This window comes from Rothia sp. HMSC064D08 (assembly GCF_001809525.1).
Classification (GTDB): domain Bacteria; phylum Actinomycetota; class Actinomycetes; order Actinomycetales; family Micrococcaceae; genus Rothia; species Rothia dentocariosa.
Genome location: NZ_KV797887.1, coordinates 244,316 through 301,986 on the forward strand (window position 1 = coordinate 244,316; position 57,671 = coordinate 301,986).

At 55.7% G+C, this 57,671-nt stretch carries 42 protein-coding genes, 2 tRNA genes and 1 other RNA gene (2 of these 45 running past the window's edge); 22 read left to right on the top strand and 23 right to left on the bottom strand.

Going from position 1 to position 57,671, the window contains the following annotated elements; all coding sequences use genetic code 11:
* The 10 genes from purL to ffs all read right to left on the bottom strand — a co-directional run.
* A protein-coding gene (purL, locus tag HMPREF2625_RS01115) for a phosphoribosylformylglycinamidine synthase subunit PurL (protein ID WP_070520720.1) crosses the window boundary here: on the bottom strand, positions 1-2,260 show its 5' portion. 59 nt of this gene lie to the left of the window's left edge; 2,260 of the gene's 2,319 nt are visible here — the first part of the coding sequence; the start codon lies at positions 2,258-2,260; the stop codon falls past the left edge of the window.
* A 29-nt stretch (positions 2,261-2,289) separates the two neighbouring features.
* On the bottom strand, positions 2,290-3,102 hold the full coding sequence (gene purQ, locus HMPREF2625_RS01120) for a phosphoribosylformylglycinamidine synthase subunit PurQ (protein ID WP_070450851.1): 813 nt from the start codon (positions 3,100-3,102) through the stop codon (positions 2,290-2,292).
* A 4-nt stretch (positions 3,103-3,106) separates the two neighbouring features.
* The gene (gene purS / locus HMPREF2625_RS01125; RefSeq protein WP_004006543.1) at positions 3,107-3,358 is read right to left on the bottom strand and encodes a phosphoribosylformylglycinamidine synthase subunit PurS; all 252 of its coding nucleotides are present in this window, start codon (positions 3,356-3,358) and stop codon (positions 3,107-3,109) included.
* A 1,013-nt stretch (positions 3,359-4,371) separates the two neighbouring features.
* Positions 4,372-5,322 (bottom strand): 3-methyladenine DNA glycosylase, encoded by a 951-nt coding sequence (locus tag HMPREF2625_RS01130; RefSeq protein ID WP_070520723.1) that lies wholly within the window; start codon positions 5,320-5,322, stop codon positions 4,372-4,374.
* A gap of 48 nt (positions 5,323-5,370) precedes the next feature.
* Entirely contained in the window at positions 5,371-6,063 is a 693-nt protein-coding gene (locus HMPREF2625_RS01135) for a PIN domain-containing protein (protein ID WP_238382406.1), read from the bottom strand.
* Positions 6,057-6,524, bottom strand: coding sequence for a helix-turn-helix domain-containing protein (locus tag HMPREF2625_RS01140; protein ID WP_239661965.1), 468 nt, complete (start codon positions 6,522-6,524; stop codon positions 6,057-6,059). Before HMPREF2625_RS01140 ends, HMPREF2625_RS01135 begins: the two co-directional genes overlap by 7 nt.
* A 235-nt stretch (positions 6,525-6,759) precedes the next feature.
* Positions 6,760-8,055, bottom strand: a complete 1,296-nt coding sequence (locus HMPREF2625_RS01145) for an aspartate kinase (RefSeq protein WP_070450847.1) — start codon at positions 8,053-8,055, stop codon at positions 6,760-6,762.
* A gap of 189 nt (positions 8,056-8,244) precedes the next feature.
* Complete coding sequence (gene recR / locus HMPREF2625_RS01150) at positions 8,245-9,381, bottom strand: recombination mediator RecR (protein ID WP_070520728.1); 1,137 nt, start codon at positions 9,379-9,381, stop codon at positions 8,245-8,247.
* Between the two features lie 42 nt (positions 9,382-9,423).
* Entirely contained in the window at positions 9,424-12,312 is a 2,889-nt protein-coding gene (locus HMPREF2625_RS01155; protein WP_070520732.1) for a DNA polymerase III subunit gamma and tau, read from the bottom strand.
* A 624-nt stretch (positions 12,313-12,936) separates the two neighbouring features.
* An RNA gene (ffs, locus tag HMPREF2625_RS01160) (signal recognition particle sRNA small type) lies at positions 12,937-13,031 on the bottom strand.
* 150 nt (positions 13,032-13,181) lie between these two features.
* Between ffs and HMPREF2625_RS01165 the strand changes: the two genes are divergently transcribed.
* Together HMPREF2625_RS01165 and HMPREF2625_RS01170 are read left to right on the top strand one after the other, a co-directional pair.
* A tRNA-Ser gene (locus HMPREF2625_RS01165) sits at positions 13,182-13,266 on the top strand.
* A 136-nt stretch (positions 13,267-13,402) separates the two neighbouring features.
* A complete protein-coding gene (locus tag HMPREF2625_RS01170) occupies positions 13,403-13,711 on the top strand; it encodes a type II toxin-antitoxin system VapB family antitoxin (protein ID WP_004006550.1) in 309 nt (102 codons plus the stop codon).
* A gap of 120 nt (positions 13,712-13,831) precedes the next feature.
* Here HMPREF2625_RS01170 and HMPREF2625_RS01175 read toward each other — a convergent pair whose 3' ends face one another.
* Both HMPREF2625_RS01175 and HMPREF2625_RS01180 read right to left on the bottom strand, forming a co-directional pair.
* Entirely contained in the window at positions 13,832-14,518 is a 687-nt protein-coding gene (locus HMPREF2625_RS01175; RefSeq protein ID WP_070520735.1) for a TetR/AcrR family transcriptional regulator, read from the bottom strand.
* A 141-nt stretch (positions 14,519-14,659) separates the two neighbouring features.
* On the bottom strand, positions 14,660-15,553 hold the full coding sequence (locus HMPREF2625_RS01180) for an alpha/beta hydrolase (protein WP_070520738.1): 894 nt from the start codon (positions 15,551-15,553) through the stop codon (positions 14,660-14,662).
* A 199-nt stretch (positions 15,554-15,752) separates the two neighbouring features.
* Here HMPREF2625_RS01180 and HMPREF2625_RS01185 point away from each other — a divergent pair, with 199 nt between their 5' ends.
* The 8 genes from HMPREF2625_RS01185 to HMPREF2625_RS01220 all read left to right on the top strand — a co-directional run bounded on the left by HMPREF2625_RS01185 (position 15,753) and on the right by HMPREF2625_RS01220 (position 25,698).
* A complete protein-coding gene (locus tag HMPREF2625_RS01185) occupies positions 15,753-16,478 on the top strand; it encodes a queuosine precursor transporter (protein WP_070520741.1) in 726 nt (241 codons plus the stop codon).
* A 366-nt stretch (positions 16,479-16,844) separates the two neighbouring features.
* On the top strand, positions 16,845-18,299 hold the full coding sequence (locus HMPREF2625_RS01190; RefSeq protein WP_070520745.1) for an amino acid permease: 1,455 nt from the start codon (positions 16,845-16,847) through the stop codon (positions 18,297-18,299).
* A gap of 188 nt (positions 18,300-18,487) precedes the next feature.
* Positions 18,488-20,032, top strand: a complete 1,545-nt coding sequence (locus HMPREF2625_RS01195) for an amino acid permease (protein ID WP_070520748.1) — start codon at positions 18,488-18,490, stop codon at positions 20,030-20,032.
* A gap of 496 nt (positions 20,033-20,528) precedes the next feature.
* A complete protein-coding gene (locus HMPREF2625_RS01200; protein WP_070520751.1) occupies positions 20,529-21,029 on the top strand; it encodes an acyl-CoA thioesterase in 501 nt (166 codons plus the stop codon).
* A 256-nt stretch (positions 21,030-21,285) separates the two neighbouring features.
* The gene (locus HMPREF2625_RS01205) at positions 21,286-22,479 is read left to right on the top strand and encodes an MFS transporter (protein ID WP_070520754.1); all 1,194 of its coding nucleotides are present in this window, start codon (positions 21,286-21,288) and stop codon (positions 22,477-22,479) included.
* Positions 22,480-22,652: 173 nt separating this feature from the next.
* Positions 22,653-23,450: a DUF6318 family protein gene (locus tag HMPREF2625_RS01210; RefSeq protein ID WP_246826571.1), complete on the top strand. Its 798-nt coding sequence runs from the start codon at positions 22,653-22,655 to the stop codon at positions 23,448-23,450.
* Between the two features lie 414 nt (positions 23,451-23,864).
* On the top strand, positions 23,865-24,701 hold the full coding sequence (locus tag HMPREF2625_RS01215; protein WP_070520760.1) for a hypothetical protein: 837 nt from the start codon (positions 23,865-23,867) through the stop codon (positions 24,699-24,701).
* A 286-nt stretch (positions 24,702-24,987) separates the two neighbouring features.
* Positions 24,988-25,698, top strand: coding sequence for a hypothetical protein (locus tag HMPREF2625_RS01220; RefSeq protein WP_070520763.1), 711 nt, complete (start codon positions 24,988-24,990; stop codon positions 25,696-25,698).
* Positions 25,699-25,842: 144 nt separating this feature from the next.
* Here HMPREF2625_RS01220 and HMPREF2625_RS01225 read toward each other — a convergent pair whose 3' ends face one another.
* The 4 genes from HMPREF2625_RS01225 to HMPREF2625_RS01240 form a co-directional block, all read right to left on the bottom strand.
* The gene (locus HMPREF2625_RS01225) at positions 25,843-26,343 is read right to left on the bottom strand and encodes an SRPBCC family protein (protein WP_070520766.1); all 501 of its coding nucleotides are present in this window, start codon (positions 26,341-26,343) and stop codon (positions 25,843-25,845) included.
* Between the two features lie 25 nt (positions 26,344-26,368).
* A complete protein-coding gene (gene tgt, locus HMPREF2625_RS01230) occupies positions 26,369-27,670 on the bottom strand; it encodes a tRNA guanosine(34) transglycosylase Tgt (protein ID WP_070520770.1) in 1,302 nt (433 codons plus the stop codon).
* A gap of 184 nt (positions 27,671-27,854) precedes the next feature.
* Entirely contained in the window at positions 27,855-29,117 is a 1,263-nt protein-coding gene (locus HMPREF2625_RS01235) for a glycoside hydrolase family 76 protein (RefSeq protein WP_070520773.1), read from the bottom strand.
* Positions 29,118-29,193: 76 nt separating this feature from the next.
* On the bottom strand, positions 29,194-30,288 hold the full coding sequence (locus tag HMPREF2625_RS01240) for a pseudouridine synthase (protein WP_070520776.1): 1,095 nt from the start codon (positions 30,286-30,288) through the stop codon (positions 29,194-29,196).
* Between the two features lie 368 nt (positions 30,289-30,656).
* On the opposite strand from HMPREF2625_RS01240, the gene HMPREF2625_RS01245 reads away from it, so the two are divergent.
* Positions 30,657-31,283 carry a TetR/AcrR family transcriptional regulator gene (locus HMPREF2625_RS01245; RefSeq protein ID WP_070520779.1) on the top strand — a complete coding sequence of 209 codons (627 nt, stop codon included), beginning with the start codon at positions 30,657-30,659 and terminating at the stop codon, positions 31,281-31,283.
* 97 nt (positions 31,284-31,380) lie between these two features.
* On the opposite strand, the gene HMPREF2625_RS01250 is transcribed toward HMPREF2625_RS01245, so the two are convergent.
* Positions 31,381-36,972, bottom strand: coding sequence for an Lhr family helicase (locus HMPREF2625_RS01250; RefSeq protein ID WP_070520781.1), 5,592 nt, complete (start codon positions 36,970-36,972; stop codon positions 31,381-31,383).
* Between the two features lie 190 nt (positions 36,973-37,162).
* On the opposite strand from HMPREF2625_RS01250, the gene HMPREF2625_RS01255 reads away from it, so the two are divergent.
* The 3 genes from HMPREF2625_RS01255 (at position 37,163) to HMPREF2625_RS01265 (ending at position 39,493) form a co-directional block, all read left to right on the top strand.
* Complete coding sequence (locus HMPREF2625_RS01255) at positions 37,163-37,747, top strand: malonic semialdehyde reductase (protein ID WP_070520784.1); 585 nt, start codon at positions 37,163-37,165, stop codon at positions 37,745-37,747.
* A 321-nt stretch (positions 37,748-38,068) separates the two neighbouring features.
* On the top strand, positions 38,069-38,653 hold the full coding sequence (locus HMPREF2625_RS01260; protein WP_070520787.1) for a malonic semialdehyde reductase: 585 nt from the start codon (positions 38,069-38,071) through the stop codon (positions 38,651-38,653).
* Positions 38,654-38,836: 183 nt separating this feature from the next.
* The gene (locus HMPREF2625_RS01265; protein ID WP_239664711.1) at positions 38,837-39,493 is read left to right on the top strand and encodes a malonic semialdehyde reductase; all 657 of its coding nucleotides are present in this window, start codon (positions 38,837-38,839) and stop codon (positions 39,491-39,493) included.
* 291 nt (positions 39,494-39,784) lie between these two features.
* Here HMPREF2625_RS01265 and HMPREF2625_RS01270 read toward each other — a convergent pair whose 3' ends face one another.
* The 5 genes from HMPREF2625_RS01270 to HMPREF2625_RS01290 form a co-directional block, all read right to left on the bottom strand.
* Positions 39,785-40,666, bottom strand: coding sequence for a DUF4232 domain-containing protein (locus HMPREF2625_RS01270; RefSeq protein WP_070520790.1), 882 nt, complete (start codon positions 40,664-40,666; stop codon positions 39,785-39,787).
* 1 nt (position 40,667) lies between these two features.
* Positions 40,668-40,988, bottom strand: coding sequence for a 2Fe-2S iron-sulfur cluster-binding protein (locus HMPREF2625_RS01275; RefSeq protein ID WP_004006570.1), 321 nt, complete (start codon positions 40,986-40,988; stop codon positions 40,668-40,670).
* 217 nt (positions 40,989-41,205) lie between these two features.
* Positions 41,206-42,390, bottom strand: coding sequence for a cell wall biosynthesis glycosyltransferase (locus HMPREF2625_RS01280; RefSeq protein ID WP_070520793.1), 1,185 nt, complete (start codon positions 42,388-42,390; stop codon positions 41,206-41,208).
* A gap of 21 nt (positions 42,391-42,411) precedes the next feature.
* Positions 42,412-43,746: a hypothetical protein gene (locus HMPREF2625_RS01285; protein WP_070520796.1), complete on the bottom strand. Its 1,335-nt coding sequence runs from the start codon at positions 43,744-43,746 to the stop codon at positions 42,412-42,414.
* Between the two features lie 506 nt (positions 43,747-44,252).
* Positions 44,253-44,325, bottom strand: a tRNA-Arg gene (locus tag HMPREF2625_RS01290).
* A gap of 481 nt (positions 44,326-44,806) precedes the next feature.
* On the opposite strand from HMPREF2625_RS01290, the gene HMPREF2625_RS01295 reads away from it, so the two are divergent.
* From HMPREF2625_RS01295 to HMPREF2625_RS01305, 3 genes are all read left to right on the top strand, one after another.
* Positions 44,807-46,657 (top strand): phosphoenolpyruvate carboxykinase (GTP), encoded by a 1,851-nt coding sequence (locus tag HMPREF2625_RS01295; RefSeq protein WP_070520799.1) that lies wholly within the window; start codon positions 44,807-44,809, stop codon positions 46,655-46,657.
* 359 nt (positions 46,658-47,016) lie between these two features.
* The gene (locus HMPREF2625_RS01300; protein ID WP_004006574.1) at positions 47,017-47,529 is read left to right on the top strand and encodes an RrF2 family transcriptional regulator; all 513 of its coding nucleotides are present in this window, start codon (positions 47,017-47,019) and stop codon (positions 47,527-47,529) included.
* Positions 47,530-48,032: 503 nt separating this feature from the next.
* Positions 48,033-49,202 carry an FAD-binding oxidoreductase gene (locus HMPREF2625_RS01305; RefSeq protein WP_070520802.1) on the top strand — a complete coding sequence of 390 codons (1,170 nt, stop codon included), beginning with the start codon at positions 48,033-48,035 and terminating at the stop codon, positions 49,200-49,202.
* Between the two features lie 151 nt (positions 49,203-49,353).
* Here HMPREF2625_RS01305 and HMPREF2625_RS01310 read toward each other — a convergent pair whose 3' ends face one another.
* Entirely contained in the window at positions 49,354-50,757 is a 1,404-nt protein-coding gene (locus HMPREF2625_RS01310; protein ID WP_070520805.1) for a phosphomannomutase/phosphoglucomutase, read from the bottom strand.
* 150 nt (positions 50,758-50,907) lie between these two features.
* Between HMPREF2625_RS01310 and manA the strand changes: the two genes are divergently transcribed.
* The 5 genes from manA to HMPREF2625_RS01340 form a co-directional block, all read left to right on the top strand.
* On the top strand, positions 50,908-52,089 hold the full coding sequence (gene manA, locus HMPREF2625_RS01315; protein WP_070520807.1) for a mannose-6-phosphate isomerase, class I: 1,182 nt from the start codon (positions 50,908-50,910) through the stop codon (positions 52,087-52,089).
* A gap of 203 nt (positions 52,090-52,292) precedes the next feature.
* Positions 52,293-53,216 carry a hypothetical protein gene (locus HMPREF2625_RS10995; RefSeq protein ID WP_238789146.1) on the top strand — a complete coding sequence of 308 codons (924 nt, stop codon included), beginning with the start codon at positions 52,293-52,295 and terminating at the stop codon, positions 53,214-53,216.
* 135 nt (positions 53,217-53,351) lie between these two features.
* Complete coding sequence (locus HMPREF2625_RS01325; protein WP_070520810.1) at positions 53,352-54,068, top strand: pentapeptide repeat-containing protein; 717 nt, start codon at positions 53,352-53,354, stop codon at positions 54,066-54,068.
* A gap of 803 nt (positions 54,069-54,871) precedes the next feature.
* Positions 54,872-57,331, top strand: coding sequence for an RNA ligase (locus HMPREF2625_RS01335; protein WP_070520816.1), 2,460 nt, complete (start codon positions 54,872-54,874; stop codon positions 57,329-57,331).
* 152 nt (positions 57,332-57,483) lie between these two features.
* Positions 57,484-57,671: the 5' portion of an ACT domain-containing protein gene (locus HMPREF2625_RS01340; protein ID WP_004006581.1), read on the top strand. Its footprint extends 82 nt past the window's final position; the window shows 188 of its 270 coding nt (coding positions 1-188); its start codon is at positions 57,484-57,486; its stop codon lies beyond the right edge, outside the window.

Genomic DNA, 57,671 nt, shown 5'->3' on the forward strand with positions numbered 1-57,671 from the left:
GCTCATCAAGGTTGATGGAGACTTCGTTTTGGAAGTCCAGCGCGTTCGAGAGCGCATCCACCACGCCGATGCGTGCGAACGGGAACTGCCGGGCGGTGCACATATCCTTGAAACGTACCTCCTCAGAACGCGGGACGGAAACCACCACGCGACCTAAGGATTCCGAGAACAGCAGGGTGAACAGGTCGAGCCCGTCGCGTTCGGCAACTTCGCCCAGCCCGATGCGCGCCCCGGTGCTGAAACGCAGGCATGCTTCCGCGAGTGCTGCGGCAAGACCACCGGCGGCAACGTCGTGTGCCGCATCGATCATGCCGTCACGCGACATATTTACGAGCATATCGCCAAGCTGACGTTCAACCGCCAGATCAACCTTCGGGGGTAGACCACCCAGATGGCCCTTGAAACGCGCCCATTCTGAACCGTCCAGCTCGTCACGCGTGGTACCCAGCAGGTAGATAGCCTGACCGTCGTGTTCCGGCGCCCAACCAGAGGGGGTGCGCCGGGTAACGTCGTCCATTACGCCCATCATCGCGACCACAGGGGTCGGATTAATAGCCTTACCGCCGGTCTGGTTGTACAGCGAAACATTGCCGCCGGTGACCGGAACACCCAGCTCCATGCAGCCGTCGGCAAGACCGCGCACGGCTTCCGCAAACTGCCACATGACGTCTGGATCTTCGGGGGAACCGAAATTCAAGCAGTCCGAAACCGCGACCGGGCGGGCACCCACGGTTGCCACGTTGCGGTAAGCCTCCGCCAGGGATGCGCGCGCACCCTCATACGGGTCAAGATAGGTAAAACGTGGTGATGCGTCAGTCGCCAGCGCGACCCCCAGGTTGGTGTTCTCATCCACACGCACCACGCCCGAATCGTCCGGCATAGAGAGGGCTGTGTTGCCCTGCACGTAGCGGTCGTATTGATTGGTGATCCAGGACTTGGAGCACATATTCGGAGATGCCATGAAAGCCTTGATAGCCTCGCCCAGCTGTTCGCCGCGCGGGCGTGCATCGTCGGCGGTGGAGCCTGTGAAATGGTCTGCCTGGAGTGCATCCTGACCAGCCGGGCGCGCATAGGGGCGCTCATAGGTGGGACCATCGTGCGCCACAGTACGCGGGTCTACATCAACGATCACCTGGCCGTCCCATTCAATGGTTAGGCGACCGGTATCGGTCACCTCTCCCAAGAAGGAGTACTCCACGCCCCATTTCTTCATAATCGCCTCAAAACGCTCGACGTTTTCGGGCGAAACGACCGCCATCATGCGTTCCTGCGATTCCGACATCAGAATTTCGCCGGGGGTTAAGGTGGGGTCTCGCAAGAGTACTTTGGTAAGGTCTACGTGCATGCCGCCCTCGCCGTTGGAGGCGAGCTCACTGGTTGCACAGGAGATACCGGCAGCGCCGAGATCCTGAATGCCTTCGACCACGGAACCCTTGAAGAGTTCCAGGCAGCATTCGATCAGAACCTTCTCGGCGAAGGGGTCGCCTACCTGCACGGCGGGTCGCTTGGAGGGCTTGGTATCGTCAAAGGACTCTGAAGCCAGTACGGATGCGCCGCCAATACCGTCGCCGCCGGTGCGTGCCCCGAAGAGCACTACCTGATTGCCCACACCGGATGCGTTTGCCAGGCGAATATCTTCGTGGCGCATAATACCGACTGCCAGGGCATTGACGAGGGGGTTTGCCTGGTAGCAGGCGTCAAATTCGGTCTCGCCGCCAATATTGGGCAGCCCCAGAGAGTTGCCGTAGCCGCCGATGCCCGCGACCACACCGCCGACCACGCGGGCGGTATCCGGGTGGTCTATAGCGCCGAAACGCAGCGGATCCATAACGGCGATCGGGCGTGCACCCATCGAAATAATGTCACGCACAATACCGCCCACTCCGGTTGCCGCACCCTGATAAGGCTCAACATAGGAGGGGTGGTTGTGTGACTCGATCTTGAAGGTTACCGCCCACCCGTCGCCGATATCGGTTACGCCAGCGTTCTCGCCGATGCCGACCATCAGGTCTTTTTTCATCTCATCGGTAACCTTGGCACCGAATTGCTTCAGGTGCACTTTCGAGGATTTGTAGGAGCAATGCTCGGACCACATGACCGAGTACATGGCCAGCTCGGCCGCGGTCGGGCGGCGGCCCAGAATCTTCTTGATGTCTTCGAACTCGTTTTCCTTTAACCCCAGCTCTGCCCAGGGGAGTTCAGTATCGGGGGTTTCCGCCGCATGCTCGACGGTATCGAGGTTAAACTGCTTCTCGCTCATCGCTTGTGTCTATCCTTGTCGTCGTGCGTCTAGCGGGCGTTGATCAGGTTGGAAAGAGCGGAGGTGAAGACGCCCAAGCCGTCGGCACCGCCTCGTAGTGAAACATCACCGAACCCGGAGGATGAGGGACCAAAACCGGGCTCAACCGCGTGTTCTGGGTGGGGCATCAGACCGACGACGTTTCCGCGTTCGTTGCTGATACCGGCAATATCGTGGCGTGAACCGTTCGGGTTGAAACCCACGTATCGGAACACCACGCGATTCTCGGCTTCGAGCGCCTCTAAAGTTTTGGCGTCCGCCACGTATTGACCGTCCTGGTTTTTAAGCGGAACAACAATCTCTTGCCCAGGTTCGTAAGATCCGGTCCACGAGGTAGCGTTATTTTCGATGCGCAGGGTTTGGTCACGGCAAATGAACTTGCGGTGATCGTTCTTAATCATGGATCCGGGGAGCAGATGCGACTCGGTGAGAATCTGAAAACCATTGCAGATACCCAGCACCGGCAGGGGAGCAGAGCCCGATGTTCCCGCTGCATTTGCTGCTGCGATGACCGAATGCATGACGGGTGCTTTCGCCGCGATAGCGCCCGCACGCAGATAGTCGCCGTAGGAGAAACCGCCGGGAATGATGACGGCATCAACGTTTTTGAGATCTTCGTCGTCATGCCAAAGTTCGACGACGGTTCCGCCCGCTAACCGTACGGCACGCGCCGCATCGCGGTCATCGAGGGTGCCGGGGAAAGTAATAACGCCGATGCGCGCATCAGCAAAGTCGGGGTTGGGTGCCGAGACGCTGAAGTCGCCAACAAGGGGAACTTCGTGTGCTGCGAGTGATTCTGCCATGCTCTTAGTCCTCCAGAACCGAGACGTTCACAACGTCTTCGATGACGGGATTTGAGAGTAGCTCTTCTGCCGCTTGGCGTGCCTGCGCAAGATGTTCTTCGGTAGCTTCGCCTTCGACGGTCAACTCAAAACGTTTGCCTTGGCGAACGTCGGTGAAGGAATTCAGGCCGATACGGGGCAGCTCGTGAGCGATAGCTTTACCCTGCGGGTCAAGAATTTCGGGCTTGAGCATAACATCAACAACAATACGGGCCATGTGCGGGCACTCCTTGGGTGCATGAGTTCTGATTGAGCCGTCTTAATGTTACCGCAAGCACGCTTCTTGACGCCCGCTCGGCGAGCGAATTTTGACCGCAGTATCAGTGAAAGAGCGGCGGGTACGGGAACGTGAAACTAAGCGCGCATAAATATGAAGATACCCATGGTGAGCTATGCCTTACCAAGAAGAAAGTGTGGAATCAAAACTCCTTGTAGGAAAGCGTAATAATTCTTCTCAAAAATCGTTCTCTGTGAGCGAACATCGGAATTTTGAAGTCTTTAGCAGGTGATGTTTCAAAACTGCGGATTAAAGAATAATTTTGAAGATTACGCATATCAGGATGCGCGCCTCAGCTAGTTCTCAAGCGTCGTGTCAATGTTTAAAGTATGCTTGAGCGGTAAACTAATCTCAAAGTTGCTGACTTCACATAAACTATTTACATGTAAATTATAAAAACCAATCTCGCATGCTGTATAGTATATTTCCGTTGTAAACTTTTGCTCCAGAAAAGTGACATCAACGATTCATTTTGCTCACATTTTGTTTAAAGTGATTATGTTCACAGGGAATGCATGATTACAAATTCTCTAAGAGCGTGTATGATGTCGCGCCAGTTTTCCAATGGCGCCTCATCGCACTCCTGCCATCACCACTGGCAGAAAACAAAACGGGCAAACCCTGAGCTGCATCAACCGCATAACCACCGTGGCTTGAAGAGGCATAGCGCGCGGCTATGTTAATTCACTCCGTTCCACCGAGCGGAATGAGCCATTATTTCCGGGGTGGGCGGTGATGCACCGCGCTGAGTCACCGCACAAGCCGTGCAGGACAATCACCACTAAGTAAATAACGATCGCTGAAAATATTCACCGAATACATGCGAGCTTGAAAAGTTTGGCACTTCAGAAAAGCTCGAAGATGCTCCTCGGGACGAAAAAGACAGGCTATCGCGATAGATAAACTCAACCACAAGTATTTCTCCCTCGTTTTCCGGCGGGGGAGAAATTAGTTTAAGCCACGGCGGCGCGATTGAGAGCGCCCTTAACCCGGCTCAAGACGCGACGGCGCAGCGTTACCGAACGCTCCGAAAGCTCGCGTTGATACCGCACATACTCGGCTTTACCCTCGGGGGTCTCTACCTTAATAGGCTCATAGCCCCAATCGTGAAGGTCGTACGGTGCGGCGCGCATATCGAGTTCGCGCGCATCCCAGGCAAGCTCAAAGCAGTCCATCACGAGCGCCGAATCGATGAGCGGGATCAGCTTGTATGCCCACTTATAGACGTCCATATTGGCGTGCAGACAAGCGGGCTGCTCCAGAGTGCGCTGTGCTTCACGGGTGGGCTGCAGCTCGTTCATGGGCGCCGCCTGAGGCATGAAAAACCGGAACGCATCGAAATGCGAACAGCGGATGCGGTGCGACTCAACCACCCGGTCGGTGCCCTCAGCACCCAAACGCAAATCCAGGTAGTCGTGACGAATATTGTTCTGAACTGATTTATACGCCATCGCCCATTCGTGCATACCAAAGCATCCAAAAAACGCTTTTTTATCGGCTGTATTTGACAGAATTTCGCGAGTGAACGTGAGGGCGGTGCCGCGTTTGTCCACGAATTGGGGTATATCCACGAGAACCGCGTCGCCACGTTCGGCATGGGTGCGTGCATCGTCGGGGGAGAGCCCGGCTAAGATGAGCTCGTCCTCGGTTGCCGCACGGTAGAATTTCCAGTTGGTGCGTTCGGCGGCATCCAGCAGAATGACGCCAGCCCCCGGATGCCAGCGCTTGAACTGACCGGGCTTGAGCGTGTAGTACGTAAACAGAAAATCCTCGACCGGATGCGCCTGACCGCGCTCGCGTCGCCGCACAAACGGGTCCGCAAAGCGCCCTGCCCGGCGCTCATGCTCCTTCGCATAAGCACGCCAGAGCGAGCCGTCAAGTACCTGTAGCACTTTGGGAGTCATCCTTCTAGACTAAACTATCTGCTGCGTGGGACATAAGGGAGCGCAAAATCATGGGGACGGAGGGAACGGAACATCGGCGCTTTCCGTAAGAATTCGGTCGATAGCAGAGGCGACATCTGGGCGGTTAATAATATTTGTTCGTAGGAATCGGGCAAACGTAGGAGCGAGAGGTCTCTGAATATTCCCTCGTCTATCTTTTGTGCGGTCTAGCGCCTTACATACATCGATATCTTTATAGCCGCGACTAAGGGCGTACTTTACATGTTTAACGTACACCTGAGCGAAGAGGGAAAGGGACGAGAGTTCTGTGAGGTGCATGAGAAAATCGTCGGCGCTGAAGGTCTCATAGTTTTGTGTTAGCTCTGATTCTGTGGTGCTCGCATAGGCAAGGAGCTTTACGTCGTCAGTGACGAGAATATGCATACCGCAGTACTGGGCTGCGGCATGTACATGAAGATCATCTTGGTCGGGGTACCCCTCGACAGAGCCTACAGGAAAACCTTCGAGTGGCTGACCGGTTACTTTGAGAATCTGCTTTCGCCATGTGGATATTACTCCGTCATCAAGCGTTGGCTCATTGCGGCGCACTCTGTACCCAAACTCATCAAGAATTCCCCATGAGATATATGGCGTGAAGAGTTGATATTTGGACTCTTTTGCGAGCATTAAGATCCAGTCCCGCAGGGTCTTGCTCATCAGGATATTGGTATCGAGCAGGACGGAATAATCACGTGTTACCACGCAGGGCCCCCGAGTACATCTACAAGGTTATTTTCTTCTTCGAACGCCCAGAGGTCTTGGAGCGCTTGTTTGCTTTCGGCAACCTTTTTTTCCAGTAGTTTCTTGCGGAACCTATCGGCATCTTCGGTACGAACGCGGAAATGGGATCCAACCTTGTGAGCTGGCAGCTCTCCCGAGCGGATTGCCTTCATGAGCGTAGGGCGAGAAATGCCGATGCGCTGTGCGGCCATTGTGGTCGTCAGATCGTGCGGGATGGTCTGAATGTCGATGTGCTGTCCTTGAGCCAAAGCATGCAAAACCTGAGAGATGACCTGATTGAGCGCATCCCCGATTTGTCCACTTTCCGCTCCGGAAACGCTGAGTGAAATCGTGGTTTCCTTCGCTTGGGCAAGGAGGTGCTGTGCCTCGGCACGAGCCTGAGAAATAGTTTCATCACGCAGATTGGGAATAGTTACAGACATAAGCTTTCCTTTCGTGCGCAGACAGTCGGTGACCATGAAGAATAAGAGTTTCGACGGGAACCAGCTGCAATGGTGCGCTAGCGTTACAAATACCAGCGTATCAAATATCTGAAATAAGTGAAGCGCATAAATCGATATTTCACATAAAGAAGGTAGATGAGTTTAAGAAGTAGGGGCGTCGGAAAGACAAAAATGTCCTTCCGACACCCCTAACCCTTCTTGGAAGATAAGAAGTTTAGCGGCCTGTTCCGCCGTATACGGTGGCCTCGCCTTCGGCATCAAGCTCAAAAGCGGTGTGTACCGCGCGGACCGCCTCATCAAGCTTTGAAAGCTCGGTGATAACCGAGATACGAATCTCGGAGGTCGAAATCATCTCGACGTTCACGCCCGCATTGCTCAGCGCCTCAAAGAAGGTAAACGAGACACCCGGGTTGGTCTTCATGCCCGCGCCCACAAGCGAAAGCTTACCCACCGCCTCGTTATAAATAACCTCTTCAAAACCGATCTCGGCCTGGGTCTTCTCAAGTACCTGCAACGCCTGCGGACCCTGCGCCTGGTTGAGCGTAAAGGAAATATCGGTCACGTTCGGGCGGTCGGTCGAGACGTTCTGCACGATCATATCGATGTTAATCTTGGCCTCATTGAGCAGACCGAAAACCTTAGCAGCAGATCCGGGGATATCGGGCACGCCCACCACGGTAATTTTTGCCTGTCCACGGTCGTGCGCAACGCCAGAAATCAGGGGCTGTTCCAAGGGAATCTCCTTCACATGGGTGGGGGTTAGTTCCGCGGAATTTTCCGGGATAACAAGAGTGCCTTCAAGATTCGAGAATGACGAACGCACATGCAGTTTCAGATTGAAACGGCGGGCGTACTCCACGCTGCGCAGATGCAGAATCTTTGCGCCATTTGCCGCCATCTCAAGCATTTCTTCACTTGTGACAGTATTGAGCTTATGCGCGGTTGATACGATGCGCGGATCGGCTGTGAACACGCCGTCCACATCCGAATAAATCTCGCATACATCCGCATGAAGCGCCGCCGCAAGAGCGACCGCCGTGGTATCTGAACCGCCGCGACCGAGAGTCGTAATGTCACCGCTCTGGCGGTTAACACCCTGGAACCCCGCTACAATCGCGATGTTTCCGGCCTCAACAGACCGGCGAATACGGTCTGGATTGACTTCCACAAGCCGCGCTGAACCATGTACGCCGTCGGTAATCATGCCCGCCTGGGAACCCGTGAAAGACTGCGCCTTCGCGCCTAGATCATTGACCGCCATCGACAGAATAGCCGTCGAGATGCGCTCACCCGCAGTCAGGAGCATATCGAGCTCGCGCGAGGGGGTAACGGTAGCGGTTACTTCAGCGGCAAGGTCGAGTAGTTCATCAGTGGTGTCACCCATCGCGGAGACGACCACGACCACATCATTGCCCGCTTTTTGGGTGTCCACGATGCGCTGGGCGACGCGTTTGATACCCTCGGCATCCGCGACGGAAGAACCGCCGAACTTTTGGACGATCAGGCTCATTGAATTCTCCAGGTCAGTATTGAGTATGCCACCGGCTAGTTTACCGGCTCTTTACATAGTAGGCGGATGCGGCGCGCGGTGGGAATCGTGCACGTATGTGTATTAGAACGTGAAATATGAAGAACTGTTACGGATGACTCTGCGGAACCGAGCGGTGCACATCCCACTTTTACAGAACGGCAGGGCTTATTAGCTCCACGGGTTAACGTATTTGGCACCGGGCAGAGGCGGAACCTCCGGGGTGGGCGTGCGTAAGGGCTCCTCCTGTATTTTACGGATGCGCGCCTCATAATCCTCCGACCGGTGCGCGTGGATGCGGTAGGCATCAGCGCGCGTAATATCCACTGGAATCTGCTCAGCCTGAGCCGCCGATTTATGGGACTCGGGCGGGGTCTCTTGAGGGGAATCTGGCGTGTCTTCGGAACTCGGGGTGTCTGCATGGGCAGAATTATCGAGCGCCTGTTCGATAAGCGCCTCATCAACGGTAGTCTGCGTGCCAGGTGAGGGGGAACTATCCGCACGAGAATTATCGTTCTCCGCGTCGCGGGGGTTGTCAGAGGAAGAGTCCTCGGGCTCACCCTGGGAATCGTCAAGGTCGTCGAACATGCTCCCGCTCCAACGTTTACGCGGCGCCTTTGGCTCAGCATCAGCGCGTTCACGTTCCGCCTGCTCCTCGTCAACCACCTGCTCAAAATCTTCGGCGGCATTCGCCTGAGCGATACCCGCGCCTTCGCTGATCACGCGGCGCCCCTCAAGCGCGCGCCCGAGCGTAATCTCGTCTGCATATTCCAGATCGCCGCCGACGGGCAGACCGGAAGCCAGCCGTGAGAGGCGAATACCCAGCGGAACCAGCATTCGCGAAAGATAGGTTGCGGTAGCTTCGCCCTCAAGGTTAGGGTCCATCGCTAGAATAATCTCTTGAATACGCTCATCTGCCAGGCGCGAAACCAGCTCACGAATGCGCAGCTGCTCGGGTCCAAGCCCTGCCAGCGGGTTAATAGCCCCGCCCAGCACATGGTAACGCCCAGTGAAGGAACGGGTGCGCTCAATCGCCACCACATCCTTGGATTCCTCAACCACGCAAATCAGGCCCGGGTCACGCCGATCATCGCGGCAGATAGTGCACTGCTTCGTCTCCGAAACGTTGCCGCATATTTCGCAAAAGCTCACACTCGATTTGACCTTCGAAATCGCGTTGGTCAGGCGTGCCATATCTGAGGCGTCAGAGTTGAGAATATAGAAGGCGATGCGCTGCGCCGACTTGGGACCCACCCCCGGCAGGCGACCAAGTTCATCGATGAGATTTTGGACTGCGCCCTCGTACATGCTTCTCCTCGTCTGTGTGTGCTGTGAGCGCGTTGTGCCGCGCTAAATCTGATGGAGCGGACGTTCGTCGATCACCTTGCCGCCAATAATCTTTTCGATGGCGCGCAAACCGATATGAACGCTATTCTCAATTCTTTCATCGTCATCAGAAACGACATCTTCTTCATCGCTCTGCTCCTGCTGCGCGCGTTGTCCGCGTGCCGGGGCAGTCTCCTGCTCGGATTCGGCGGGCGGCTCTTCGGGTTTTGCGTCCGCTGAATCCGGCCGCTGAGCCAGGGGTGGTAAAGGTGAGACCGGGGCGGATGCGGCAGCCTCCCGAGCCGGCTTATTCTCCGCAGCCAGCGGTGCGGATGCGCTCGGCACCGGAATATTGCTGAACTCGGCATTCTCGGCGGTATCTACAGACTCAAGGGAAACTGAGGGGGAAGAGCCCTCACCCTGCGTCTGACCCGGATCCGGCGCGGAATCGTCCACCGGTTCATTGCGGCTACCGGCATCCTGGGGATCTGTATTACCGTTATCCCCGCCCTGTTCGTGCGGACTCGGAGAATCCTGCTGCGGAATCCAGCTGCCCGAGGCCGCGAAGGAATCGCGCTCGCCAAAACCGCCCTCGGGAACCCGTGTATTCCCGCTATCTTCGGGTATTTCAGGGGGTACAGGCTCGGTTTCGGGAGGCAAGTTCGCTTGCGCCTCCGATGATGTGCTGGGGCGAGACGGGGAATCTTGAGGCGCTGTATCTTGCGGGGAAGAACTGGGCTGTGATGCTGCGGCGGGCTGGCCCTCAGCCGCATCGTTTGGGCGCATCTCGACGGGGGAATCCTCGGAATCTTGCGGGATAGGCGCGACCTCCCAGGCCGTAATGGGCGCATCCACGTTGGTTGTACCCTGTGATGCCGCCTCTTGCCCGGACGGGACGGGCTGCCCGTGACGGTTCCACGCATCCACGCCGCCACGCGGACCGTCAGCGATCGGAGCGGGATCAGAAGATTTCTGGTCCGCGGCGGGTGCTTGGGCAGGGCGTGCATCTGGCTGGGCTTGGGGACGCGCAACCTCGGCACGCACACGCACCTGCTCACGCAGAAAATCGCTCACGCGCGCGCTCAACTCCGGCACAAAAGAAGCGACCGCCTTGAGTGTAGGCATATCTGCCCGCACATACAGTTCGCCGCTGATCAGACGCACGGGCTCAACCTGCAACAGTTTTTCGGATGCGCCCGGCGCACTCACCCGAGCAATCACGGCACGCCAGTTGGCACGCACCGAGGCAAGCGGGTCTTCTGCATCCGCGACGGTAACGCGCTTGACGGGAGGTTCCTGCGCGACCGATGGTTCTGAGGGAGCCGAACGGGACGGTTTGGGCTCCGAAGGCGCACCTTCGGAAGATCCTGTACTCCCTGCGGCAGGGGCCAATGGCGCGGAGTTCTGAGGCGCGGAACCCTGAGACTGTTGATTCTGGGGCGTCCCTTTTTGCTCGCCTTCAGTTTCAGACTTAGGCACCTGTTGATTCGTGTTCTGCCCTAAAACGGGGCCGCGATGTTGCGCCGATGCGTTCATAGCCTCGGCACCAGCCACCTTCTTTGTTGATGCTCCGACGCTTGTAGCTAATGGGGGAGCGGCGTGCTGCGCGGGAGCTTGACGTTCGGTGGAACCGCTAGCGCTGGGCGATACGTTATTCTGCGCGGCGGAAGGCGTACTCTGACTCACTGCGGGATTTCCCGAGCGTCCCCCGCGTTGAGGCGCACCCGCACTACCGGCGGCAAGACGACGTTCGAGCGCATCCAGCCGAGAGGTCAAGGCGGTGAGATCGCCGCCAGCACCGCCCGGGCTGCCCGCAGGAACTAGCAGCCGCGCACATAGCAGTTCAAGCTGCAGCTGCGGGTTGGTGGCACCGGTCATAGAGTTAAGCACTTCGTTTACGGTGCTCGCCGCGCCGGTCAGCTGGGCCGTGGCGAAGGCTTGCGCCTGCGCTTTGAGGCGTTCTATCTGGTCGGCGGGAACGCCTTGCAGAATCTGCGCGGCATTCTGCGGTACTGCCTGCACCACAATCAAATCGCGCAGGCGTTCGAGCAGGTCTTCGACGAAACGGCGGGGGTCTTGCCCGGTCGCCACCACCCGCGAGACCGCCTCGAAGAGGGAGGGCGCATCCTGGGCGGAAAACGCATCAATCACGTTGTCGAGAAGTTGGGCGTGCGTATACCCGAGCAGGGCGACCGCGCGGTCGTAGCTAATGCCGGATTCGGTGTTGGCACCGGCGATAAGCTGGTCAAGAATGGAGAGCGAGTCGCGCACGGAGCCGCCGCCAGCACGGATGACGAGTTGAAGCACACCGGATTCGACGGGTACGTTCTCTTCGCTGCAGAGCTTTTCGAGGTAGGGCAGAAGAACTTCGGGCGGTACCAGCCGGAACGGGTAGTGGTGGGTACGCGAGCGGATGGTTCCGAGAACCTTATTTGGCTCTGTGGTGGCGAAGATGAATTTGATGTGCTCGGGCGGTTCTTCCACGATTTTGAGCAGGGCGTTGAACCCTTCGCGAGTGACCATGTGCGCTTCGTCAATGATGAAGATTTTGTAGCGGTCGCGCACGGGCGCGAGGGTTGCACGTTCACGCAGGTCACGGGCGTGGTCTACGCCGCCGTGGGATGCCGCATCCATTTCGATGACGTCGAGGGAGCCGCCGCCGTCGCGGGAGAGTTCGCGGCAGGAATCGCATACGCCGCAGGGGGTGGGGGTTGGTCCTTGGGCACAGTTGAGGCAGCGTGCCAGGATTCGTGCGGAGGTGGTTTTGCCGCATCCGCGCGGGCCTGAGAAGAGGTAGGCGTGATTGACGCGGTTGTTGGTGAGTGCGGTAATGAGCGGTTCGGTGACGTGTTCTTGCCCGATGACTTCGGCGAAGGTCTCGGGGCGGTAACGGCGGTAGAGTGCTGTGCTCACGGGTGACCTTCTGGTTGACGACGCGGGGTTCTACACTATTTTAGTTCACGGATGCGCGCTTGGGGCTTGGTTTCGTCATCGGCGTGGGATGGTTTATGCCTAAATTCTCGCCTGTGAGAAATGGTGGGTAGGTTACCTCAGATAAGTTTCTTGTAGGCATAAAGCGGGAGCGTTTTCTTCATTCGGGAGCACTTTAATCGCTCCCGAATGAAGAAAACGCTCCCGAAGTCTAGAAGAACCTAGAATCCACCTTCGGACACTGAATCGGAAAACATCATTTTGCCAAAAAACACTAGCATCCTAGAGACACTTGCCCCTCCGCCCCAAGGGAAACGAGATATTGGGTTCATCGGAGAAGGTTGATGATGCGAGTGCCTAGGGATGTCAGCAAGCGAGGAACGAGCGTAGCTGACAGGGGCCCTGTAAAGCGAGCGCATCAAACTGATGCGATGAACTTTGCAACGATATGCGAAGTTTAACGTAAAAACCTCTTACGCAACCGCTGAAGCCTCAGATTCCGAGTGCGCGAGGAAATAAATCTGAGGTTGAAGCCGCGAAGCGTGAGCGGAGCGGGCGCGTGAGCACGCTATGACGGTGTGTTTCTGTTGCGAATGTTTTTGGATATAAAAAACCTCTTACGCACCCGTCATAGCTCGAATACCCTTGCTACCTTCCGGTCCTGGGGGAGTTTTCCAAGATAACGCCACGTAAGAGGCACGTACCAGTCTACCTGATTTTGTGGTGGTTGTGAACTTGGTGCCGGGGCCTTGGGGCGCCTAGTGGCATTGGGCACTTTCGTTGGGGCAGAATTGCCTTAGTGTTGGGTTCCCTGTATAGTTTTATCCGTTCGCCCTTTTGGGTGTTTTGTTGGAGGATTCGCCTAGCGGCCTATGGCGCACGCCTGGAACGCGTGTTGGGCTCACGCCCTCGGGGGTTCAAATCCCCCATCCTCCGCTCTTTCCCCGGCTTCGAGTTTTCGAGGTCGGGGATTTTTGTTTTTGGTGTGTTAACCGGGTTTTATTGTGGCGTTGTGCCGTGTGTTGTGGGCGTGACTTTTCGGCCTGGGGGAGCGGCATTTTAGAATGTAGATATGATTTTCAAGAAGGTTGGTTCTTCGCGCCCGTATCCTGAGCATCATTTGTCGCATGCTGATTGGGGTAATGTGCCTCCGCAGCAGGTGCGTCTTGATGCGCTGATTACGACGCAGAAGACGCTTGACCTTGAGACGCTGCTTGCGGAGGATTCCACGTTTTATGGGGATTTGTTTCCGCATGTGGTGAAGTGGCGTGATGATTTGTACCTGGAGGATGGGGTGCATCGGGCGTTGCGTAATGCTTTGCATCGGCGTGCGGTGATGTATGCGCGGGTGCTTGATTTGGATCAGGTTCCGGGTTTTTAGCCGGATGCGTACTCGCTCCCCGCAGCCAACTTGTGGAGATGAAGAAAGCCCCTGACGTAGCGGTCGGGGGCTTTCGCGTTTAATGCTGGTTCGTTTTCTGCCGAACGGGGACGAGCGTCTTTAGGATGCGACGGTCAGGTCGGTCGTTTTCTCGCTTTTATGTGCTTGAGTTTCTTCGATTTTGAGGGGGTTTCCGTCCGCATCAAACCGGGCGCCCAGCCCCATCTGAATGAACCTGATGGTGCTTTGAATCTGGCGTTCGCGGGTTTGTGCGTCGGGGGCGTCTTCGGCGCGTCCGGCGCTTGAGGAGAGCGAACCGTGTACGAGCATCGCGAGTTCGCGAATGTCGTTTTCGGGGATGTATTTTTCGGTGATGGCATCGGAGAGGATGTTTGCCAAAACCATTTGCAGTTCGCTCACGTGTTTGCCGAGGCGAGCGTATGATTCGGGTGAGAGCATGGAGCGCATGGCGGGTCCGGGGGGAAGGTGCCTGCGGGCGAGGTCTTCGATCTGCAGGCGAATATAGACGGCGAGCTGATCGATGGGGTTGGTGACTCCGGCGATTCCTTCATCAAGTTCGTGCAGGAACCGTTCGGTTTCGTCAAGGGCGTAGGCAACCAGGAGTTCGCCCATGTCAGCGAAGTAATTGTAGACTGCTGTGCGCCCAATACCGGCGTTTTTGGCGACGTCGGTCATGGTGAGTCCGGGGAGTCCTCGGGAGTAGAGGAGCTTCCCGAAAGATTCGAGGATGGCACGTTTGGTGTTTTCGCGCTGAGCGGCGTTCGTTGCGGCAGAAATACGAGGCATAGTGACACTTTACCGCAGAACGTCAATAAATTGCGACTGCGGCACAAAAAATTACCGAAAAACTTGAGATATTTCTTAACGAGCGCATCGCGCCCTGACTAGGAGTAAAAATATTGTGCCCGAAAATTTAGGAGCCCCGGCTCAGAGATAGCCCAGTCGTGTGGCGGCGCGCAAATCGTCCCGAATCAAAGAGGTCAGCGGATACCCACGATGCCCCTGCTTTGGCAGAATACGCAGCATGGTGCGTGCCTGCCGTCCCCGGTAAAAGTCTTCGCCCTCATGGGCTGCACGCTGCGCTGACCAGATCTGGCCCGCAGAAGCCGGTGCTTTGCCGTCGCGGTCTCCCACATGCCAGCTGAGCAGCATCCCGTTTAGGGAGCGGCTGGGCCCGCGGAAACGCTGCGGAATGCCGTCGGAACCGCCTCCGCCGATCATGGAAGCACCCCCGCCCAGCAGCCAGTCGTTGGAATGCGACAACAGTTCGTAGGTAATAAATTCCGCTCCGCCCGAATACCCGGCAAGCCAGATGCGCGTGCGATCGTATCCGTAGCGTTCGGCGAGGTCGGCGGTAAGGGCACGAAAAACACGGCCGTTCCTGCGGGCACGCACCCACCAGGTGGTTGTGGGGTCATTGAAAACGGGTGCTTCAAGGGTTCCTGGTGCCAGCACGGGCACGCACAGCATACGGTGTTCGCGGGCAATATCGGCGAGGTCGCGGCGCAAACTGGAGGTGCGGCTGAGCAGCCTGCTGTTGGAACGAAGCAGGTAATCGCCGTCGAAGAAGAAAAGAATTCCGGGCGGCTCGGTCTGGGCAGCCTCAAGATGGTGCACGTTATCGACCCGATAGTGCAGGGTTCGTCCGTAGGCACGATAGGGGAGGTACCCGATGAGTTCGCTGGAGGAAACGAGCAGGGGTTCCAGAACTGAACCGGCGCGGCGGGCACCGCGCATCGCCGCCGAAATGCTTCGGGGCAAACGCGGGATGTGCGCGGTCGTGCGGCGCACGGATGAGCGAGCAGGTTCTTGGTGACCCATATTTATAGTTTAAGAGGCGGCAGCCTGCACCGTAAAAAGGCTCGTGATGCGAATAAATTGGCGAAACTACGCTTTATCACCTCAAGAGCCTTTTTAGGTTCTCACTCAAACGGAGTTACTGGGTAAGATAGTGAGTGCTCGGGTGGCAGGCGAGCATAATCTCAAAACAACATTCACATCAAACCTTTTAGGGAGAACTATGTCTACACCCGCTAAGGCACCGCAGGATATTACTACCCCGCCGTGGGCGAAGCGCCGCAGCTATTTTGACCTGCTGCTGGGCGCATCCTGCGTGATTCTGATTATTTCGAATATTGCGGCTACGAAAGGTATCGAATTCGGGCCGCTCCCATTTGAGCTTCCGCCGTTCACGAACGGGAACTTTATTCCCAGTGACGGTGGTTTCTTCCTGTACCCGCTGGCCTATGTACTCGGCGATGTGCTCTCTGAGGTGTACGGGTTTAAGCGCGCTCGCCGGGCTATTATCGCCTCGTTTGTGTCGGCGGCGTTCGCTGCCGGATGCTTCCTGCTGACCGTTGCCCTGCCGCCCGCCAGCTACTATGAGAATCAAGAGGCGTTCGCCATTATTCTCGGTCCCGTATGGCAGATTTTTGCTGGGTCGCTGCTGGGGTATTTAACGGGTCAGCTTCTGAACGCTTGGGTGATGGTCGCCATGAAGAAGGCCACCTCCGGGCGGTTTATGTGGGCGCGTATGATCGCTTCAACCCTCGTAGGCGAGTTGGCGGATACCATTATTTTCTGTGCGATTGCTTCGCCTATTCTGGGGATTACTAGCTTGGATCAATTCATCAGCTACACCTTGGTCGGGTATGTGTATAAGTGTCTGGTTGAGATTGTGCTCATGCCTATCAGTTACCCGGTAATTGGCTGGTTCAAACGGCACGAGATCGAGTACGACGGTTAGGCTGATGCCGCACACCGCCGTGAAAAATTGATGATATGGCGAGAAGCGGGCAGGTCGTCCGCTTCTCGCCATTAATATTTGTGGCGCTGTATGCTTGTGCGGTGGGCGGCGCATCTTATGCACAAATTTGCATTACGTCGTGGAACACCCAAAAATAACCAAACTCTGAGAATCATAGGGAAAATCTGTTTCGCCACGCACAAACCCATGCAAAAAGTTGCACAGATGATGCTCGACGCGGGATAGTTATTCGATACGCCTTTGCCACATTTGCTGCAGACCGGGTACCGAGCCGCGCTCGGTTTCGACGCGACATACGAGGGCAGGCGCCCAACCGATGAACGAAAAAATGGAAAGCACCACCTGATGAGTAAAGCACAGGACGCCTCAGCACCTAAGACGGCACCGGCAGAAAACGGCGAACTGAAACGTTCCCTCTCGCACGGTCAAATGACTATGATCGCGATGGGTCTCGCCCTGGGAACCGGTCTCTTTCTAGGCTCTGGTTCCGCCATTAAAATTGCGGGACCCGGTGCTATCATCGCCTACGCTGTTGGCTCCATGATCGCCGCTATTATCGCGGCGTGCGCGGGCGAAATGGCGGTTCGCCACCCCGTTCCCGGCGGGTTCGGCACCATCGCAACCAGATACCTCAGCCCCTACGCCGGGTATATCGGCCGTTGGGCGTATTGGGCAACCACTGTGCCGCTGACCGGCGCCGAACTCGTGGCGGTCGGCAAATATTTCTCGTACTGGTTCCCCGCAATTCCGCTGTGGGTGACGGTGGCAGCCTCCGGCATCCTGATTCTCATCCTGAACCTGGTGAGCGTTAAATCCTTCGGAGCCCTCGAATTTTTCCTCTCTTCCATTAAAGTAATTGCGGTTATCGTCTTTATTGTGCTGGGGTTGCTTCTTGTGTTCGTTGGCCTGCCCGGGCACGCTGCGGCGGGTACCGCAAACCTCGTGAACGACGGTGGGCTGCTTCCCAACGGAATCGGCGCCGTCTGGGTTTCGATGGCAATTGTGATGTTCTCTTTCGGTGGTGTTGAGATGCTGTCCATCTCTGCCGCAGAGGCGCAGAACCCGGCCCGTTCGGTACGCACTAGCGTCAAGGCCATGATCTGGCGGCTCTCCAGCTTCTACGTGCTCTCAATGCTGATTATTCTGTGCCTGATGCCCTGGCAGCAGGCGGCGCAGACCGGCAAAGACCTCAGCCAATCGCCCTTCGTGATGGTGTTCTCTGAACTGGGCATTCCTTATGCGGCAGATATTACCAACTTCGTGATTCTGATCGCCGCGCTTTCGGGGGCGAACGCCTCGCTGTATGCGGCAACCCGCCTGCTCCACGCGCTTGCGGGCGATAAAATGGCACCCACGTTTGCGGGCACCACGAACCATAACGGTGTGCCCGTCACCGCGCTTCTGCTCTCTTTCCTGGGTGTGGTGATCGCATCTGTCATGGCGGTGGCAGAAATCAGTAATATTTTCGAGCTGCTGATGGCCCTAGTCACCCTATGCGTTCTGGTTGTGTGGATTATGATTCTGCTGACCTACCAGGCATACAAGAAGCACCAGGGGAACTCCTCAGGATTCACCGTCTGGGGTGGGCGCATTACGGCGGGCGTGGGGCTTGCCGGGGTGCTTGCCACACTGGTCGCTCTTTTCATGCTTCCCGATTCGAGCGCCGTAGTATCCGTGCAGGTGGGCGTGGTATTCTTCGCCATTATCTCCGTTTTCTACGTGGTGTTGGCGAAAAAACGCGGCGGTTTCCCGCGTGCCGATCTTGATGCGCTTGCCGAACAACAGAAGGAAGACGCATAACCGCCCATCACCTTCCTCTCGCGAGCAGATAATATTTCGACGAGCAGATAGCGGATTGTTATCTGCTCGTCGAAATATTATCTGCTCGCGGTTAATGCGGGCGATGTACTACCCTAGAAACACACTCATTCTTTGATATTTTCACAACATCACAGTCCAGGCACTCAGAACCCGAAGAAGGCTTAAACATGACCGACGGCCATACCCCTCAACCTGCTAAGGGGCATAGAAGCGGCGCTGCGCATCCGGACGAGGCAGCACCACGCAATAAATCCGCCCGCGCCGAACTCAAGCGTTCCCTCTCGCACGGACAGATGACCATGATCGTTATGGGCTCGGCGCTTGGCACCGGCCTATTCCTGGGGTCCGGGCGGGCAATCGCTATGGCCGGACCAGCCGTTATTCTCGCGTATGCTATCGGCTCGGCGCTCGCCTCCGTCATAGGCGCGGCCACTGGCGAGATGGCGGTGCGTTATCCGGTGCGAGGCGGTTTCGGCGCCATCGCCACCAGGTACCTTGGTCCCTATGCCGGGTTTCTCACACGCTTAGCCTATTGGACCGCAACCGTGGTCATCACCGGCGTGGAACTGGTCTCCGTGGCCACCTACCTGAATTACTGGTGGCCGCAGCTGCCTCTGTGGGCGGGCATCGCGGTATTCGGTGCCGCAATTATTATTCTGAATATCACGAGCGTGAAATCTTTTGGCGCGCTCGAATTTTTCCTCTCGTCCATCAAAGTTATATCGGTGATCGCCTTTATTCTGGTGGGTCTGTGTCTGGTATTCTTCGGACTGCCCTCACATGCGGCGGTCGGCACCGCTAATCTTGTCAATGATGGCGGGTTTATGCCCCACGGGTTCGGCGCGGTCTGGCTTTCGCTGGCGGTCGTGATGTTTTCCTTCGGCGGTATTGAGATGATCTCTATCTCCGCTGCGGAAGCCAAGGATCCTGCCCGATCGGTGCGTTCCAGTGCGAAGGCTATGATGATTCGTTTGGCAACGTTCTATGTGCTGGCGCTGTTTATTGTGGTGTCGATTATTCCGTGGCGTTCGGCGGGCGAGCTGGGCGAGAAGGTTGAAACCTCCCCGTTCGTTCTGGTTTTCGATCAGTTGGGCATTACGGGCGCGGCTCATTTCGTGAACTTTGTGGTGCTTATTGCGGCGCTGTCCTCGGCCAACGCTAACCTGTATGCCGGTGCCCGCCTGATGCACTCGCTGGCGACCGACCGTATGGCGCCTCGCGCATTGGCTGCGGTGAATGCCTCCGGGGTGCCTTCGCGTGCCGTATGGGTTTCCACCAGCGGTGTTGTTATCGCTATTCTGCTGGCGCTGTTCAGCCCGCAAGAAGCATTCCTCTCCATGATCTTCCTGATTATGGTGTGTGCGCTCACCGTGTGGGTGCTGATTCTGCTCGCGTACATTGTGTACCGGCGGGTTGAGGGTCAAAGCTCGGCATTCCGCCTGTGGGGCGGGCGCGTTACAGCGGGCGTGGGCATCATGGTGCTTTTCGCCGTGTGGGTTGCCCTGTTTATGGTGCGCGGTTCGCTCATTCCCGCGATTGTGGGTGTGGGGTACTTCCTGGTTCTGACGATTGTGTACTTTGCGCGTGTGAAACACACACTCACGGTTGATGAGGATGCGTTTGCCGAGGCACAGCAGGCTTCCGCTGAGCATGCCACGGCCTTAGAGGAGGAAGAGGAGGCATTGAAAACCGCCTCCAAATTCGGCCGCTAGAGCGCTTTGCTGATGCAGCGCATGCTGGGTTTCGTCGCTGAAGCGCGAGGTGATGGGTGCTCTGCCGCAGCCATCACCATAATAATTTGCAGGGGGAAACCTCAAGTAATGATGATTTTATCTATCATGTAGTACTTGAAGGTTTTGTGGGTATTCTCGAAAGGCTGCGAAATTCACAAAAAGTTTTTCTGTAACAAACCCGCAATAATGCATCATAGGCTTACAAGAGGGTCTATAGTTATTGGTGAACCGTATGATCTTGTATGCGTTCAAATGTCTGTGTGTTGGGTGTTCCCCGGAGGCGGTGATGCTTCCGGGGAACATCATATTTAAGACCGTTTAAGACATCTTGGTGGTATTAGATAGCGTTCTAGCGAGATTTTCTTGCCGCATACTGCATGAAGTCAGGATGACTGTATGTTAGTGAAGATATGACCATAAAACTTTACCCATATACGTATTTATGCATAAAAATGCACAGGGTAGAGTTAAAAGCATGAACGCACATCAATCCACCGCGAACCCAGCAACTTCGATAACCGGCGAATCCGGTCTGACCGTGCAGGTACCGCCGCGCTGGGGCGATATGGATGCCTACGGGCACGTCAATAACGTTGCAATACTGAGCCTTCTCGAAGAGGCACGCATTGCCGTCTTCGGACCGCCACCGTCTTCAGGGCAGAAACCGCAGAATTTGCCCGCACCGCCCATCCCGCTTTTTGAAACCATGCCCGATGGAGTGCAGGCCCTTATCGCCGAACACGGGGTGCGTTATCTGGGGCAGCTTCCCTATACGGGCGAGCCATTAGAGGTAAACGTGCGTATCGAAAAGGTGAGCGCCGCCTCGGTGCGAGTGGGCTATAGTATCTATTCCCCGGTGGATCATGCTGAGTGCGTGCGTGCCTTCACTGTGTTGGCTTTTTGGGATGCACCTGCCGCCCGCCTCGCGCGCCTCACCCCCGAGCAGCGGGAGCTTTTGACACAGTGTATGCCGTAGCACTTTGACCGCGAGCAGATAGTATTTTGACGAAAAAATAACATAGCATTATCTGCTCGCGGTATGTGCGGTTGGGGGAGCGAAGTCCGGCAGCCCGGTCTCCCTATTGCATACAATGTGATGCAGAAAACATCCCGGCGGTTTATCCGCAAGGGTGCAAGGCAAAATACCACGTGAGGAGGTGCGTATCATGCAGCAGATGATATTCGGCGGCGCAGAGGCATAGGCCACTATCCCTCTGAACCGAAACGAAAGCATGAAAAAACTAACTCAATACTTCAAAACTCCCCTTCTTCTCATCACCCTGATCGATGGATTCGCGGACGCATCCTTCGGATTGATCCTCATAGTTTATATCTCGCGCATTGCCGAGCCCTGGTGGCTCACCGTCATGGCCGTCGGCGGGTTCTTCACCGGCATACTCTTCGGTCCTTTCACGGGCTGGGTTGCCGATCGTTTTTCGGGGCGAACCTGCTGGTCTGGCTCCCTGGCCGTCTCCGCGCTCTGCGTGGCAGTCATTGCGTTTTTCCCGAATCCGGTCACCATTATTGTCATGAGCGTGCTCAACGGAGCCGCCGGAAATATCACCAACGCCGCCGAATTCAAACTACTGCCGAAGGCGCCGGGTATGACCCCGTCGAGCGCATCCGCCTCTGTTGTGGGAATCGGTTCATTCTGCTCGATCGTAGCCCCGCCTGTGGGTGCCTTCTTCGCCACCTGGAACATGACCGCCACTATAGTAGGCTCTTCGGTGCTCCTGCTGGTCGCGGCAGTCATCGCCTGGTTTAATGTGCCGGCACGGCGCGGTCACGAACTTTCCGATGCGATTAAGCGCGATAGTTTTAAAGATATTTTCCTAGGATTCTCGGCTATTTCTAGCGCTCGCGCCCTCGTGATTTTCTTACCTGTGATGGCGGTCGTAGTTGCTTCCACCACGATGGAAGGCATCGCCGGGGTGTTCTACCTGCAATCCATCACGAACAACGCATTCGAATATTCGCTCGTATTGGCAATGTGGGCTGTCGGGGCGCTCATCGCCAGCGTTTTCTACGGGCGCGGATGGTACAAGCCGCAGCTGGTGAATGCGATTTTGTGGGGCGGATTCTTTATCGGTGTCGCGATTCTGCTGGAAGGGCTGGTGGCGAATCCTTGGATTGTGGGAGCTGGGTTTCTGGTAGGCGGGTTCTTCAACTCGATCCACAATATGGGTATTCGTGACATGGTGTATATGCAGGTGCCCGAGCATCGTCAGGGGCAGTGCTGGGCTCTTATCGGCTCGCTGTTTAGTTCGATGGTGCTTGTGGGTGACCTACTCGGTACGCCGGGAATACTGGGGGATGCGCGCACTATTGTCATGATCGGCGGCGCGACGGCAACCGGTGCGGCGGTGGTGAATCTGCTGCTGTATGCGCTGGCGCGTAACCGCACGGGGCGCACCCATCGCGCTTAGATGCGGCTAGAAGAGGAGCTGGTAGGCAGAGAGCGTTTAGGGTGAGGGTAAGCATAAGGAGTAGTTAAGGTCACAGTGCAGAGTCTGAGGCAATTCGACCAGATATATGTGACCTATGATACTTTACATATGTCTAGTTTCTCACTGAATACACCCTAGAGAGGGGTTAAGCAATGTTATCTTTAGCTGTTAATCGTCGTACCGCGCTCCTGTTCCTTGGTTCTGGTGCTGGGGCTGTCTTGATGAGTGCATGTGGTGGGAATGCGTCAAATACCGAAAGCTCTGCTTCGCCTCTCGCAAGCTCTTCATCCGCGAGTTCCACGTCTTCTTCGTCGTCATCAGAAAATTCATCAAGCGCTTCGCCCAGTGCCAGTCCAAGCAGGCGGAATAGCTTCCAGCGAGGATTCGATGTGGAGCTTAATAATGCGGATATGGAGTATACGGGTGAGGGCTATATGTATTCCACGCGCGAAAAGCCGGGCTATGGGTGGTCGCATCCTAAAAGGCCTCAAGAAATGAGCGAGAACTCTGAACTCGGGCTGTACTATAGCTGGGCATATGCATCGGCTGGAATAAGTTATGCCATGAAAACGGGTGATGATACGTATATTAAGCAGTCTGGAATGACTGAGGGCGATCAGAAGCTTTTTAAAAGTATTGCTCTTTTGGAAGAAACGCGTGAGGGTAAGTATTGGGAAGAGTCAGGTAACTTCGTATATAGGCTAGAATCCGATCACCCCGAGAAAAAGGGTGAAGAATATTCCTGGCCTTATCAATTACAAATGTTTCATGGAGACTTCTACGTGCGTAACGGAGAAGTGCATGAAATTCCTGAGAATACTGATGGTTGGGGGCAGACTGTCTACTCCACTGGGACCCTTAAGGCGAGGTATCTTGATGGTGCCTGGCAGATGGAAGGGTTCTTTGAAGGTATCGCTACCGATGTTGTTGGAAAACCCTTTGATAAATAGCCTGTTATTTATTTGAGAAAAATGCTGTCTCACGCAGTAGCTTTTTTCTATTTTGAGACCGCAGAAAAAGGTTCTTGGTGTGAACACAACACTAGATATTCCGCATTGTTCACACTAAGAACCTTTTTAGTATATATGAATAATATTTTATAGTTTTCTCAAAGTTTAAAAGGATAGCAGGGTATGTAAATTTTGAGAATAGTATATGGCTTAGTGCGAACGCTAGAATATCCAGAAAGCACTTAGAGAACCATGTTTACAGCTCGTGAAAGAAAATAATACTAATTATATTTCATATCACTATAAAAACTTTAATGATAGTGTTCCTCGTATGCACTCTGTATCAAAAGACGGAAAGCATCATATTAATCACACACTATGAAAAACTATCGTTATAAAAATTGAGGAGTACTTATGTCTACGAAAAAGATGCGTACTGCAGCCCTAACTGCGCTCGCAGTTCCCGCCCTGATTGGCTCGGTCATGGCAGCCCCCGCCCAGGCAGAGGTGCAATCGGGAACTAATCTGACCTATACCTCACCCCAAAATGTGAGTTCGCAGTACCACGTTTACGCCGATAATATCGACTGGTCACAGCCCGTGGGCGTGGTGTTTTACTTCGATGGTGACTATAACCGGGACGACGTAGATAGTTCTTTCTTCTACAACCCTAAAGGTGACACCATGCAAGGTATGGCGAATGCAGCTCAGAAACACAACAAGGTCTTTGTCTCCGTAGATACGCCCGATGAATTCGACCCAAATAAAGCAAATGATTACGCCACTTGGTGGGAAAACGCTGATGGGAATGGCGACTACTTCCGCAGTTTTGCCCAGGAGTTTATCGCCGATTCAGATATAGATGAGTCGCAAGTGTGGCTTATGGGATACTCCGGCGGCGCCGAATTTATCACCTATGAGCTTGATGCCGATCAGCAGGGAACCTGGCGTTCCGGCGGTGGTTCCATCATGGTTGGCGGTGGCGGTGGAAAGAATGGGCGCATGGAGACTCAGGCACCGCAGAACATTAAATCGCAGCCCATGTTCTGGTGGGTGAACGAAAAAGATACTCGCGGCGCTACTACACCGGAATGGTGGGACGCTCTCAACACGGCTACAGCCGGTCACGACTGGTATACACGAGAAGGGTATAACACCCAGCCGATGAAAATCGACAAGAAAGAGACGACCTTTAATAACGCTCATACAGATTATGACCTTCCGGGTATCCTCGATCAGCTGTTGTCATAGTCAGAGGGATAACTCTCCGAACCTTTCTGGATAATTGTTCGGGGTACGCCATTAAAAGGCTCTTGATACGAATGGAGCGGGATTTTCAACGCTTTATTCGCATCAAGAGCCTTTTTACGTGGAATAAATCATGATGCTGATGCAAGAAGGCATGAGGCCGAAGGATGGAACGGCAAGCGAGGCATAGCAGGGTCGCCGCAGGGAAGCCGCGCAACCTTCATGAAGATCTTGAGAATTCCTGCACGGTTGTACAATGAAACATGTCCCCACTGTTGAGGAGATCTCTATGAAAACTCGTTCTTTCGTGACTCTTGGTGCCGCCTGCCTGCTGGCGCTGACCGCCTGCTCGGGCGGCGGCGATACGAACGTGCAGAACACTGCCAGCGCCTCCTCCCCGCATCAAAGCAGCTCTGCGAGCCGCAGCGCAACGGCAACCCCGAGCGCGAGCGCGAAACCTGTTATGCCTGAGCGCACTCCGGTGGTCAATGATGACTCCACCATGCAGCCTTCCGCAAGCTCAAGCAACGCACCGAACCCCTCGAATTCCGCCCAGGTGTGGACTTCTCCGGGAGCGGTCAAGACGGGTACGGTCACCACCGCATCGGCTGACCCAAACGCGGGTAATCCCACGAACGTGCGCCGTGCAGGGGAGACTTGCGGATCCATTAGCCAGCAGGGTCACCTGAGGGGCAGCAACGCACAGTTACGTGTGGTTGATGGCGTGGTGGATTGCGATTACGCCATGTCGATCATGACCCAGTACATCAACAGTACCCCCACCCCCGATAACCAGACCCAGCACTGGGTTATGCGCATTCAGGATGCCACCTGCTACTGGCGTCCGTTCTTGGACTATACCCCCGATCGCGGTGCACCCGAATGCGTTGTGGAAGGGCATAATATCAAGATCACGGCGCGTCTGGACGACCCAGAGGCTGCCATGCGTGCCTATAACGAACTCGACCCGGAGAACCCGGAATATCAGTCCGAAGATTAACGCTTCGCCAATGTTCATAAAACACGGGTGGGGAGCGGACAGTTTCTTATAACAGAACTGTCCGCTCCCCACCCGTATTATGCGAGGTCGCTTGACCTAGTTACGGTGCTTTCCCAGCGGCAAAAGCCTCAAGACCGCCTGAGCCTATGCCGCATCCTCTTTGAGCAGAGCATCCAGCCGCGCGAAGGTAGACCGCCAGCTGGCGCGTACCTCCTCGTGTACCGAAACCGGCATGGGGCCGATCTCCACGGTGATGCGCGTACCTTCGCCCACGCCATCGGGAGTAATAACCGTCTCGGGAAAAAAGCGGAACCGCTGATAGACAACCACGCCTCCGGGGTTCCCTAAATGGTCCGGAAGCTGTTCGGCATATTCGAGCTCCTTGAGCGGATCAATAGCGAGAAACCGACTCTGCAGGACGCATGATACCGAGGCATCAAGCTCGTTAATCATCGATAGCCGCTGCATGCCGCCGACATAAGGTTCCAGCACAATATCTTCGGCACGGGTACGCCACCCCGTCGGACCATACCAGCGATGCAGCAGATTCGGGTTCAGAAACGCCCCGAAAACCTGCTCGACGGGGGCGGCAATCTCATGGTCGAAGATGAGAAGTTCTTCGTCGGGAACCTTAGTGATGCTCATCGTACACTCCGTGACGGTTGTTGAATTAGGGCTTCTTACCAGAGTAATAGTTACCGAGGAATTCGTCACGGTACTCAAAGTAGGTGCCGTCTGCAATCGCGGCGCGCGCATCATCGACCATGCGCACAATAAACCGCTCATTGTGAATGGAAGCGAGGGTTGCCGCCAGCCGCTCATCCGCCTTGAACAGGTGCCGCAGATAGGCGCGCGTATAGTGTGCGCACGTATAGCAATCGCACCCCTCATAGATGGGCGAGAAATCTGCCTTGAACCGGGCATTCGTTACGTTAAAACGCCCGGTGGGGGAGTAGAGCGCCGCGTTACGCGCCACGCGGGTGGGCGAGACACAGTCGAAGGTATCCACACCATTTTCCAGCCCCACAAAAATATCGTCCGGTTCCGAAATACCCAGCAGGTGGCGGGGCTTAGCCTCCGGGAGTTCTTCGGCGCACCAGCGCACAATGGTACCCAGGTTCTCCTTTTCGAGGGCACCCCCGATACCGAACCCATCGAACGGCATATCACCTAAATCGCGGCAGGCTTTGCGGCGTAAATCCTCATACTGCGCGCCCTGAATCACCCCAAAAAGTGCCTGGTAAGGTTTGCCCGTGCGCTCATCCGTGAGCCGTTCATGCTCCGCAATGCAGCGCAGCGCCCACAGACGGGTGCGTTCCAGCGCCTCTTCCTGGTATCCGCGGGAATTGTACAGAGTAGTCAGCTCGTCGAAGGCAAACATGATATCTGCCCCGATCTGATGCTGCACCTGCATTGAAACTTCGGGGGTGAAACGGTGAATAGACCCGTTGATATGGGACTTAAAATTCACGCCGTCATCATCAATATGCGCCAGGCGCTCTTTGCCGTGAGCCACATCGTCGTCACCAATCGGGCGCCCATCGGCACCCTTCGCATCGGCAACGGTTCCCATGTCAATCACCTTTTTGAACCCCGAACCCAGGCTCATCACCTGGAACCCGCCGGAGTCGGTGAAGGTTGGCCCGTCCCAGTTCATAAACCGCCCCAGCCCGCCAGCGGCATCCAGAATCTCGGGGCCGGGCTGCAGATACAGGTGGTAGGCGTTCGCCAAAAGCGCCTGCGCCCCGAGCTCCTTCATCGCTTCGGGAAGCACCGCCTTGACGGTCGCCTTCGTACCCACGGGCGTAAAGGCGGGAGTCTCAATATCGCCGTGCGGGGTGCGGATCACACCTGTGCGCCCCAAAAACTGCCCGCCGTTAGCCTCAACACGCTCGGCAGACTGGGATGCGGTCTCGGCAAGGCGGCTCGTGACGGTAAAACCGAAGTCGGGGTGGGGGAACTCGTTGTTCATCTGTGCCTTTGAAATATACGGGTACGACTAGGGGAAATGTGCTTACTCCGGGGAGGATGCGCACGGCTATTATACAGGCGCGGTACGTCAGAGCATCTGCAGACCAGCGCCGTCTCACCTCGTATGTAGAGGTATGACGGGACGGGCCCGATAAGCGGCGCACCCCACCAATACCGGAAAAGACTTAGTCTTCCGCGCTCAGGCGGGCGGCGGCTTCCAGAGTCATCCACGCCTGAAGCTGACCGGATAGTTCCACGGGCTTACCTGCGGCGAGCGCATCGCGTGCGGATACGGTGAACTTCGGCGAGAAAATGGCGACCGCCCGGTCACGAATTTCGTTCGGATCAATACCCGGTTCATTCAGCGGCAGAGTGGGGTCGAATTCGCGGCGCCCCTCCCACACCGCGCGGGCGCTGCCGTATACAAGGGCGCTCGCTAGGGATCGTGCCTCCGGGCTGAGCATGGTGGACATTGCGGCCTGCGCCAGGTAGCGCACCAGAATACCGGTGAAGAGCGCACCGTCACCGTCGCTACCGGAGTGAAGTACGAGATGATGTGAACCGTCCGAGAACTCGAAATCTTCGCTGAGGTTTTTGACGATTCCGACGATCAGGCGTTCGGCGCGCAGCAGGTATTCTTCACGGCGGTCGTCTGAAATTTCCGAGGATTCCGCAAGCGTCAGAAGCACCGCTAAGGTTGTGCCCTGATTGTAGGTGTAGATATTGCGTTCTACGTCAAGGGGAACATCGCGGCGGCCAGTGACGTCATCAACCATCACATCCTGCGGGCGCAGGTTAGCGCCATCGAAGTAGAGCATACGGTCGCCGTCCCAAAGAACGTCGTTGAGCCAGGACATAAGATTCTGCGCGGTTTTTATTTGCCCGATGCGCGCAAAAGCAAGGGCTGCGGGAGCGGTTGCCGGAGTATTGCAGAAGTCTCGTTTGCCTTTGGACCAGCTCATGCCGCCACAGGAATGAAGGCCGGTGTTAAGCCTTTCAAAGAGTACCGATCCGGCATCCTGCGCCGTAACGTCCGAGGCACCGGTTATTGTTTTACTGAGCCTATTGAGCCGCCCCACGGCGAGCGCTAACCATGCCATATCGTCGTAGAAGTCGTTTGCAAATCCCAGGTTGCGGGTATGGATGCCGCGTACCACGCTCCTGGCGGTGGCGAGCATGTTCTGGGCTTGTTCGGTGTCGCCTTCACGGACGGCACGTTCGCCCGCATCTATAATGCAGTCGAGTAAGTGCGCCTGCCACCAGTAATGCCATTCGGCAAACCGTGCTCCTAGACCACGCGATTCGGGCATCTGTACTGCCCCGAGCAGGGTTCCGGGTACGCCAAAAACGCGGCGGGTGTATCGACTAAGGATAGAGTCGGCGGCACGCGAGGCGCGTTGCGCATGCTCGGTGCTGGGGACTGTTTCAGAAGGGTGGTTGGAGGTCACGTTCTTTCTTCCTTGCTTATGAAAGCTACCTACGATACTGCCACGAGAGGCGAGGTGCTACCACATTATCGCATTATTAGTACTGGGGTCGTGCCACATTTCGCGGTGCGAGAGAAAGCGTGCGTGCGCTGTACAGGGTGAGCGGTTTGTTCGTGAAGGGGTGTACACAGTCAAGACGATGTGCTAGAAGCTGTAGCGGCACAGACGCATCGTTTGGTGCTGTTGGCAGAACCTGCGGGTAGAGAACGTCGCCGAAGATCGGGGTTCCGAGCAGGTTCAGGTGCGCCCGCAGCTGGTGCATTTTGCCGGTGTGCGGGGTGAGTTCGTAGAGGGCGAGTTCTTCGCCGGGCACCGGATAGGTCAGATACGGGTTTTGTGCGCCAGATTTGAGAGGAACACTTTGTGGCGCTTGATAGATTTCTCGGATGCGCACCAGAGTTTCCGCGTTCACGCTAAGGCCTGCGCGCTCGCATTCGCGTGCCGAGTACTGCCGCACCTGTAGAATATTGCGATCCTTGTCGATGCGGCTGCGCACCTGCACACCCTCGCCCAGCATGCTCTCACGCAGGTCTTCGCCCGGTGCCGGGGCGATAGCAAGGTAGGTTTTGGTGACCTGCCGGTTCTGAAACATCATCTGGAAGGGGCCGCGTGCATCTCGGGTTTTGGCGAAGAGTAAAATCCCCGCGGTGGGGCGGTCCAGCCGGTGAACGGGCGTGAGCAGAGGATTATTCTCGCGTACCCGCAGTTTGGTGAGCGCGGTCTGCGCGACATAGGGGCCGCGCGGGGTAACGGGCAGATAGTGCGGCTTATCTACGGCGAGCAGATGCTCGTCTTCATAGAGGACCGGAAGGTCATCCGGCAGCGGCGGTTCCTCGGGAAGTGGGCGGTAGTACCAGATTCTTAGTCCGGGCAGATACGGGGATTGGTCGGTGAGGATCGTGCCGTCATCGGTGCGCACCTCGTGCCGGGCGAAACAGTCAAGAATTGTTGCGGGTTCTTCGGGTGAGAACCGACTGATGAGGTACTGAGCCACCGTGCTGGGGCGCGCATCCGGCCCCTGGGTCGTCTCATGCAGTGCTGGATGCGCGGGCAGAGTCAGCGATACGGGGTCTATACCCGCGCGCTGGGGCAGGGGTGGTGTGAAGAGGTGGCGATTGACTCGTCGCGGCATAGGTTGATTGTAGCGTGCTTTGTGAGTTGGCCTCTTCGGAGGAAAACTTTAGCTTCCTGCGTGAAAGTATAAGGACCGCGCCTTGATGACAGCACATACTTAGTCCATCATGGCACGGACCCTCTCATGTTTTGGGTGGTAGGTGAACAGTGTGAAGTTAATGCGAAATATTCCTCACAAAAGTGTCTAATAAATAAATAAAATCATAAAATTTGTTTCAATACCGTGAAGCATGGAACGGCTTAGTAACGCGGCAAAATCAGCGTATAAGCATTAAACTTCATATTAAGTTTTATAGGTAGCGGCTTAGGGTTAGCGCGGTACTATTAAAAAAAGAGGTTCGAGAAATCGAACGATTAGAGGGATATATGGAACACAACGCACGCAACGAAGCTAAGCACACCGAACCCGTACAAAAAGCCTCTGAAAAAGCAGCTAAAAAGACGCGGCAGAGCGGTCAGCGTCTAACTCCGGCGCAACGGGAAGAACAAATCCTGCAGGTCGCGGCGGCTCATTTTGCGCAGCACGGTGTTGTGGCAGCCTGCATGAGCAGCATCGCTCGTGAGGCCAGCATTACTCGGGCACTGCTGTACCATTACTTCCCCGGCAAAGAGTCTTTGGCGGCGGCGGTAACCCGGCGCGAAGCACGGGCTGTTCTTGAAGCGCTCAGCGAGCACCACCCTAACCCGGTGGAGGCTCTTCGTGTTGAGCTGCGCTCCTACTTCGCCCATGTTGCTGAAGGCGGCAGTGAAAGCGATGCTCCCAGTACTCCTGACGAGTACTTGGAATGGATGCTCGAACGCACCGAAATGCCCGTTAATGACCGCACCCGCATGATTTTAGGCGGATGGCTGCATCTAGTCGATTACTTCGCCCGGCATGTGGTGCAGGGCAGCCCGCGCGGTAACGCTCCGGCGGGTGCACGCGCCATGCGCGTCGATGAAGCTATCGACATATGCGTTGGCGTGGCAGATACCATGACCGGCGGGTACTAAGCTAGAGCTTCTCAACGAGACCCCACATCGGGAGTTACCGAAAATATTTCGGTTCTCCTTGATGCAGGGGCTTTCTGCACTTAAAGACCTCGGCATTTTAGAGGGAGCGGCGCATCCGCAGACCGCGCGGGGTTGTGTAAAAGCCCTGTGCAAGCAGTGCGCGCCGTAACGCCACCACCGGATGCTCGGTCAGCCGGTTAGAATCGGTCTTCGACGCTCCCCGATGAGCCGGTGGTTCCGGGGTCGCTAGAATATCGCAGTCGTTGAGTTTTTCCACCACGATTTTCTCAGCAATACCCGCCTGCACGATGCGCGCCAGCAGTGGGGCTGCCGCCTCAAGTTTGAGAGGGTCAGCCGTGAAAGACAGCAGGGTTTTGCCGCCGCGTTCCAGATAGAGGACCGCTTCACCATCGAGCAGGATGAGGCAGGCACCCGCCTTACGCCCCGGACGATGCCGCACGGATTGGGCGGTCTCTGTGCCTTTGTGCGCAGCCTCTTCCGTACCGCCGGGTGTAGAAGAGGCCGAGAGTAAGCTGGGGACGGAAGGCCATGTGAGCGCCGCGCCATAGGGATTCGCCGGATCTGTAGCCGCCAACAGAACACCCTCAAATAAACCGAATATTTCCTCGGTTTTTGTTCGCTTTACTCCGGTATTCTGCGGGGTGTCGGTGCCAATATTAGTGTAGGAGCGCACCGCATCCACCGTTGCTGGGGAGGCAAACTGAGCCGCACCCAGCCCCTCGATAAAGTATCCGCGCCGCACCAGGGCACGTTCCTCGGCAGCCGCATAGACGCGGTACAGAGCCGCAAATCCGCCGGGAACATCCTCAGAGGCGAGCGCGCCGCGCGTGAGCACACCGTACCTGTCTAAGAGAAGTTCCGCGCGAGCATAGGCGGTAACGGTCGCATCCGCCTCTTGCGAAGACTCGGTGCCCGTTGGCTGGGGAAAGCTAATATGACTGAAGCGCCCGGAATCCCGGGCCGAAACCTGCGGATCAGAAGAGCTGGCACGAGTGCCGCCCAAGCCGCTATACCTGCGCGGATAAGCACCCGCAGAAGTACGCGCCGCCGACAGTCGTGCGGCACCGCGCCTGCGCACAGGGCGCGCCAAGGGAGCGGCGGGCCGCACCGGATGCGCACTCGATCCGCCCGCCAGCATGGCACGTACCGGGGCGAAAGTATCGTTCGTGACTAGCCCCGCCCACACCAGGCGCCACAGCGCGGCGGATACCTCCGAAGCTTCCGGAAAATGCACAACCTCGCCCGAGGCGGCGCGAGAGGTCAAGATGTCGTGCACGCGCTCACGAAGCGGCATAAAGAACAGCCCGCCGCCAGAAAGCGCCTCAAAGACGGCGTGTTCCACCGAACCCAGCTCATCTAAGGCCTGCGTGCGGGAAGAATCGGGCAGGGTCAGCTCGGCGGATTCGGCAAGATGCAGGCTCACCCAGCCGTCATTGCCGGAGATTTCGCCTTCGCCGCGCCAAAGTACCTCTCCGCTGGCCAACAGACTATCTAAGAGCTGCGGCGAATAATCACGCACCCGGGCTGGCAAGACGAGGGTCTCCAAAGCGGAGGCGGGTACACGCACCCCGGCCAGCTGATCGATGACCGTCAGCAAGCCCTCGCGACCCTCTAACGCCTCGGCGGATGAACCTTTGCTCTCGATGAGAACCTGAACCGTGCGTTCGGGCTCGTAATACGCACCGTACTCGGTGGTTTCCGCGAGCCTGCGCGAAACCTTGACCGTCTGCGCACGCACTCCCTGCCAGGCGGGCAGGAACGCGCCATAAGCACGCTGCGGTACCGGCTCAATCTCGCGGCGCAGCGCCGCCAACGACCGGGCACGAAGCAGGCGAAGCACCTCGGCATCCACCCATTCCAGGCTTGCCGTGGGCGCGGGGGAGAGCGGTATCGTATCGGCTGCCTCCACGCGAGATACACGCAGTTCCTCGGGCAGGTACTCGCCCGAGAACAGTCGATTTTGCGTCTCTAAAGCGCGTAAAACCGGCAGAATAGCACCCGAACCCGTCGGCGTGATGCGGCTGAAATGGGCGCTCGCCTCGGCTGCGGTAAAGGGGATGTGCGTGCGCGCATACCGCGAGATTAGGTCTTCGAGCGGCGCGGCGACCGGCATGAGGTACGCCTGAGCAATCCCGACCGGAAGCGGCAGCCCTAGCCCGTCGCGCAGCCGGGCGGCGTCTTCCACTGCGGCGTAGATCGGTTCCGTGCTACCCGCTATATTTGAGTGCGGATTGATAACGAATGCCCTGCGGGATGCGACCAGCTCTTCGGCAAGCGTGCGCGCCTCTTCGGCGGTGGCGTGCGGGGTAGTTTCAAGGTCTTCTTCCGGTAGACCCTCGGTGGTATTTTCGGCTGAGTGCCCGGTTTCATGTGAAATATCAGCCTTTTTAGATCGACTTTCGCTGCCTTTTGGGGTGCTCCAAGAGACCTCGGGCACGGCCTCAACCCCGGACCCCTCATTCCCGCGCAGCCGTAGCGCCAGCTCCCTCGCCGTGAGCGGACCGAGCTGGCGCAGAAGATCCGCCACGCCCTCAACCCCGCGTGCCCGATACTTCGCCCCGGTGCGCTGAAGACGCTCCTGAACCTCAAGAATCACCTGTGGATCCAGCAGATCGCGCAGCTGAGCGGTACCCAGCAGCTCTGCCAAAAGCGCCGGATCCAGTGCCAAGGCGGCAGCGCGGCGTTCGGCGGCGGGCGCATCCGTATCGTAAATATGCTCCGCCACGTACTCGAAAAGCATGGTGCGGGCAAAAGGCGAAGGCCCCTCGGTCTGCACCTGCGACAGGCTGATGCGCCGCGCGGCAATATCCCGATGCAGCTGAAGAAGCGCAGGAACATCATATACATCCTGCAAGCATTCGCGGGCGGTTTCCAGCAGAATCGGGAACTCGGGGTATTTGCGCGCAACATCTAGCAGCTGCGCCGAACGCTGGCGCTGCTGCCATAGGGGAGTGCGCCTGCCCGGATCACGGCGCGGCAGAAGCAGGGCACGGGCGGCGCTCTCTCGAAAACGAGATGCGAAAAGCGCCGATTCGCCCACACGATCCTTGACAATCTCCTCTAGCTCATCAGGCTCGAAGAGAAAAAGCTCAGCACCCGGCGGAGTATCTTCCACCGCAGGAATACGCAGCACAATACCGTCATCTGCCGCAAGTGCGCTGGCATCAATACCGTACCGTTCCTGCACGCGGGTGCCCACCGCTACAGCCCAAGGTGCGTGCACCGGATACCCGTACGGCGAATGCAAAATAACGCGCCAATCTCCCAGTTCATCGCGGCAACGCTCCACCACAAACCGCGTATCGGTGGGGACCACACCGGTAGCCTCGCGCTGCTCCCGAATATAAGCGAGCAGATTATCGCTCGCCCAAGAATCCAGCCCTAACCGGGTCAGCTCAGCGCGTATCGCAGCCGTCGCTGAGGCGTCTTCGCCCCCGGACTCAGCGCCCGCAGACTTCGCTAACTCGCGGGTAAACTGCCCCAACCGACGGCCCAACGCCACCGGGCGGCCCACCCGCTCACCATGCCAAAACGGCAGACGCGAAGGCTCACCGGGTGCAGGGCTCACGCGCACCGCATCGTGCGAGATGTCCTCGATACGCCAACTGCTCGCACCCAAGGCGATAACATCGCCCGCCCGCGATTCGTAGACCATTTCCTCGTCCAGCTCTCCCACCCTTTTGGGCGCCTTGGAATCCTCAGAACTGGCCAGGTAGACAGGAAAAAGCCCACGATCGGGAATCGTCCCGCCCGAAGTTACTGCAAGCCGCTGCGCACCGGGCCGCCCCTCAATCGTGCCGCTTGGCGCATCGGCGGTGGCGGTGCGATCCCAAATAATGCGCGGGCGAAGTTCCGCAAACTCGTCGGAAGGGTACCTGCCCGCCAGCATTTCTAAAGTACTGTCATAGAGCGCGCGCGAAAGGTTCGCGAAAGGGGCGGTGCGGCGCAGCGCCTCGTACCAGGCATCCACCCCGATAGGTCCCAGAGCGCAGGCGGCGACGGTCTGCTGGGCAAGCACATCCAGCGGGTTTGCGGGAACGGTAAGCGGTTCTAAAGACCCGGCGAGCATACCGGACAGAGCCACGGCAGAGCCCAACAAATCCCCGCGATGCTTCGGATAAAAAAGCCCGCGCGAAACCTCGCCCACGCGGTGCCCGGCACGACCCACCCGCTGCAGACCGGAAGCCACCGACGGCGGAGACGCCACCTGAATAACCGCATCCACATGCCCCATATCGATGCCGAGTTCCAGGGAACTTGTGGCGACCACGCACCGCAGCGAACCATTCTTGAGGGACTCTTCGATAAGCGTGCGCTGATCCTTCGCCACCGAACCGTGATGCGCCCGCGCCAGCGGCGCAATGTCCGGTTCCTCACCAATATCAGGCAGAGGCTCACCCGCAAGCTCGCGCCGTGAGAGCTCGCGGCGCACATGAATATCGTTGAGAGCCGCGGTAAGTTTTTCGGCGAGCCCACGCGAGTTCACGAACACGATTGTAGAACGATTATTCTCGATATCGTCCACGATGCGTTCCTGAACATAAGGCCAAATCGAGGCACGATACCCGGATGCGCGCTCGCCCTCACCGCCCGGCTTCCGTGCTCCTGCACTCGCCGTTGTGCTCGCAGTACCGTCTTGTTCGGCAGAGCTGTTCGGCAGTTCAAGAGATAATCCTTCTTCGCCGGGGAAGGTGCCGATAGCATCCGCAAGAGTATAGGATGGCGCTTCGTCGGCTGCCTGAACCTGCAAATCCGGGGCGTTCGGGGCTGAACCGGGCGAATCCTGTCCGCGTGGTGCCCGATGCTCCCCGGGCGCATAGCTGCCCTGCCCGTAATCGTTTGCCCCGCCGAGCGCCGCCATATCCGGCACGGGTACCGAGAGCCGCAGATCCCAGCGCTTGGGCACCTGCCGCGCCACGATCGTTACCGGGTGCACCCCGCCTAAAAATGTGGCGACGGCTTCGGGCGGGTTCACGGTTGCCGACAGGCCGATGCGCTGCACCGGCCGCTCCACCAGCTGATCGAGCCTCTCAAGGGACACCGCCAGATGCGCCCCGCGCTTAGTCCCCGCCAGGGCGTGCACCTCGTCCACAATCACGGTTGTCACACCGGTGAGTGTCGAACGTGCCGCAGAGGTCAGCATAAGGTAGAGCGACTCGGGGGTGGTCAGCAGAATATCGGGCGGGTTGCTGATCAGCTGCCGCCTCTCGCGCGCCGGGGTGTCACCGCTCCGAATACCCACGGTGATATCGGGTGGGGTTCGCCCGGCTTCCTTCGCCGTATGCGCAATCCCCGCAAGCGGCGCACGCAGGTTGCGTTCCACATCTGCCCCGAGTGCTTTCAGGGGCGAAACATACAGGATGCGCGTACCGCTTGCACGCTGTTTCTTGGTCTTTTGTGTTTCCCGAGCGTCCCCGTTTTTCCGTGCCTGAGTCGATGTCGTGAGCTCGCGCTGGTCCGGTTCTGCGCTTTTGTCGCGGTAGAGCGCATCGAGTGCCCATAGGAAAGCGGCAAGGGTTTTGCCGGAGCCCGTGGGGGCGATAATAAGCGCGTTTTCGCCCTTGCTGATACTCTCCCAGGCGCCTTCCTGCGCGGCGGTCGGGGTGCCAAAAGCGTTGCGGAACCATTGCTGAGTGGCGGGTGAGAAAGGTTCTAGAGCGTCGGGCATGGTCCCATTATCTCGTATATGCCCCGGATTCTCCTTGAAAGTTTTTTGAGCGTGGCACATATTACAGGGGCAATTGTGCGCGAATACAAGACTTTTCCGTGTGATGGGGCCATAATAATTGAATATGTACATTACGTACATCATAAAATTTTACACGTAAAGTAATTTATTTCACTGAAAGGACACAGGTATGACCCGCTTGACCGAAGACCAGATCACCGCTCTCTTTCGCGAACCTCGCACTGTGAGCGCATTCACCGATCAGCCCGTCACCGATGAACAGCTGCAGAAGATCCAGGAGATCGCCTACCTGGGGCCCACGGCCTTCAACAGCCAGCCCCTGCGCATCACCTGGGTGAAGACTCCCGAAGCTCGCGAGCGCCTGGTCAAGCACATGATGGACGGGAATAAGGAGAAGACCCTCAACGCCCCCGTGACCGCTGTGCTGGCTTTCGATAAGAACTGGCAGAAGCGCTTTGGGGAATTCGCACCCCAGGCCGCTGCCTTCGAATCCTACTACGAGGCTGAAGAGGCACGTATTCCCGCGGGCGCGCTGAGCTCTGCACTTCAGGCTGGCTACTTCCTGACCGCCGTGCGCGCTCTTGGCCTGGATGCGGGCCCCATGACCGGCGCGGATTTCGATGGTATTGCCGCTGAATTCTTTGAAGGCACTGACCAGCAGCCCTTCCTCGTCGTAAACCTGGGCTATGGTGTGGCTCCCGAGTATCCGCGCGGTACTCGTTTTGAGTTTGATGATGTAACCCGCAGCATCTAAAAGCTGTGCTTCGCTCTTGCTGAGGTGCCGAGGTGCGCCTTCCGTCCCCAGCGGGAATAAACCGCAGGAATCCGGCATATATACATGTACTCAGAGACCTGCGAATATGTGATGTACCGGTGGCTGCCGTATCTGATGATGCGGCAGCCACCGGTTTTTGCTGGGCTCTGAGGGAATGGGGAACTGCCGCGGCGTGAATTCTGGGGGTAGCTTTATGGTGCGAACCGGTGCATGATGGAAAGAACGGCGCGGTAGCCTTACGGGGGACGAATAGATTCACCATGTCGAGAGAACCTGACGTTATAGGAAAGGATATGAGAGATGACCCGTTTATCTGAGGACCAAATCACCGCTCTTTTCCGTGAGCCCCGAACTATGCGTAAATTTACCGATCGGCCCGTCACTGATGATCAGCTTCGGGAGATTCAGGAGCTTACCTATCTGGGACCTACGGCCTTCAATAGTCAGCCTTTGCGTATCACATGGATCAAGAGCCCCGAGGCACGTGAGCGCCTGGTCAAGCATCTGATCGAAGCTAATCAAGAAAAGGCTCGTCAGGCACCTGTCAACGCCATACTCTCATACGATAAGGCGTGGATAGACCGTGCAGATGTGTTTAACCCCCGCGCGGCAGAGACTATTAGGAGCTACTGTACAACCGAGGAAATTGTTACCTTTGCCGCTCAGCAGAGCGCCAACCTGCAGGCCGGTTACTTTATGACCGCTGTGCGCGCCCTTGGTCTAGACGCCGGTCCCTTATGGGCCGATTTTGAGGGGCTGTACGAAGAATTTTTTGCGGGGACCGACGAGCATCCCATTCTTGTGGTGAATTTAGGGTACGGCGTTCCAACCCAGTACCCGCGCGATACCCGGTTCGGATTCGATGATGTAACCCGCAGCCTCTAGCGGCTCGTGCATCTGCACCAGGATGCACCGCCTACCGGTTTTGTGACGAAGTTTGACGGAATCTATCGGGAAAACCCCTGTGGCTATGCGTTGAAGCTGAGGCGGGTGCACTATGGAAAAGGGGAGTGGTGCGTAACGTGCCTCTTGCTCCATATGCCGCATACTCGCCGAAAGGGAAAGAATGTGAGCTCACGCAGTGCTGCCGACCGGGGCATCGAACCGGAGCCCTATCTCGCGAATCCGAGCCGCCAGTCACGCCTGTCCCGTGAACAGCGTGAGGCGCTATATGAACTGCCCCGCACCTCGTATCAGTTCAGCGATGATCCGGTGACTGAAGAGCAGCTTCGTGAGATTTATCGGCTTACCGCGCTCGGGCCTACCGCCTACAACAATCAGCCTTTGCGCATTACGTGGGTGCGCTCGAAGAGTGCGAAAGAACGCCTTTTGGGATATCTTCACGAAAGTAATCGCGATGCTGCCGCCAGCGCGCCCGTGAATGCGGTTCTTGGGTACGACAAGAATTGGCAGAAACGGTTCGCCGAGTTCGCTCCGCACGCCGTGGCAGCGCAGGAGTTCTTCGAGGCTGAAGAAGAGCGCATTCCGCTGGGCAGGCTAAACGCACAGGTACAGGCGGGGTACTTTATTACCGTGGTGCGTGCGCTAGGTTTAGATGCCGGGCCTATCACCGGCGTAGATTTTGAGGCTCTTGCCGCCGACCCCGTTCTGCTCGGCGGTGCAGATCAACAGCCTTTCCTCGTGGTGAATCTCGGCTATGGTTTGGGCCCCTATCGGGCACGCGGGCTGCGCTTTGACTTTGAGGATGTCACGCGCACTGTTTAATTTCCGTGCTTCGCGTCCCGCCACGAGATTTTCCTGCGCTTACGGCAGCCCTGAAACGCGGCGGCGTATACCACGTGCGAGCGAGTTCCTAGCGTTTTCCTTTCATCTGGTGGTCTATCTCATAGATAGGTAAGAAATATTTCCGTATCAGGGTGATGAGGTGGAAAACTTAGGTAAACCTCGTGTATAAATAAAGCATTGTGTAGATGCTGAAGAGGCGGTTCCTGTATGAGGAACCGCCTCTTGCTGTTATCGCTTCTTCTCGAAGCGCATCATTCGTGTGCTGAGTGGTTACGAACCGAACTGTCCCACGGACAACTGCTGAACCTTGCCGGTGCACGCCTCAGAAGAAGCAGAGACCGTCGTCCAGTTGCCGTCACCGGGAACCTGAACTAAGAATCCGTGTGCCATCGTCGGTGAACAGTTCTTACCCAGCGGACCAGCGTTGACCGAGGTCACTGGGGCGTTTGTAGATTCACCTGTGTGCAGAAGCGTGCCGGTGGGGTTCGTCGAACCTGCCGCCGGGCGTGCTGGTGAGCCAATCTGACTGAAATTAGAATCTGCATAGACAACCGTCGGGTTACCCTTGAGCACACAGGGCTCCTCAGAAACGTTCGTGAACGTCAGAATGAATTTCCGGGCTCCGGGGGTGCCCTTATCTTCGGAAACAGAAACCGAAAGATCGGTGATCTGGCAGGCTGACGCTAGGAGTGAACCTGAAGAACCGGTTGCTGAACGCCCTGGCTGTTTAGCTTCTGGGCTGGACGATTCTTCAGTGCCGTTATCTCCATCGTTATTCGATGAAGAGCCATCCGCATCTTTGCTTTCCTCGCCGGATGAACTCTTTTTATCGTGAGAATCCTTAGAATTGGAGTCTTTTTTCTTAGCCCCATCCTCGGAATGTTCATCGTTTGAGTGAGAGTCGTTATTATCTGTGGGGTCATCCTCAGGGCTTTGAGAACTATCCCCGCCCGCAGTACTGATAGAACCGGGGGACACAGAATGCGCCGGGTCGGAAGCACGGGTAATTTTACCCTGAGCAACGCTGGCGGATGCGCTCGGTGAAGCGTCAGTCTGCGCAGAATGATCGGCATCGGAAACGCCGCAACCTGCCAGCGTAAGGGCGCAAAGAAGTGCGGTTGCGGAGTAGAGTATCTTAGCCGAACTCGTCATATTACATCGCCGCCTGCAATTGTATAGAGGCGCCATCCATGCCGGGTGCGTATTCCACCTGGCAGCAGAGGCGCGAGTATTCGTTAGCTACGTCGTCTACCATGTCGAGGAGATCCTCCTCAGCGTCGGTACGATCGCCTGAAGCCGCGTAGTGTTCTGGATCAATAAAGGTATGGCACGTGGCACAGGATGCGTTGCCACCGCATGTTGCGAGCACGGGGAACCCGTTCGCCTGTACAGCTTCTAATAGAGTCTGGTGATCCTCCCATTCGATCTCTCGGCTGTCACCGTCTTCTCCGGTTACATTGATCTTCACGCTCACGCGCGTGTCCTCCTCACATTGTGTAGATGCACCTCTATTGTAAACTCAGAGCTTACCCCGTAAAACTTTGCGACGGGGGTATGACAGAGGTGTACCCGCGAGAAGAGTACCAAGGTTAACTCTATGATGCAGTGGTGCCGTGCACAGCATATCCGTGACCCGTGCACCCTAGTGAACGAGTCGAAAATGGTGAATGAGAGTGCCTTTGTTCTGGAGGTTATTCCTCGAAATCTTCCTCTGTTTCCAGGGCATGCACGATACCGCGGCAGGTATCTTTGGGATTGGCGTATCGCAGGTCCACACCAAAAATCTCGCGGATCTGACGGGCCGAATTTAGATGCCAACGTTGGCTGTCGGAGGGGGTCACAGATGTGGTAGCTTTCATACCCGGTGCCAATTTTTCGTGACGAATATCGTAGTGCTTGCCACCCATCGTAATCGTAAAACCGTGACTTTCCAGAAGATTCTTAAAAGCGTGAATATCGTGCGGAATCTTAACGCCACGCTGCGACTTGGTGCCGCGCATCCTAGGCTGCGACTCGAAGGGGTTGCGTGTTTTCACCACACCCTTGCGCACGCTGACAATCTTATGGTTGGTGTTTGAGAACTCTACCGAATAGCCGTGCAGGGAGTACACGGTACGGTTTGTACCCGGAATTGGGCGGCGATCATTCGCCTCTTCGAGGATGCGCTCCACAAGTTCTGCTGTGAGTCCCAGGGCGCTCAGCTGTTTCTCGGCATCAGGGGTGAGCTCGTAGTGTCCGCTGGGGGCGCTGAGCGTGGAGCCATCAAAAGGATGTACCGAGATAACCTCGGAGGTATTCGCGTTCAGAACGGCGGTGTACCCGAGGCGCCGGTTTGAATAATGCTGAACCTCACGTCCGAAACGGTTTTCCTGGGCGGATTCGTCGCGGCGTTCGCTGTCTGGGGCCGTAATGAGCTCAAGGACGAGTGCGTACCCCAGGTTGTTGCGCATCATATGATCGATGACACCCGGCAGTACCGGGTAGATGCGGTCGCCCGGCGGAACGTCGCCGTAGAAGTCATTCTCAATCTGTTCGGCAATGCGTTGGTTCTCGTGCGGAACCTCAAGCAGGGGAATAAGCTGCTGACCTGAGGGTTTAATTGTGGGCTTGACCGCCGCAGGCTTGGGGGCGTTGCGATAGGCGGTCACCAGCGCCTCGTTTTGGACAATAAATTCTGAGGCAAGAAGCGGCATGATGGTGAAGTAAAGCTCCGCAGCCTCCGGGGAGATTTTGCGCCGTGCATCCAGCAGGCTTTCACCCTCGGGGTTCTGTATAGTCCAGGTACCCTCCTGCTCGGTGTATTCGTATCGCGCTAGGTGGGAGAGCTCCTGCAGGCGGGCATAAAGCTCGACGGGAATGTCTATTTTCTTGTTCATAAGGTGCTTTCCTCCTAACCCCTATGAGGCTGTGGCGTTTGATTCTAGAGAATTTTCCGGGGTATCTTCAGCACCGTTGGCGTCGGTATCTGTGACGGATTGTCGAATACTCATGACGATGCGGTTATCGGGCGATATCGTAACCTGTATACCGCTTCCGTGATATTCGCGCGTCCAATCGAGGTTTACCCGTACCTTCTCGGGAGAGTTGATGGCGGAGACCATCGCATCGAAGGCCTCGCCGCCGTGGGTTTTAAGATAATTCTGCGCACCGGAGGTGAAATCGCAGGCGGTAATATCGGGGACGCCAAGAAGCTCGCGAGCGGCTTCGGGGCTGTATTCTGTGCCGCTTCGTCCATCAAAATCATCAAACTCGTCAAGGGCGGTGATAACGGTCATAGACGCGGTATTGACATCGACTCGGTAATCGTTGTGGCGGAACCGAATAATCCAACCGTTAATGCGTTCGGCGCGGCCCAGTGTGATAACTTCGCGGATAGTCACCAGATCGATATTGTCTTTTTTGAAAGTCTCCAACCGTCCCGAATCTACACGATAGTTGGCGGTGCGTTCGGCCTTGGTGATGGGATCATTCAAAGAAGGCAGCGCGGTCTTCTGCGTGTGTCCGTATACCTGGGCGGGATGCTGCGCACCGGATGCTGAAGTCTGTGAACCCGCTGGCTTTGGCGTTTGTGAAGAAGCCATCTCGGGCTGCGGGGTTGTACTCTCCGCTGAGGACTGTGCTGCTTGGTTCGTGCGCAGCTGCTGCAGGTATTCTTCAATGCGCGGAGGAGTATAGGTGAGCGTGCTCTTCTTCTTGAACATCGCGGGAGAAGGCATGCGGGCGATGCCGGGCGTGGGAACTTGCGGCTGTTCATGGGACGGTACCGGCTGGGCCTGCTCTAGGGGAGTGGGCACCGTAGGGACGGGTATGGGGCCAGTCTGCGTCGTATCTGCGCTATCATCACTCGCAGGTGCCTCCATCATGTCGGCGGGAGTATCCACCGCGGCGCTAATCGTGGTTTCGGGAACTAGCGGCAGAGAACCGGTGACAACCTCGTCGGCCTGAGCTGCACTAACTTCTTCGTGCTCTTGGGTTGAGAAAGAAACAATATCGTCGGCGTTTTCAATACGGTGTCGAAAATTCTTATACAGTATCTCGGATGCGGCACTGAACAGCTTCTCGACGGATGCAGATTCGGCGGGTGCACAAGGACACAGAAGCTCGGTCTGATCTTCGCTATAGACTGCCCAGTGAGCGCATCGGTGATTTGCCGGATAGTATGTAATATCTTTTAGCTGAGCAATATCTATGAGGGAACCCACTAGGGATTGCGGTATCGTGAGCTGAACCATGATGTTGACGCTCCTTCGCTGTTGAAATACTTTCCCTGGAAAATTGGGGTGTATCCAGATTACCGGTATTTTTGAAGCCTGTCTTGGGACGACGGTGTTTTTAATCCCCTAGCAGATAAAAGCGGTGTTAGAGCTTGTGGCACACCGGAAACTGAGGGGCAGGCTAAGTATTTACGCGATGCGTCTGGTTGTACTGATCATATGGATAGCCGAAATTTCATAGGCTGATTTTGCGCTGAAACCCCCGATAGTCACTGCTTCTGAAGGCATGGGTATAGCGCCTGAGGCGAAGCTGCTTGTAGATGTGAATGCCTGCATGTTATGACTCAGAAGGATCGGATCGTGGTTCTCTATACTCATCAATTATACGCTATTCAATAGTTGTTTTAGGGTATAGAAACGGCGAAATCCCCGGCGATTACTCGCCGAGGACTTTCAAACTGCCACATCTGCAGGCTTTGATAGACAGCAAAAAAGCCCTTCCTTGAAAGGAAAGGCTTCGTTCGTACGCCTGAAGGGATTCGAACCCCCAACCTTCTGATCCGTAGTCAGACGCTCTATCCGTTGAGCTACAGGCGCATGCTCCTCGCGACCGGGCTTATAACCACCCGTCGCAGCAACAAACAATACTATACGGGCACCCTTGATAGTGCGCAAGTCGAAAAAGAGTGTTAGTTCTAACAAAAACCCTCAACTATTACTCACAAAGTTCTTAAAAACGGCATAAAAACCGCGTAATTTCAATGTTTTTGCGGGGTGAGAAAATTTTTCAAAAAATTTTGGAATTCGTGGGAACGCTCGGGATTATTCGGTGAAGCTGCGCCGCATCCACAAGCAAACCAACTTAAGGACAAGAGCGCTGCAGTGGGTCAAATATAAAATACTCGACTCATCAGCTAAATGCGCTATTCTAGATGAACACGAGGATGTGGAAAATTCCACGGGCGTGTATTTAAGGAAGCTACACGCCCTCGTTAGTTTAAAACATCCTCACAACACACTGCCTGCCGTGCCAGTGAGGTGCCCGGCAATTCTCAAGACTCAAAGGGGAAATAGGTCAATGACTGACATCTCAACCGGTACTCTTTCTGCAGAACTTGAAAAGAGCCTGCAGAACGCTCCCACAACCCACCCCGAGCTCTTAGCCTGGGTGCGCGATGTTGCAGCACTTACCGAGCCCGACCGTATCTACTGGGTTGATGGTTCCGAAGAGGAATACAACCGACTCGCCCAAGAACTGGTCGATGCAGGTACCTTCGTACGGCTAAGCGATCATGAGTTCCCCAACTCGTATGCAGCGTTCTCTGACCCCGACGACGTGGCACGTGTGGAAGAGCGCACCTTTATCTGCTCACAGACCGAAGAAGGTGCTGGCCCCACCAACAACTGGCGTGACCCCGTGGAGATGAAGCAGACTCTCACCGGCCTTTTCAAAGGTTCGATGCGCGGGCGCACCATGTACATCATTCCCTTCGTCATGGGCTCTTTGAAAGCAAAGAACCCCAAGATGGCGGTCGAAATTACCGACTCCGCCTATGTGGTGTGCTCAATGCGCATTATGGCAACTATCGGCAAGGATGTGCTCGCGAAACTGGACGAGACCCAGGGCTTCTTCGTGAAGGCGCTTCATTCCGTAGGCGCCCCGCTTGAGCTCGGGCAGGCAGATGTGCCCTGGCCCTGCAACCCCGAGAAGTACATTGTGCAGTTCCCCGAGACCCGCGAAATCTGGTCCTTCGGGTCGGGCTATGGCGGCAACGCGCTGCTGGGCAAGAAATGCTATGCACTGCGTATCGCCTCGGTTATCGGTCATGATGAGGGCTGGATGGCTGAGCACATGCTCATCCTCAAGGTCACCAACCCTGAGGGCATTACCCGCTACATCTCCGCCGCGTTCCCCTCTGCCTGCGGTAAAACCAACTTTGCGATGATGGATCCCACCATCGACGGCTGGAAGGCCGAAATGGTCGGCGACGATATCGCGTGGATCGAATTTGACGAGAACCACCAGGCTCGCGTCGTTAACCCCGAGGCGGGTCTTTTCGGCGTGGCGCCCGGCACCGGTTACTCCACTAACCCCAACGCCATGAAGGCAATCTCTAAGGGCAATACTATCTTCACCAACGTGGCGCTCACTGATGACGGCTCCGTATGGTGGGAAGGTAAGACCGACGAGGCACCCGCGCACCTGACCGACTGGACCGGCAAGGACTGGACTCCTGAATCGGGGCGTCCCGCAGCGCACCCCAACTCGCGTTTCTGCACCCCCGCATCCCAGGTGGATATGCTCGCTCCCGAGTACTACGATCCCGAGGGCGTGCCGCTGAGCGCCATCGTGCTGGGCGGTCGCCGCAAGACTACCGTGCCGTTGGTCTCCGAGTCCGACAGCTGGGAACAGGGCGTCTTCCGTGCGGTCACCCTCTCCTCTGAGACCACAGCAGCCGCAAAGGGCGCCGTCGGCGTGGTTCGCCGCGACCCCATGGCAATGCTTCCCTTCATCGGGTACAACGCGGGCGACTACTTCCAGCATTGGATCGATCTTGGTAAGAAGCACGGTGCCGAGAACATGCCGAAGGTCTACTACGTGAACTGGTTCCGCCGCACCCCCGACGGCAGCTTCGCATGGCCCGGCTTTGGTGAAAACTCCCGCGTGGTCAAGTGGATCTTCGACCGCCTCGACGGCAAGGGCGGCGGCACGCAGACTTTCCTGGGCACCGTACCCACGAAGGAAGACCTCGACCTGACCGGTCTGAGCATCAGCGATGAAGAACTTAACGCAGCACTCGCCGTTTCAAAGGATGAATGGGTGGCCGAGCTGCCCGGCATTGACGAATGGTTAGCGAAGTTCGGCGATAAGCTCCCCGCAGAGGTCAAAGCTGAGCGTGACGCCTTGGCAAAGTCTCTTGAAGACTAAGGAACATTCGACAATATGACATCACGGTGGGGTGGGATGCGCTGACAATGCGTATCCCACCCCACCGTTTGTGAAAGCCTGCTCTTACATTGTTGTAAAGCGCTCCCACCGATTGGGTGTGCAGCGCGTACAGTATGATATGGCATACTCAGGCGTGTGGGATGGTGCACACTTTATGCAGAAAAGGTGTAAATATCCACCAATGCCTTAAAATATTGCTATACAGACTCCGCATTTTGTGTGCAGTAAAGCCATACCTAATTTTCGTGCGGGTGGTACGAAGACTAGAATTTTCCGGTAGAACGGACAAGCCCTATATTATTTAGCCCTCAATAAACTGTTGAAAGGAGATACGAAGCATGCGCCTGACGGCTTTTTCAGACGTATCACTACGTATTATGATGCTTCTTTCTTCCTTGCAGGAAGGGGAAAAACTCTCGACTCAGAGGATCTCGGAGGGAGTCGGAACCCCTTATAATCACGTCGCAAAATCTGTGGCGTTCCTCGTCAATCAAGGGTTGCTTGAATCTACCCGTGGGCGATCCGGTGGCGTCCTGCTGTCGGAGACGGGGCGCAAAGCGACCGTGGGGCAGGTACTTCGTAGCACCGAGGGTGATATTCCTATGATCGAATGCGAAGATGAAAACGGCAACTGTCCCCTAGATAGTTTTTGTCGTCTGCGAACGGTTTTAGCCCGCGCTCGTGAAGCTTTCTATGCTTCTGTTGATGACGTTGTTATCTCTGAACTTCCCGCCGGAGCGCGGCCTGCTGGGCCCGTTTTTGTGGAACTGGGGTTGGGGCCGCTCGTGCACGAGCCTACGGAACGAGAGCTGCCGCCCGTACCTCCCCGGCCTGCAGTAGCATCGCATTAAAGATTAAAGTCTCAGGGTGACAAATGTTTGTTGCTCAGAGAGTAGATGCACTATGCGAGAGAAAGTAGCGGATAAACCGTGAAAGCGTGGAGTTTTCTCTTTTGATAGCTTGCCTCTGTCAAGGGTTGGCACCGTAAGAATATACATTGACCGTATGTGCCCGGTGTCCGTTTAAGAAGGCAGGTATGTGACCTGAGTCCGCCTCCGTAAGAGGGGCAGGTGACTGATATGCCAGTTTATACGTTGTAGAACAACACTGCTGTTCACCCTGCGTGAAACCTAGCGTCAAGGTACAAAATTATTTTTATTCACATCACGGTATATCGCGGTGAAAATAATCACATAAACACTACTATGTAAAACACACTATCTGATACAAAGGCATTCTAAATATTTCACGCCGCAAGAAAACACCATCTTAGCAAACAATAAAAGGTGATAACCTAAAAAGGTTTACAAGCAAAATATCACTAAAATCTAAGAAAGAAAGGCGCACATCCCTCATGCTTTCCGAAAAATCACGCCCGGTTATCGAGGCAACCCTGCCGATTATTGCAGAGCGTATCGGGCACATTACACCAGACTTCTACGAGCGTATGTTCGCCGCCCGTCCCGACCTGATGGACGGGCTCTTCTCTCGGTCGTCTCAGCTCGAAGGCACCCAACCGAAGGCGCTTGCTGGGTCCATCGCGGTCTTCGCTTCCTACATTATGGAGCACCCCGATTCCTACCCTGACGAGGTGCTTTCCCGCGTGGCACATAAGCACGCGTCCCTAGGGCTTCAAGAGAATGAATACCCGACCGTCTACAAGTATCTTTTTGAAGCGATTGCCGCAGACCTGGGCGAAGCAGCAACTGAAGAGGTCGTGGATGCCTGGAGCGAAGTGTACTGGCTCATGGCGAACGCCCTGATCAAGATCGAAAAGGGACTCTACGCATCCCAGGCAAATAATGTTACCCACGCGCCCTTCAAAGTTGTTGATCGCCAAGAAACCGGCGATAACGTGGTCGTGCTGACCTTTGAACCTGCCGATAACACCCCTATGACTGAGGCGAAAGCAGGCCAGTACATTTCCATTATTACGAAGGCACGTGATGGTCTGCGCCAGCCCCGCCAATACACCCTGCTTCCGTCCGATAAAAACCAGCGTCGTATCGGAGTGAAGCTCGATCCGAACGGCGAAATGACTTCGATCATTCACGGGCTCAAGATTGGCGATGTCGTCGAGATTTCCAACCCTTACGGTGACCTCACCCTGGAGGGCTTCGGCTCTGCGGATGCGCCCCTCTACCTTTTCTCAGCGGGTATCGGCGTAACCCCTATGATTAGCTTCCTCAATGAGCTGATTGAGTCCGGTTCTCAGCGTCAGGTAACCGTGGTTCACGCTGACCGTCGCCTTGATACATGGCCGCTGCGTGAGGAAATGACCGAGCTGATCGAAAAACTTCCTCACGGTAAGCTCATCTCGTTCATAGAAGACGAAGAAACTGGCGATTACCGTGGCCGTGTGGACATCGCAAAGCTGGGCGTACCTGCGGAGGCAAACGTATACCTGTGCGGTCCGCTGCCGTTCATGAAGGGCGTGCGTTCCGCTCTCGTGGATGCAGATGTACCGGCGCAGAATATCAATTATGAGATCTTTGGACCGGATCAGTGGATGCTGCGCTCGTAAAGGCTACTTTGGCGTGTAAAAGTTTGGATACGGAATAGAGAACGCGCCAGGGCTGTAAGGCGATCGTATAACCCAGCATCAATAATGCATAGAAGAAGGGCGGATACCGATAATAATCGGCATCCGCCCAAAATAATGTGAGCTCAAAGAACTACTGGCGCACCAGAGCCAGAATCTCGTCGCGCACGCGCTCCATCGTGGGGGTATCCGGTGCTTCAAGGTTCAGACGCAGGAACGGCTCAGTATTGGAAGGCCGCAGATTCGCCCACCAGCCTTCTTCGGTATTGGTGAAGGTGGTACCGTCGGAGTCTTCGACCTTGACAGGCGCGCCAGCGTAGTGCGCGCGTACACGGTCTACCGCGGCTGCCTTGTCCTCAATCTCGGAGTTGATCTCGCCGGATGCGACATAGGGGGAGTAGCTGGCGCTGATCTCGGAGAGCGCCTGGTTACCGCCGCCGAGGGCCGCGAGCACGTGCATCGCGGCGAGCATGCCGGTGTCTGCGTTGAAGAAGTCCTTGAAATAGTAGTGCGCGGAGTGCTCACCGCCGAAAATACCGGATTCTTCAGCCATGACTGCCTTGATGAAGGAGTGACCCACACGGGTTTTCACGGCGCGTCCACCGAGCTTTTCGACGAGCTCGGGTACAGCCTTGGACGTGATGAGGTTATAGATAATAACCGGCTGTTCGTTGCCTTCCGCCTTAGCGCGCGCGATTTCACGTTCTGCCACGAGCGCGGTAATGGCGGAGGGGGTGACCGCGTTACCCTTCTCATCAATCACGAAGCAGCGGTCGGCATCGCCGTCGAAGGCAAGACCGATGTCTGCGCCGTGCTCAACAACCGCCTTCTGCAGATCGACAAGGTTGGCGGGTTCAAGCGGGTTAGCCGGGTGGTTCGGGAAGGTGCCGTCAAGCTCAAAGTAAAGGGGCACAATCTCAAGCGGAAGCGCGGGCAGAAGAGCATCCCCCAAGACGGCGGGTGTGGTCTTACCGCCCATGCCGTTACCCGCATCCACAACAACCTTGAGGGGACGGATATTGGAGAGGTCTACGAGCTTACGCAAGTACTCGGCGTAGGCTTTGAGAACGTCCTTTTCGGTGACGACGCCGGGATTCTCAACGGTAGGAATAGAGCCTTCGTCAAGGTACTTCTGAGCAAGATCACGAATATCGAAAAGACCGGTTTCGGAGGATACAGGAACCGCCCCGGCCTTAGCCATTTTCATGCCGTTGTATTCGGCGGGGTTGTGGCTTGCGGTGAAAGTAACGCCTGCCGCATTCTCAATACCGCATGCGAAGTAGAGCACATCGGTTGAAATGAGACCGATTTTTTGGACGTTTGCGCCGCGTGCGGTGGCACCTTCAGCGAATGCATCCATGAATTCGGGGGAGGAGGGGCGCATGTCACCGCCCACCAAAACGGTCTGACCAGCCAGACCGAGCACATCAACAAAAGCGGCGCCGGTTGCACGCACAGTTTCGTGGGTAATAGTTTCGCCGACGATACCGCGAACGTCGTACGCCTTAAATGAGTCTTTGAGGTTAATAGTAGTCACTCGTTTATTTTAGCGGGTATATCTTCGAAATGTACCTCTATAATTGGTGGGAGTATCCAGAGAATTCCCTGAATTTTATGGGTTTTATATCACGTATGCCGTAGTTTTGGTGATGTTGCGTGTAAAAGTTCCTAGAAAGGCCAAGGCGACATGGGCGAAATTTTTCCGTTGAAGAATAAGATTCAGAATTATGCGTGGGGTTCGCACGAAGTTCTGGGTCGCATGCGCGGTATGCCCGTACCCACAGAAAAGCCGGAGGCTGAGGTTTGGGTGGGGGCGCATCCTGCGGCTCCGTCTGAAGCTACGGTCGATGGGTCCGTGTCGCCGTTGAACGAGCTGGTGGCGGCGCATCCGGACCGTTTTTTGCGCTCTGACCGCGCGAGCGACTGGTTCCCGTTCCTGTTTAAGATTTTGGCTATTGATGCTCCGCTGTCGATTCAGGTTCACCCTACACCGCAGCAGGCCGTCGCCGGGTTCGAGGATGAGCAGGCGCGCGGGATCCCGGCTGATGCACCGCATCGTAACTATAAAGACCGGTACTCTAAACCTGAGAACGTAATCGCCTTAACCCCCATGAAGGTACTGACGGGCGTGCGCCCGCAGGGCGAGCTGCGAGAGCTGGCTGAAGCTTTTGGCGCCGATTGGCTAAGCTCTCGCGTGCAGCTAAGCCCGAAGCAACTGCTGACCGAGATCATTCGTCTTCCGCAGGATGCTGCTGACCGCGCCATAGCGGGTTTGATAAAAGCGGCGCAAAAGCTGATGACACAGGATGGTGTCTCTGTAACGGTGTCGGATGCCGCCGACCTGGTGAACCTGGTGGCGCAGAAGTATCCGGGTGATAAGGGGCTACTCGTCGCGTTTGTGATGAACCTGATGAATCTTGCGCCTGGGGACTCTGCTTTTACCCCGGATGGTCAGGTGCATGCATATGTTTCTGGCACGGCGATTGAGATCATGAACCCCTCGGATAATGTGCTGCGTGCAGGTCTTACCCCAAAGCATATTGATGCGGAAGAACTTATTAAGGTGCTCGGCGAGCATCAGGATGCGCCGGTACTACAGCGCCCGGAGGCGAACGGCTTGGGCGTGGAACAATACGCCATGTGGGATGAACGCATGAGCGTGCAGCATATACGGGTGCTCGCTGACGAATCAGTTGAATACACCTTTGAAGGCACTTCTGCCGCGCTGGTGGTGGATGGTTCGGTCACGATTTCTGCGGGCGAACAGAACATAACGCTGTGTGGCACCGAGTCGGTGCTGCATGCTGGGGATTCTACTTCCGTTACCATCACGGGGGAGGGCGAACTGTATATCGCCCGGTATGTGTAGGATTCGCCCTAGAAATAATGTAGGTTTCGCTCAAAAGGTTAGATTCTTTCCTCGTATTTTGGTTATATACCCTCTGCTCACGATTAAATGAGGGATAAAATTTATACCTTCCTGTAGGATGTAAAATACATCACCGAAATACTGATCTTTCTGATATGCGCATCAGATAGACCACATCAAGAATGAATCTTCAGGAGACCTCCATGAGAACTTCCGGATACAGCTGGTTTACTGGGAAGCTGAGCGAAGACCCTCGTACCACCGATACTATCGTTCTGACTCTTCCCGGATATTTAAGTCTTCTGGCGGAGATGCGCAGGGATGTTTCTACCTTGGAAAGCATTGCGGCTGAACTTGAAGCCGTAACTGTTGTTACGTTGTATTACCAACGAGGCGGCGAAGACTTACCGGATTATCGCGCTCAGACTCTAACCTCTGGGTGGGACGCTGAGTTTATGCGAATTTTTGCGAGGTACAACAATTTTGCACGAATTTGGAACAGCCACAGTTTTAGGGTTCTGGGGTATGTGCCGGTTAAGGTTGGGGAAGGCAAAACTGAAGGACCCGAAACAGATGTATATATGCAGAAAATTACGAAACTTATCGAATTTTGCATGGGATGTGTGAACGGGCTGCGCGAGTACGATTATCCGCTTGCCGAGCTTTCTGAGAATGATCCGGAGCTTGCTGATGAAGAAATTGCAGCTAGTTTACATGCTGGGGCTAATAATAAGAATGCACCTGCGGATCCTCTCCAAGCTCGTGAACGTATAGAATCTGCCATCAAACGGATTGTCGCCATAGAATCGGAGAACCCTTCAAAACCCGATCTGTATCCCTTGAATTCAGATAAGGAAGGTTTTGAGACTCCTGAAGTAGACCAGGCATGGACCCAAGCACACGGTTCCGATATGGTGAATGCCGTGAAAAATTCTACCGATTGGTCACTCAATAATTTCCTAGTCACCTTTATTGAGGCGAAAGAACCCAGTTTGCAGGAATATCGATTCAGTCCCTACGCCGAATCACGATTATTATCCGCTGCTCTATGCTCAGTCATGGATTCGGTAGATAAAGCTGGTATGACCGAGATTGTACGTTCTGGTATGACCTATATGGTTAAATAATATAGGTATCATCGCACAATATTATATTGCTATGATTTTTAGCTTAAGCCTATTCTGCATATACCTATATTTCACCCACCAGAAATATGGGTGTATGTACATAGGAAAATATTAGTATATATTCGGAGCAAAAGAATGAATGATGAAGATTTAAGGACTGTAGAGACGTACCGTCTAGAGTTGTACATGCAAGCATGTGAAAACTTGAGTGCAGAAAACGAAGCGGTGCGCTTAAGCGGTGCCCAAACACTTGTAGGTCTCGGCGATATTTGGCATAGTGATAAAACTTTTCCTGAGGAAACTCGCCGAGAACATGTGCAGAAGATCATCGACACTTTATGCGCCTATATACGATCACCTTTCCACATTGCCACAAAAATTAAAAACAACCTTGAAAAAATTGAAGGCAGGGTTACACGACAAGATATACAGCATGAGATCGATATTCTCGCCACTGATGAGAAAGTTGAATATATAAGCGAACGTAATGTCCGTAAAAATATCCTGCTCTCTATTTATAATCGTGTTCATGTGCCCGCAACAAGTATGAGGCACTTTTGTGAAATTCATTCTGGTGGAAGGGATAATTCAGGCATTTGGTCTTCTTATACCTTTAATTTTTCAGGCTCAGTATTTTTCTATCCCATTCAATTTCGATATGCCCATTGGGGCGCTCGGGTAGATATGAGCGACTGTGTATATCTTGATGCTGTAAGGATGCAACACTCTCGATATATGACTTTTGTGGATTTTAGCCATTCTATATTTTACTGTGATGTTGACCTGAGGGGAATAAGTTATGTGCGTCGTATGAGCCGGCGGATTCTATATATCATGGCAAGGCAGACCTGAGATCTTCATACTATGGAGGGACTGCAAATCTGAGTGGATCTGTGTATTATGATAAAGCTATCTTCGCAGACTCTGTATTTCGACTTTTCTATTTCAAAACTGTGAGCTTTCGAAACTCAATTTATCACAGTAAAGTAAATTTTAGATATTGTTTTTATCATGAAGATGTAAATTTTAGTGATTCTGTTTATTATGATGTTGTAGATTATAGGTATTCTACATATTTAAGAGAGTCAAATTTTTCTGAATCTACATATTATAAAAGAGTTAATTTTGCTCAGTCTATATACTGGTATTCATTATTTATAAATAACACATATCATGAATACGTGAATTTCAGTGGATCCATCTATGGATGGAGCGTAGATTTCCGAAATTCGTGGTATAGGAATAAACCTAAGTTCTCTTCGTTTAACTCCCGGTGGATAAAACCTTCTTTATTTTCCTTTGAAAGATTAGGAAGGACCCACTATACAGATTTTTCGACCCGAACGGATGAACTATTAGGGGAGAGCCCTGAAGCTCCTTCAATAGAGCCTGCTCCCCAAAACTCTGTTCTACCTGTCGGATGTAGGTTCTTAACAGAAAAAGAACAAAAATACTGTCAAGATACAGTCTACGGCCCATACTTTGACTGTGACCAGCTGCAAAAAGTCCTCGACTGGTTTGCTCCAAAGCTCAAGACTTATCGCAGGAGCAAAAAGTAAGAAGAATTGTAGAGGAACTGCCGCACCCCGAGGGATAGTTATGTCATCCTGGGAAGACCCAACCACAACCTCCGACGACGAAGAAAGACAGCACCGATGGCACGTAAAATCTTCCTCTTAGCCGGTGCGGCGGGTGCCGGTAAGAGCACCTGGGTCGCCGCGCATCCCGAACTTGCTGACCTCACGCATTCTTGGGACGCCGAGCGCCGCAAATGCGGATACATCACCTACACGCTCGATAATCAGCCCGCGCTAGCCCTATCGCAAAACACCAGTGCCGAATCGAAGGCTATCCGCCGGGTGAACGACTGTGTGGAAGAGAATATGCGGCACGGCAACACCGTATTTATCGACAATATGAACGTGCTGCTGCGCAACATGAAAACTTTCCTCGAATTTGCGCGCAAATACTGTTACACCGCATACCTTGTCGATTTTCAGGGCGAACTCACCCTCGACGAACTGTATACGCGCAACAGAACCCGCGAATACACCAAGCGCGTACCTGAAGAGGTTATCGAGACCGCCTACAACAACCACCGCGAGCTGCGCGAGAACTGGCGCAGCATCCTCAAAAACTACCGGGATGTGGTCGCCGGGTACATCGCCCCCGACCAGGTTTTTACCGAACTCTTCACTCCGGTGCGCGTGCTCGATAACTACCATAAAGTAGTCGTGGTCGGCGATATTCAGGGCATGGGTAACGAACTCGAAAAGCTTATCAGCGCCCTCTCACCCGAAACCGGGCTGAGCGATGAAAACATCTGCTGGATATTCGCGGGTGACCTCTTCGATCGCGGGCAAAACCCCGAAAAAGTCTTTGACATCCTTGAACCCGCCCTTGGTACCTTGCCCAACGTGCACCTGGTGATGGGCAACCACGAACGCTCCATCATGCACACTATTAGGGGCGTGCGCCGCTACCGTGACGCCCGCGACACCCTGGATGCGCTCGCCGCCCACGGCGTGTACAACAGCCGAGTGATCGCCATGCTCAACACTGCCGTGAATATGATGCCCTTTACTCTTGGGCAGGAGCGTTATTTCGTGACCCACGCCGGGGTTGCACCGCAGCTCTTCGCGGATTCCCATCGCACGCTGGAAGGCGTAGGGGAGGGGTACCTCACGGGGCTGTATGCAGATGAAACGTTCTATTTGGGTTCTAATCCGTACGCGCAGGCGCGGGCGGGTAAAACCCAGTACGCAGGCTACGAAGACACGCTCAACGACCTAAGCCGGGCCGCCGGTATCACCCAAATTTACGGTCACCGCCCGGCGGCACTCGGTTCGGAAGGATACAGTAATCTCATTCCGTTAGAAAGCAGCGTCGAATTTACTGGCGGCGAGCTGAGCGCCGTGGTGTTCAGCCGCGAGGATAGCGCATCCGGTGCACCCGAAAAAGCCGTGTGGAAGCGCGAAATCGTGAAAATTCCATCGAGCTCCCTCGTCCCCGACCCTTACGCCTCGGGGAGTAGAGCGGAAGGCGCCTCGAAAAATACCGCAAACGGTGCCACAGAACTACTCAACGACGGGCATCGCCTGCTAGAGGAGATGCGCGCCAACCCTAACGTGAACGTGCGCGCCACCGAACCTGCCGGCGTGCTCGCATGCAATTTCACGCGTAAAGCCTTCTACAAGGGCGCCTGGGATAAGACCACCGCCAAAGCGCGTGGGCTCTTTATCCACGCCGAAACCGGCAAAATTGTGGGGCGCGGGTACGAAAAATTCTTCAATATGGACGAGCCCGGGCATGAGAGCGAGGCACAAGTTCGCAAACGCCTCACCTACCCGGCCGTTGCACGCGCCAAAGAAAACGGATATCTAGCGATTATCACGGTCTTCGAAGGTATGCTCACCGTCTACAGTAAGAGCGGAGTAACTGCCTACAGCCGCCACGCCGAAAGCATCCTGCGCGCCGCCCTCACCCAGGAAGAACGCGCCCGGCTTACTGAAGCGCTCACCCGCATGGATTCATCACTAACAGTTGAGGTGGTCGATCCGTTCCGCGACCCGCACATCGTGCCCTACGAACACGTCACGCTCTATCTGCTCGATATGATCGCAAACACCGCGCAGTTCAGGGTGAAACCGGCCCGCTTTGAAGACCTGTGGCTCTCACCGAAAGCCTTCGCGCAGCCGCGCCCCACCGAAGACTACGGCTCCGTACGTATCTCTACCGTCGAAGAAATTCCCCTCAAAGACGACGCCGATTTCACCCGCCTGCTTCAGGATGCGCGTACAAGCGACGCTGAGGGCTGGGTTATCCGCGACTCTACGGGCTATATGGTTAAAATCAAGGCGCCCGGGTACTCCACCACGAAACGCGCCCGCGCAATTCCCGCACTGGTGGACTACCTGCGCGAGCCATCCGAACAGCGCAGGGGCACCCAGGCCGACCGTGAGAAGCTGGAACGCAACGCCGAACGCCTGGGGCTGAACCTCAGCGACTATATTGTCTCCACCATCAGCAGACACTATACATGGGATTTACCGCGGCTGGCACCGCATCTGAAAGACCTGCTGCACGGCGTTAACACGCACGGACGGCTGGACTAGCCCACAAGCTGAGGCGGCGCCCGTGAGAACGTGAGCGCCGCCTCAAGCATGTTGCACGGGTCTGCATAGCTATACGTGCGTTACAATTCCTAAACAAGCATTCGTGCCAGCAAACGTGCGAATACCGGGCTTACACGAGTAAAGGAATCACCGTGAAAATTATTCTGACCGTAACCGGAATCGACCACGAAGGCATTATCGCCGCCGTCACCACCAAGCTCACGGAACGCCACGTGAACGTGCTTGACGTTTCTCAAACCATCATGGGCGAGTACTTCACCATGATTATGCACTGCTCCTTTGACGACACCGAACAGAACCTCATCGACCTACAGGAGTC

Coding starts and splice junctions, on each gene's coding strand:
- HMPREF2625_RS01215 (WP_070520760.1), top strand. CDS start 23,865: ATGTCTACGAAAAAGATGCGTACTGCAGCCCTAACTGCGCTCGCAGTT.
- HMPREF2625_RS01180 (WP_070520738.1), bottom strand. CDS start 15,553: ATGGGTCACCAAGAACCTGCTCGCTCATCCGTGCGCCGCACGACCGCG.
- HMPREF2625_RS01175 (WP_070520735.1), bottom strand. CDS start 14,518: ATGCCTCGTATTTCTGCCGCAACGAACGCCGCTCAGCGCGAAAACACC.
- purS (WP_004006543.1), bottom strand. CDS start 3,358: ATGGCCCGTATTGTTGTTGATGTTATGCTCAAGCCCGAAATTCTTGAC.
- HMPREF2625_RS10995 (WP_238789146.1), top strand. CDS start 52,293: ATGAGAACTTCCGGATACAGCTGGTTTACTGGGAAGCTGAGCGAAGAC.
- HMPREF2625_RS01255 (WP_070520784.1), top strand. CDS start 37,163: ATGACCCGCTTGACCGAAGACCAGATCACCGCTCTCTTTCGCGAACCT.
- HMPREF2625_RS01325 (WP_070520810.1), top strand. CDS start 53,352: ATGAATGATGAAGATTTAAGGACTGTAGAGACGTACCGTCTAGAGTTG.
- HMPREF2625_RS01220 (WP_070520763.1), top strand. CDS start 24,988: ATGAAAACTCGTTCTTTCGTGACTCTTGGTGCCGCCTGCCTGCTGGCG.
- HMPREF2625_RS01305 (WP_070520802.1), top strand. CDS start 48,033: ATGCTTTCCGAAAAATCACGCCCGGTTATCGAGGCAACCCTGCCGATT.
- purQ (WP_070450851.1), bottom strand. CDS start 3,102: ATGGCAGAATCACTCGCAGCACACGAAGTTCCCCTTGTTGGCGACTTC.
- manA (WP_070520807.1), top strand. CDS start 50,908: ATGGGCGAAATTTTTCCGTTGAAGAATAAGATTCAGAATTATGCGTGG.
- HMPREF2625_RS01250 (WP_070520781.1), bottom strand. CDS start 36,972: ATGCCCGACGCTCTAGAACCTTTCTCACCCGCCACTCAGCAATGGTTC.
- HMPREF2625_RS01170 (WP_004006550.1), top strand. CDS start 13,403: ATGATTTTCAAGAAGGTTGGTTCTTCGCGCCCGTATCCTGAGCATCAT.
- HMPREF2625_RS01295 (WP_070520799.1), top strand. CDS start 44,807: ATGACTGACATCTCAACCGGTACTCTTTCTGCAGAACTTGAAAAGAGC.
- HMPREF2625_RS01205 (WP_070520754.1), top strand. CDS start 21,286: ATGAAAAAACTAACTCAATACTTCAAAACTCCCCTTCTTCTCATCACC.
- tgt (WP_070520770.1), bottom strand. CDS start 27,670: ATGAACAACGAGTTCCCCCACCCCGACTTCGGTTTTACCGTCACGAGC.
- recR (WP_070520728.1), bottom strand. CDS start 9,381: ATGTACGAGGGCGCAGTCCAAAATCTCATCGATGAACTTGGTCGCCTG.
- HMPREF2625_RS01280 (WP_070520793.1), bottom strand. CDS start 42,390: ATGAACAAGAAAATAGACATTCCCGTCGAGCTTTATGCCCGCCTGCAG.
- HMPREF2625_RS01190 (WP_070520745.1), top strand. CDS start 16,845: ATGAGTAAAGCACAGGACGCCTCAGCACCTAAGACGGCACCGGCAGAA.
- HMPREF2625_RS01225 (WP_070520766.1), bottom strand. CDS start 26,343: ATGAGCATCACTAAGGTTCCCGACGAAGAACTTCTCATCTTCGACCAT.
- HMPREF2625_RS01300 (WP_004006574.1), top strand. CDS start 47,017: ATGCGCCTGACGGCTTTTTCAGACGTATCACTACGTATTATGATGCTT.
- HMPREF2625_RS01200 (WP_070520751.1), top strand. CDS start 20,529: ATGAACGCACATCAATCCACCGCGAACCCAGCAACTTCGATAACCGGC.
- HMPREF2625_RS01195 (WP_070520748.1), top strand. CDS start 18,488: ATGACCGACGGCCATACCCCTCAACCTGCTAAGGGGCATAGAAGCGGC.
- HMPREF2625_RS01130 (WP_070520723.1), bottom strand. CDS start 5,322: ATGACTCCCAAAGTGCTACAGGTACTTGACGGCTCGCTCTGGCGTGCT.
- HMPREF2625_RS01285 (WP_070520796.1), bottom strand. CDS start 43,746: ATGGTTCAGCTCACGATACCGCAATCCCTAGTGGGTTCCCTCATAGAT.
- HMPREF2625_RS01335 (WP_070520816.1), top strand. CDS start 54,872: ATGGCACGTAAAATCTTCCTCTTAGCCGGTGCGGCGGGTGCCGGTAAG.
- HMPREF2625_RS01260 (WP_070520787.1), top strand. CDS start 38,069: ATGACCCGTTTATCTGAGGACCAAATCACCGCTCTTTTCCGTGAGCCC.
- HMPREF2625_RS01210 (WP_246826571.1), top strand. CDS start 22,653: ATGTTATCTTTAGCTGTTAATCGTCGTACCGCGCTCCTGTTCCTTGGT.
- HMPREF2625_RS01240 (WP_070520776.1), bottom strand. CDS start 30,288: ATGCCGCGACGAGTCAATCGCCACCTCTTCACACCACCCCTGCCCCAG.
- HMPREF2625_RS01245 (WP_070520779.1), top strand. CDS start 30,657: ATGGAACACAACGCACGCAACGAAGCTAAGCACACCGAACCCGTACAA.
- HMPREF2625_RS01140 (WP_239661965.1), bottom strand. CDS start 6,524: ATGTCTGTAACTATTCCCAATCTGCGTGATGAAACTATTTCTCAGGCT.
- HMPREF2625_RS01145 (WP_070450847.1), bottom strand. CDS start 8,055: ATGAGCCTGATCGTCCAAAAGTTCGGCGGTTCTTCCGTCGCGGATGCC.
- HMPREF2625_RS01270 (WP_070520790.1), bottom strand. CDS start 40,666: ATGACGAGTTCGGCTAAGATACTCTACTCCGCAACCGCACTTCTTTGC.
- HMPREF2625_RS01185 (WP_070520741.1), top strand. CDS start 15,753: ATGTCTACACCCGCTAAGGCACCGCAGGATATTACTACCCCGCCGTGG.